Source organism: Sphingomonas sp. DC5200-1 (assembly GCF_049897245.1).
Lineage (GTDB): Bacteria > Pseudomonadota > Alphaproteobacteria > Sphingomonadales > Sphingomonadaceae > Sphingomonas > Sphingomonas aquatilis.
Window position 1 is genome coordinate 274,385 of record NZ_JAFCVW010000002.1, and the last position, 57,671, is coordinate 332,055.

General features: G+C 68.0%; 49 protein-coding genes and 1 tRNA gene (1 of these 50 cut by a window edge). 27 read left to right on the plus strand and 23 right to left on the minus strand.

The annotated features are described in order from the left end of the window. Positions 1–63: 63 nt before the first annotated feature. From ACP7A3_RS04610 to treY, 7 genes are all read left to right on the plus strand, one after another. Complete coding sequence (locus ACP7A3_RS04610) at positions 64–315, plus strand: glutathione S-transferase N-terminal domain-containing protein (protein WP_426255179.1); 252 nt, start codon at positions 64–66, stop codon at positions 313–315. A 16-nt stretch (positions 316–331) separates the two neighbouring features. After that, the gene (locus ACP7A3_RS04615; RefSeq protein ID WP_426255178.1) at positions 332–889 is read left to right on the plus strand and encodes a DNA-3-methyladenine glycosylase; all 558 of its coding nucleotides are present in this window, start codon (positions 332–334) and stop codon (positions 887–889) included. A gap of 235 nt (positions 890–1,124) precedes the next feature. Next, positions 1,125–1,367, plus strand: a complete 243-nt coding sequence (locus ACP7A3_RS04620) for a hypothetical protein (RefSeq protein WP_017979728.1) — start codon at positions 1,125–1,127, stop codon at positions 1,365–1,367. A 106-nt stretch (positions 1,368–1,473) separates the two neighbouring features. Beyond that, positions 1,474–3,597: a glycogen debranching protein GlgX gene (gene glgX, locus ACP7A3_RS04625; protein WP_426255177.1), complete on the plus strand. Its 2,124-nt coding sequence runs from the start codon at positions 1,474–1,476 to the stop codon at positions 3,595–3,597. Next, a complete protein-coding gene (gene treZ, locus ACP7A3_RS04630; protein ID WP_426255176.1) occupies positions 3,594–5,288 on the plus strand; it encodes a malto-oligosyltrehalose trehalohydrolase in 1,695 nt (564 codons plus the stop codon). Before glgX ends, treZ begins: the two co-directional genes overlap by 4 nt. After that, positions 5,285–7,180 (plus strand): 4-alpha-glucanotransferase, encoded by a 1,896-nt coding sequence (gene malQ, locus ACP7A3_RS04635; protein ID WP_426255175.1) that lies wholly within the window; start codon positions 5,285–5,287, stop codon positions 7,178–7,180. Before treZ ends, malQ begins: the two co-directional genes overlap by 4 nt. Next, positions 7,177–9,471: a malto-oligosyltrehalose synthase gene (treY, locus tag ACP7A3_RS04640; RefSeq protein WP_426255174.1), complete on the plus strand. Its 2,295-nt coding sequence runs from the start codon at positions 7,177–7,179 to the stop codon at positions 9,469–9,471. Before malQ ends, treY begins: the two co-directional genes overlap by 4 nt. Here the strand turns inward: treY and nhaA are convergent. Then, the gene (nhaA, locus tag ACP7A3_RS04645; protein ID WP_426255173.1) at positions 9,445–10,842 is read right to left on the minus strand and encodes a Na+/H+ antiporter NhaA; all 1,398 of its coding nucleotides are present in this window, start codon (positions 10,840–10,842) and stop codon (positions 9,445–9,447) included. The genes treY and nhaA overlap by 27 nt on opposite strands. Before the next feature lie 115 nt (positions 10,843–10,957). Here nhaA and ACP7A3_RS04650 point away from each other — a divergent pair, with 115 nt between their 5' ends. Further along, complete coding sequence (locus tag ACP7A3_RS04650; RefSeq protein ID WP_426255172.1) at positions 10,958–12,223, plus strand: hypothetical protein; 1,266 nt, start codon at positions 10,958–10,960, stop codon at positions 12,221–12,223. A 19-nt stretch (positions 12,224–12,242) separates the two neighbouring features. Here the strand turns inward: ACP7A3_RS04650 and ACP7A3_RS04655 are convergent, their stop codons facing one another. Together ACP7A3_RS04655 and ACP7A3_RS04660 are read right to left on the minus strand one after the other, a co-directional pair. Next, a complete protein-coding gene (locus ACP7A3_RS04655) occupies positions 12,243–13,688 on the minus strand; it encodes a sugar porter family MFS transporter (RefSeq protein ID WP_426255171.1) in 1,446 nt (481 codons plus the stop codon). Positions 13,689–13,814: 126 nt separating this feature from the next. Then, positions 13,815–14,843: a LacI family DNA-binding transcriptional regulator gene (locus tag ACP7A3_RS04660; protein ID WP_147037040.1), complete on the minus strand. Its 1,029-nt coding sequence runs from the start codon at positions 14,841–14,843 to the stop codon at positions 13,815–13,817. A gap of 451 nt (positions 14,844–15,294) precedes the next feature. On the opposite strand from ACP7A3_RS04660, the gene ACP7A3_RS04665 reads away from it, so the two are divergent. From ACP7A3_RS04665 to xylA, 3 genes are read left to right on the plus strand one after another with little or no spacing between them, the layout of a single operon-like run. Next, complete coding sequence (locus ACP7A3_RS04665) at positions 15,295–16,371, plus strand: glycoside hydrolase family 43 protein (RefSeq protein ID WP_426255170.1); 1,077 nt, start codon at positions 15,295–15,297, stop codon at positions 16,369–16,371. Positions 16,372–16,375: 4 nt separating this feature from the next. Then, entirely contained in the window at positions 16,376–17,818 is a 1,443-nt protein-coding gene (gene xylB, locus ACP7A3_RS04670) for a xylulokinase (protein ID WP_426255169.1), read from the plus strand. Between the two features lies 1 nt (position 17,819). Then, positions 17,820–19,127: a xylose isomerase gene (gene xylA, locus ACP7A3_RS04675; protein ID WP_426255168.1), complete on the plus strand. Its 1,308-nt coding sequence runs from the start codon at positions 17,820–17,822 to the stop codon at positions 19,125–19,127. Between the two features lie 119 nt (positions 19,128–19,246). On the opposite strand, the gene ACP7A3_RS04680 is transcribed toward xylA, so the two are convergent. Beyond that, a complete protein-coding gene (locus ACP7A3_RS04680) occupies positions 19,247–20,752 on the minus strand; it encodes a glycerol-3-phosphate dehydrogenase (protein WP_426255167.1) in 1,506 nt (501 codons plus the stop codon). A gap of 121 nt (positions 20,753–20,873) precedes the next feature. Here ACP7A3_RS04680 and glpK point away from each other — a divergent pair, with 121 nt between their 5' ends. Beyond that, positions 20,874–22,364 (plus strand): glycerol kinase GlpK, encoded by a 1,491-nt coding sequence (glpK, locus tag ACP7A3_RS04685; RefSeq protein ID WP_426255166.1) that lies wholly within the window; start codon positions 20,874–20,876, stop codon positions 22,362–22,364. A 90-nt stretch (positions 22,365–22,454) separates the two neighbouring features. On the opposite strand, the gene ACP7A3_RS04690 is transcribed toward glpK, so the two are convergent. Both ACP7A3_RS04690 and cpdR read right to left on the minus strand, forming a co-directional pair. Next, positions 22,455–22,529: transfer RNA gene (locus ACP7A3_RS04690), tRNA-Val, on the minus strand. A gap of 61 nt (positions 22,530–22,590) precedes the next feature. Continuing rightward, positions 22,591–22,968, minus strand: a complete 378-nt coding sequence (gene cpdR / locus ACP7A3_RS04695; protein WP_017979742.1) for a cell cycle two-component system response regulator CpdR — start codon at positions 22,966–22,968, stop codon at positions 22,591–22,593. 102 nt (positions 22,969–23,070) lie between these two features. Here cpdR and ACP7A3_RS04700 point away from each other — a divergent pair, with 102 nt between their 5' ends. Then, a complete protein-coding gene (locus ACP7A3_RS04700; protein WP_426255165.1) occupies positions 23,071–23,988 on the plus strand; it encodes an N-formylglutamate amidohydrolase in 918 nt (305 codons plus the stop codon). A 209-nt stretch (positions 23,989–24,197) separates the two neighbouring features. Here the strand turns inward: ACP7A3_RS04700 and ACP7A3_RS04705 are convergent, their stop codons facing one another. The 3 genes from ACP7A3_RS04705 to ACP7A3_RS04715 form a co-directional block, all read right to left on the minus strand. Continuing rightward, a complete protein-coding gene (locus ACP7A3_RS04705; RefSeq protein ID WP_426255164.1) occupies positions 24,198–24,752 on the minus strand; it encodes a cytochrome b in 555 nt (184 codons plus the stop codon). A 151-nt stretch (positions 24,753–24,903) separates the two neighbouring features. Then, entirely contained in the window at positions 24,904–25,674 is a 771-nt protein-coding gene (locus ACP7A3_RS04710; protein ID WP_017979745.1) for a SapC family protein, read from the minus strand. Between the two features lie 69 nt (positions 25,675–25,743). After that, positions 25,744–27,177: an FAD-binding oxidoreductase gene (locus ACP7A3_RS04715; RefSeq protein ID WP_426255163.1), complete on the minus strand. Its 1,434-nt coding sequence runs from the start codon at positions 27,175–27,177 to the stop codon at positions 25,744–25,746. Between the two features lie 122 nt (positions 27,178–27,299). On the opposite strand from ACP7A3_RS04715, the gene ACP7A3_RS04720 reads away from it, so the two are divergent. The 6 genes from ACP7A3_RS04720 (at position 27,300) to ACP7A3_RS04745 (ending at position 33,195) form a co-directional block, all read left to right on the plus strand. Beyond that, complete coding sequence (locus ACP7A3_RS04720) at positions 27,300–27,788, plus strand: hypothetical protein (RefSeq protein WP_043059165.1); 489 nt, start codon at positions 27,300–27,302, stop codon at positions 27,786–27,788. A 357-nt stretch (positions 27,789–28,145) separates the two neighbouring features. Further along, positions 28,146–28,475 (plus strand): hypothetical protein, encoded by a 330-nt coding sequence (locus ACP7A3_RS04725; RefSeq protein WP_426255162.1) that lies wholly within the window; start codon positions 28,146–28,148, stop codon positions 28,473–28,475. Between the two features lie 109 nt (positions 28,476–28,584). Beyond that, complete coding sequence (locus tag ACP7A3_RS04730; protein WP_426255161.1) at positions 28,585–30,006, plus strand: DEAD/DEAH box helicase; 1,422 nt, start codon at positions 28,585–28,587, stop codon at positions 30,004–30,006. A 21-nt stretch (positions 30,007–30,027) separates the two neighbouring features. Then, positions 30,028–30,210 (plus strand): DUF1289 domain-containing protein, encoded by a 183-nt coding sequence (locus ACP7A3_RS04735; protein WP_426255160.1) that lies wholly within the window; start codon positions 30,028–30,030, stop codon positions 30,208–30,210. Positions 30,211–30,247: 37 nt separating this feature from the next. Further along, a complete protein-coding gene (locus tag ACP7A3_RS04740; RefSeq protein ID WP_426255159.1) occupies positions 30,248–32,035 on the plus strand; it encodes a copper resistance system multicopper oxidase in 1,788 nt (595 codons plus the stop codon). After that, the gene (locus tag ACP7A3_RS04745) at positions 32,032–33,195 is read left to right on the plus strand and encodes a copper resistance protein B (protein WP_426255158.1); all 1,164 of its coding nucleotides are present in this window, start codon (positions 32,032–32,034) and stop codon (positions 33,193–33,195) included. Before ACP7A3_RS04740 ends, ACP7A3_RS04745 begins: the two co-directional genes overlap by 4 nt. Here ACP7A3_RS04745 and ACP7A3_RS04750 read toward each other — a convergent pair. Beyond that, positions 33,163–33,624, minus strand: a complete 462-nt coding sequence (locus ACP7A3_RS04750) for a MarR family winged helix-turn-helix transcriptional regulator (protein WP_426255340.1) — start codon at positions 33,622–33,624, stop codon at positions 33,163–33,165. The genes ACP7A3_RS04745 and ACP7A3_RS04750 overlap by 33 nt on opposite strands. A 109-nt stretch (positions 33,625–33,733) precedes the next feature. Between ACP7A3_RS04750 and ACP7A3_RS04755 the strand changes: the two genes are divergently transcribed. The 7 genes from ACP7A3_RS04755 to ACP7A3_RS04785 all read left to right on the plus strand — a co-directional run bounded on the left by ACP7A3_RS04755 (position 33,734) and on the right by ACP7A3_RS04785 (position 41,906). Continuing rightward, on the plus strand, positions 33,734–34,159 hold the full coding sequence (locus ACP7A3_RS04755) for an organic hydroperoxide resistance protein (protein WP_017979755.1): 426 nt from the start codon (positions 33,734–33,736) through the stop codon (positions 34,157–34,159). A gap of 163 nt (positions 34,160–34,322) precedes the next feature. Next, on the plus strand, positions 34,323–34,892 hold the full coding sequence (locus ACP7A3_RS04760; RefSeq protein ID WP_147036850.1) for a type 1 glutamine amidotransferase domain-containing protein: 570 nt from the start codon (positions 34,323–34,325) through the stop codon (positions 34,890–34,892). After that, positions 34,889–35,656, plus strand: coding sequence for an SDR family NAD(P)-dependent oxidoreductase (locus ACP7A3_RS04765; RefSeq protein WP_426255157.1), 768 nt, complete (start codon positions 34,889–34,891; stop codon positions 35,654–35,656). Before ACP7A3_RS04760 ends, ACP7A3_RS04765 begins: the two co-directional genes overlap by 4 nt. A 10-nt stretch (positions 35,657–35,666) precedes the next feature. Beyond that, on the plus strand, positions 35,667–36,116 hold the full coding sequence (gene msrB, locus ACP7A3_RS04770) for a peptide-methionine (R)-S-oxide reductase MsrB (RefSeq protein ID WP_017979758.1): 450 nt from the start codon (positions 35,667–35,669) through the stop codon (positions 36,114–36,116). A gap of 111 nt (positions 36,117–36,227) precedes the next feature. Continuing rightward, positions 36,228–38,978 carry a TonB-dependent receptor gene (locus tag ACP7A3_RS04775; protein WP_426255156.1) on the plus strand — a complete coding sequence of 917 codons (2,751 nt, stop codon included), beginning with the start codon at positions 36,228–36,230 and terminating at the stop codon, positions 38,976–38,978. Positions 38,979–39,012: 34 nt separating this feature from the next. Continuing rightward, on the plus strand, positions 39,013–40,815 hold the full coding sequence (locus tag ACP7A3_RS04780) for a methyl-accepting chemotaxis protein (protein ID WP_426255155.1): 1,803 nt from the start codon (positions 39,013–39,015) through the stop codon (positions 40,813–40,815). 26 nt (positions 40,816–40,841) lie between these two features. Beyond that, complete coding sequence (locus ACP7A3_RS04785; protein WP_426255154.1) at positions 40,842–41,906, plus strand: DUF2332 domain-containing protein; 1,065 nt, start codon at positions 40,842–40,844, stop codon at positions 41,904–41,906. Positions 41,907–41,978: 72 nt separating this feature from the next. On the opposite strand, the gene ACP7A3_RS04790 is transcribed toward ACP7A3_RS04785, so the two are convergent. The 13 genes from ACP7A3_RS04790 to ACP7A3_RS04850 form a co-directional block, all read right to left on the minus strand. Further along, positions 41,979–43,682 carry a hypothetical protein gene (locus ACP7A3_RS04790; RefSeq protein WP_426255153.1) on the minus strand — a complete coding sequence of 568 codons (1,704 nt, stop codon included), beginning with the start codon at positions 43,680–43,682 and terminating at the stop codon, positions 41,979–41,981. Between the two features lie 44 nt (positions 43,683–43,726). Beyond that, positions 43,727–44,800, minus strand: coding sequence for a protein-glutamate methylesterase/protein-glutamine glutaminase (locus tag ACP7A3_RS04795; RefSeq protein ID WP_147036844.1), 1,074 nt, complete (start codon positions 44,798–44,800; stop codon positions 43,727–43,729). A gap of 1 nt (position 44,801) precedes the next feature. Continuing rightward, positions 44,802–45,656: a CheR family methyltransferase gene (locus tag ACP7A3_RS04800; RefSeq protein WP_063686089.1), complete on the minus strand. Its 855-nt coding sequence runs from the start codon at positions 45,654–45,656 to the stop codon at positions 44,802–44,804. Between the two features lie 104 nt (positions 45,657–45,760). After that, on the minus strand, positions 45,761–46,240 hold the full coding sequence (locus tag ACP7A3_RS04805; protein WP_426255152.1) for a chemotaxis protein CheW: 480 nt from the start codon (positions 46,238–46,240) through the stop codon (positions 45,761–45,763). Continuing rightward, positions 46,237–48,033, minus strand: a complete 1,797-nt coding sequence (locus ACP7A3_RS04810) for a methyl-accepting chemotaxis protein (protein ID WP_426255339.1) — start codon at positions 48,031–48,033, stop codon at positions 46,237–46,239. Before ACP7A3_RS04810 ends, ACP7A3_RS04805 begins: the two co-directional genes overlap by 4 nt. Positions 48,034–48,074: 41 nt before the next feature. Further along, entirely contained in the window at positions 48,075–48,596 is a 522-nt protein-coding gene (locus ACP7A3_RS04815) for a chemotaxis protein CheW (protein WP_426255151.1), read from the minus strand. Further along, a complete protein-coding gene (locus ACP7A3_RS04820; RefSeq protein WP_426255150.1) occupies positions 48,583–50,598 on the minus strand; it encodes a chemotaxis protein CheA in 2,016 nt (671 codons plus the stop codon). Before ACP7A3_RS04820 ends, ACP7A3_RS04815 begins: the two co-directional genes overlap by 14 nt. Next, a complete protein-coding gene (locus tag ACP7A3_RS04825) occupies positions 50,595–50,963 on the minus strand; it encodes a response regulator (protein ID WP_017979769.1) in 369 nt (122 codons plus the stop codon). Before ACP7A3_RS04825 ends, ACP7A3_RS04820 begins: the two co-directional genes overlap by 4 nt. After that, positions 50,960–51,274, minus strand: a complete 315-nt coding sequence (locus ACP7A3_RS04830; protein ID WP_426255149.1) for an STAS domain-containing protein — start codon at positions 51,272–51,274, stop codon at positions 50,960–50,962. The genes ACP7A3_RS04825 and ACP7A3_RS04830 overlap by 4 nt, the downstream gene beginning before the upstream one ends. A gap of 240 nt (positions 51,275–51,514) precedes the next feature. Further along, positions 51,515–54,004: a PepSY domain-containing protein gene (locus ACP7A3_RS04835; protein WP_426255148.1), complete on the minus strand. Its 2,490-nt coding sequence runs from the start codon at positions 54,002–54,004 to the stop codon at positions 51,515–51,517. Positions 54,005–54,068: 64 nt separating this feature from the next. Then, positions 54,069–54,254 (minus strand): hypothetical protein, encoded by a 186-nt coding sequence (locus tag ACP7A3_RS04840; protein ID WP_426255147.1) that lies wholly within the window; start codon positions 54,252–54,254, stop codon positions 54,069–54,071. 58 nt (positions 54,255–54,312) lie between these two features. After that, positions 54,313–54,567: a hypothetical protein gene (locus ACP7A3_RS04845; RefSeq protein ID WP_017979773.1), complete on the minus strand. Its 255-nt coding sequence runs from the start codon at positions 54,565–54,567 to the stop codon at positions 54,313–54,315. A gap of 10 nt (positions 54,568–54,577) precedes the next feature. Then, complete coding sequence (locus ACP7A3_RS04850) at positions 54,578–57,142, minus strand: ATP-binding protein (protein ID WP_426255146.1); 2,565 nt, start codon at positions 57,140–57,142, stop codon at positions 54,578–54,580. A 197-nt stretch (positions 57,143–57,339) separates the two neighbouring features. Between ACP7A3_RS04850 and ACP7A3_RS04855 the strand changes: the two genes are divergently transcribed. Continuing rightward, positions 57,340–57,671, plus strand: the 5' portion of a protein-coding gene (locus ACP7A3_RS04855; protein WP_426255145.1) for a hypothetical protein. The gene runs 79 nt beyond the window's last position; 332 of the gene's 411 nt are visible here — the first part of the coding sequence; its start codon is at positions 57,340–57,342; the stop codon falls past the right edge of the window.

Consider the following 57,671-nt stretch of genomic DNA (forward strand, 5'->3'; position numbering starts at 1 on the left):
GCGGAACGGCGCTGGCCCTCCACCTTTATGTCCCCGAACACCGCAGATTCGTCAGGAGCCGTCATGACCGATACCCGCAAGGCCGTGTTGCACCGGATGGTGCTTGCCGACCATATCTGCCCGTTCGGCGTACGCGCCAAGCGGATCCTGCAATCCGAAGGGTTTGAGGTCGAGGATCATATCCTGCGCACCCGCGAAGAGGTCGACGCGTTCAAGGCGGAGCGCGGCCTCGCGACCACGCCGCTGATCGAGATCGACGGAGAGGTGATCGGCGGCAGTGACGATCTGGAGCGCTGGCTCGCCAAGGTCGACTGAGCGCGACACCCGCGCCATGCCGGCGCCCGCCGCCGCCGCCGTCTTCGATCGTGACGTCGAACAGGTCGCGCGGGCGCTGATCGGCGCGACCCTGCTGGTCGATGGCGTCGGCGGCACGATCGTCGAGACGGAGGCCTATGACGCCGACGATCCCGCCTCGCACAGCGCGCGCGGCCCCTCGCCGCGCAACGCCGCGATGTTCGGGCCGGCGGGACGCGCCTATGTCTACCGCAGCTACGGTATCCACTGGTGCTTCAATATCGTGTGCGCGCCCGGCAGCGCGGTATTGATCCGCGCGCTCGAACCCACGCACGGCCTCGATACGATGATCGCGCGCCGCGGCCTCGCCGATCCGCGCCTGCTCTGCGCCGGCCCGGGGCGACTATGCCAAGCTCTCGGCATAAATGCGCGGCTCGATCACGCCCCGATCGATGCGCCACCCTTCACGCTGATCCCCGCCCCCAGCGCAGCGCCTTTGCACGCCGGCCCGCGCATCGGCATCACCCGCGCGGTGGACACGCCATGGCGCTTCTGCCTCGCCGGTTCGCGCTACCTCAGCCGGCCTGCGCGTTAGAGGGACAACGGTCGATCCGTCATTGCGAGCGCAGCGAAGCAACGATGCAGGGTGGGCGGCTCAAACCGCCCACGCCAAAGCCGCCGACGATCGGCAAGATACACCAGCTTTCGGCGTGTTTCGCACCTCACCAAATGGACAAAACCGCAGATTTTCGCCATTTCAGTGTTTGGCATGCATAATGCACTACCACAGTCGCAGCCGCATCGGGCTGTCGCCTTTGGGAGGAAAGTCCATGTTCGCCACCACGCTCGCCGCCGCCATCCTGTCGATCACCACGCCCGCCGCCGCGCCGGCCCCGGCCCCCGCAGCGCCCGCCGCCGGCCAGAGCGACGCCGCCGCCCAGCCCGCCAAGGGCCGCTACAACCCGCGCGTCTGCATCGTCGATTACCCGACCGGCACGCGCATCCCCACCAAGACCTGCAAGCTGCTCGGCCAATGGCGCACCGACGGTATCGATCCGCTGCCCGGCAAGTGATCCTCCGGAATGCCGACCGCACGCCCGCCTCATGGCGGGATGTGCGGCCGGGCTGCGATCGACGGGGACCTTCCATGCTGCGCCTGCGTTCTCGCACGCACACATCATGGGGGTCCTCATCTTGCACAGCCTGCCCGACCGGCTCGACGCCGGCTCGCCCTATCCGCTCGGCGCGACGTTCGACGGCCTCGGTGTCAATTTCGCGGTCTATTCCGCCAATGCCGATGCGATCGAGCTGTGCCTGTTCGACGCCACCGGCAAGCGCGAGCTGAAGCGCATCGCCTTGCCCGAATGCACCGACGAGGTGTGGCACGGCTATCTGCCCGACGCCGGCCCGGGCCTGCTTTACGGCTATCGCGCGCATGGCCGCTACGAGCCCGAGAACGGCCACCGCTTCAATCCCAACAAGCTGCTGCTCGATCCCTATGCCCGCAAGCTGCACGGCCAGATCAAATGGACCGACGCGCTGCACGGCTACAAGGTCGGCCATCCGAAGGAGGACCTGTCCTTCGACAAGCGCGACAGCGCGCCCGCCATGCCGAAGGCGGTCGTCGTCGACGATCATTGGGACTGGTCGCGCGATACCAAGCCCAACACCCCCTGGTCCGACACCGTCATCTACGAAGCGCATGTGAAGGGTCTGACCAAGCTGATGGAGCTGGTTCCGCCGAACGAGCGCGGCACCTATGCCGGCCTCGGCCACCCCGCGGTCATCGCGCACCTCAAGCGCATCGGCGTCACCGCGCTCGAACTGCTGCCAATCCACAGCTTCACGCAGGACCGCTTCCTCCAGGAGAAGGGCCTGAAGAACTATTGGGGCTATAACACGCTCGGCTTCTTCGCCCCGGAACAGGCGTATATGGCGTCGGACAGCCAGGACGAGCTGCGTCGCGCCGTCCATCGCCTGCACAAGGCAGGGATCGAGGTGATCCTCGACGTCGTCTACAACCACACCTGCGAAGGCAGTGAAAAGGGCCCCACCCTGTCGTGGCGCGGGCTCGACAACGCCAGCTACTACCGCCTGGTCAAGGACCAGCCGCGCTACAGCATCAACGACACCGGCACTGGCAACACGCTGAACCTCAGCAAGGCGCGCGTCATCCAGATGGTGACCGACAGCCTGCGCTACTGGGCGACCAGCTTCGGCATCGACGGCTTCCGCTTCGACCTCGGCCTGACGCTGGGGCGTGAAGAGCATGGCTTCGATCCCGGTGCCGCCTTCTTCGACGTCGTCCGGCAGGACCCGGTACTCGGCCGCCTGAAGCTGATGGCGGAACCGTGGGACGTCGGCCCCGGCGGCTATCAGCTCGGCAATTTCCCGCCCGGCTTCGCGGAGTGGAACGACAAATATCGCGACACCGTTCGCCAGTTCTGGCGCGGTGACGCCGGCCAGCGCGCCGATCTCGCCGCGCGCCTGTCGGGATCGGGCGACCTGTTCGACCGGCGCTCGCGCCGTCCCTGGGCGAGCATCAACCTGCTGTCCGCGCACGACGGCTTCACCCTCGCCGACACGGTGATGTACGAAGAGCGCCACAACGAAGCGAACGGCGAGGACAATCGCGACGGCCACGACAACAACCATTCGCGCAACTGGGGCCACGAAGGGCCGACCGACGATCCCGCGATCAACGACGCGCGTGGACGCGTGCAGCGGTCGATGCTGACGACGCTGCTCGCCTCGCTCGGCACGCCGATGCTGGTCGCGGGCGATGAGTTCGGTCGCACGCAACAGGGCAACAACAACGCCTATTGCCAGGATAATGCGATCAGCTGGCTCGATTGGGACGCCGCGGCGACGCCCGAAGGCCAGACGCAGATCGATTTCGTCGCGCGCCTGACCGACCTGCGCCGCCGCTATGCCGTGCTGCGCGCGCCGACCTTCCTCTACGGGCAGGATACGCCCGGACAGGGCGTCAACGACATCGAATGGTGGGACGAGCGCGGGCAGCAGCTCAGCGCGGACGACTGGCAGAACCCCGAGGGCCGCGCGCTGATGATGCGCCGGGCCAGCCGCAATGCGGCCGGCGAGCTGGACGTCGTATCGCTCTTGCTCAACGGTTCGCCCGATCCCGTCACCTTCCACCTTCCCCCGCCGCACGCGACGCGCATCGTCCTGATCGATAGCGCCAAGCCCGATCAGGGCGAGGTGGAGATCGAGGACGCCTATGAGGTTTCGCCGCAAGGCGCGGTCCTCCTCACCTGGACTGGCGCGTTCGAGGACCAGGCATGACCACCCGCTGGGGCGCGACGCCGCTCGACGACGGGCGCACCCGCTTCGCGCTCTGGGCGCCGGACGTTGCTGGCGTCGAGCTGGAGATCGACGGCGCCCCGCCGGTCGATATGGAGGCGGGCGACGACGGCTGGTTCGTCGCCACGACGCAGGCCCCTGCCGGCACGCGCTATCGCTTCCGTATCGGCGACACGGTCGTCCCCGACCCTGCGTCCCGCGCGCAATCTGGTGGCGTTCATGGCTGGAGCCTCGTCATCGACCCGGCCTATCCCTGGACCGTCGCCGACTGGCGCGGGCGGCCGTGGGAAGAAATGGTGCACGTCGAGCTGCACCCCGGCCTGCTCGGCGGCTTTCGCGGCGTCATCGATCAGCTCCCCGCCATCGCCGCGACCGGCATCACCGCCATCGAACTCATGCCCGTGGGCGCTTTCGGCGGCACGCGCGGCTGGGGCTACGACGGCGTACTGCCCTATGCGCCGCACGAAAGCTACGGCGCCCCCGCCGATCTGCAGGCGCTGGTCGACGCCGCGCACGGCTTCGGCCTCTCCGTCTTCCTCGACGTCGTTTACAATCACTTCGGTCCCGACGGGAATTACATCGGCCAATATGCCGCGGGCTTCTTCGATGCCGAGGTCCACACGCCCTGGGGCGGCGCGGTCGCGATGCACGAGGCGGCGGTGCATCGCTTCTTCGTCGACAATGCGCTGATGTGGCTGCGCGACTATCGCATCGACGGCCTGCGCTTCGACGCGGTCCACGCCATCGCCGACGACGCCTTCCTCGACGCCATGGCCACGGAGATCCGTGAGGCGCTGCCCGATCGCCACATCCACCTCGTCCTCGAAAACGAACGCAACGATGCCGCACGGCTGCGCGATGGTGGATATGACGCGCAGTGGAACGACGATTTCCACAATGTCCTGCACGTCCTGCTGACCGGCGAAACCAGCGCCTATTACACCGACTTCGCCGATCGCCCGGCCGAACGCCTCGCCCGCTGCCTGGCGGACGGCTTCATCTATCAGGGCGAAGGATCGGCGAACCACGACGGCACGCCGCGCGGCACGCCCAGCGCGCACCTGTCGCCGACCCGCTTCGTGTCGTTCCTCCAGAACCACGACCAGATCGGCAATCGCGCGCTCGGCGAGCGTCTGACCGTGCTGACCGATCCCGCCAAGCTGCGGGCCGCGACCGCCTTGCTGCTGCTCGCCCCGCAAATCCCGTTGCTGTTCATGGGCGACGCCGACGGCAGCCAGACGCCCTTCCTGTTCTTCACCGACTTCCACGACGAGCTCGCCGATGCGGTGCGTGAGGGGCGGCGCAAGGAATTCGCCAAGTTCGACGCTTTCGTCGATCCGCAGGCGCGCGAACGCATTCCCGATCCCAACGCCCGCAGCACCTTCGACGCATCGCGGCCCGAGCGCGGCCCCGACGCCGCCACATGGTGTGCGCTGTATCGCGACCTGATCGCGCTGCGCATGAGCCACATCGTCCCCCACCTTGCCGGCGCGATGGCGATCGGTGCGGAGGCGACCGGCGACGCCGCGGTCACCGCCCGCTGGCGTCTGGCTGACGGCAGCACGCTCACCATCGCGCTCGACCTCGCCGACACGCCCGCGCCGCTTGCCGGGGACAACGGCGACCTGCTGCACGCCGAGGGCGACCGCTTCGCCGCCTGGATCGCGCGATGAGCGATCTTGCCGCACGCGCCAAGGCTGCCGGCATCGCGGTACACTGGGAGGATGCGACCGGCCGCCAGCGCACCGTCGCCGACGATACGCTCCGCGCCATTCTTGACCGGCTCGACCGCTCGACCGACGGCGAGGCGACCTTCGTCACCGCCGATGTCGGCATGCCCATCGTCACCACCGCCGCACCCGGCGCCGCGACGCTGGCGCTGGAACATGGCCCCCAGCGCATCGTGCAGGTCGCGTCCGACGGCACCATCCCGCCGATCGGCGAACCCGGCTATCACCGGCTCGACACCGCGCGCGGCGCCGTCACCCTCGCCGTTGCACCGCGTCGCTGCATTCCCGCGCCGCCCGGCCATAGCTGGGGTCCAGCCGTTCAGATCCCGGCGCTGCGCGGATCGCGCACCGCCCCATATGGCGACTTCGCCAGTCTTGCCGAGGCCGCCCGTGCCTTTGCCGGTGCCGGAGCCGACGCGCTGGCGATCAGCCCGACGCATGCGCTCTTCCCCGCCGACCCGTCGCGCTTCAGCCCCTATGCCCCGTCGAGCCGGCTGGTCCACCACGCCTTGCTCGCCAGCGTCGCCGACGATGACGCGGACTCCGGCGCACTGATCGACTGGCAGTCCGCCCTCCCCCGCCGCCTCGCCGCGCTGCGCCACGCCTTCGAGCGCGCAACCCCAGACGAGATCGCCCGCTTCGACGCCGCCGCCGCCCGCCGCCCCGACTGGCAGCAGCACGCCCTTTACGACGCGCTGCACGCCCATTTCTTCGCAGAGAATGGCGCGCATGGCTGGCAGGACTGGCCCACCGCCTATGACGATCCCACCGCCCCGGCTGTCGGATCCTTCGCGCGGGAGCATGCCGACGCCGTTCGTTTCTTTTCTTTCCTGCAATGGCGCGCCGACACCGGCCTTGCCGACGCGCAGGCCGCCGCGCGCGACGCCGGGATGCGGATCGGCCTGATCGCCGACCTCGCCGTCGGCATGGACGCGGGCGGCAGCCATGCGTGGAGCCGCCGCAGCGACCTGCTGACCGGCCTGTCGATCGGCGCGCCGCCCGATCCGTTAGGCCCGCAGGGGCAGAATTGGGGCATCACCGCGCTCTGCCCGTTCGCGCTGCGCCGCACCGGCTTCGACGCCTTCATCCGCACCGTCCGCGCAGGCCTGGCGCACGCGGGCGGCATCCGGATCGACCACGCCCTCGGCCTGTGCCGCCTGTGGGTCATTCCAGAGGGCGGCAAGCCCGGCGACGGCGCCTATCTCGCCATGCCCTTCACCGATCTGCTCCGCATCCTCGCCATCGAATCGCATCGGGCGAACGCGATCGTCATCGGCGAGGACCTCGGCACCGTGCCGCCCGGCTTCCGCGACACGCTGACCGCGCGTGGTATCTACGGGATGCGCGTCCTGCCCTTCGAACGCGACGCGAAGAGTTTTACCCCCGCCAAGGCATGGGACGCGTGCGCCGTGGCGATGACCGGCACGCACGACACCGCGACGCTCGCCGGCTGGTGGACCGGGCGCGACATCACCTGGGCGCACAAGCTGAAGCGCAGCGACAGCGACGAACCCAGCGATCGCCTCCGCCGCATCGGCGAAAGGAAGGCGCTATGGACTGCCGCCACGCAGGCCGGCGTCGCCAGCGGCCCCGTGCCGCACGATGCCGCGCCCGCGATCGACGCCGCGCTCGCCTTCACCGCACAGGCACCCTGCCCGCTCACCATCGTCCCGCTCGAGGATCTGGTCGGGATCGAGGAACAGCCCAATCTGCCCGGCACGACCGACGAACATCCCAATTGGCGCCGCCGCATGCCCGACACGACCGAGGCGCTGCTCGCCCGGCCCGAGGTCGCCCGCCGCACCGCCATCCTCTCGCACAAGAGCCCCGCATGAGCCCCCGCGCCACCTATCGCCTGCAATTCCATAAGGGCTTCACCTTCGCCGACGCCGAGGCGCTGGTGCCGTATCTCGACCGACTCGGCATCAGCCACATCTACGCCTCGCCGATCACCACCGCGGCAGCCGGCTCGATGCACGGCTACGACGTCATCGACCCCACGAGGATCAATCCGGAACTCGGCGGCGAGGACACTTTCCGCAGCCTCGTCGCCGCGCTCAAGGCGCGCGACATGGGGCTGATCATCGATATCGTCCCCAACCATATGGGCGTCGCCGGGGGCGGCAACGCTTGGTGGAACGACGTCCTCGCCCGCGGACAGGCGAGCGAACACGCCCGCGTCTTCGACATCGACTGGACCCGCCCGATCCTGCTCCCCGTCCTCGGCGATACGCTCGACACGGCGCTCGCCAACGGCGACATCGCGGTCGAGGGCGATCATATCGTCGCCTATGGCGAACATCGTTTTCCGATCCGCCCCGAAGACCGGGGCAACACCGCCGACCTCTCCGCGCTACTCGACCGCCAGCATTACCGCCTCGCCAGCTGGCGCACCGCCAACGACCTGCTCAACTGGCGCCGCTTCTTCACTGTCAACGACCTCGCCGGCGTCCGCATCGAAGACCCCGCCGTGTTCGAGGCGACGCACGCGCTCTATGTCCGCCTGTACGACGAAGGGCTGATCGACGGCGTCCGCATCGATCACGTCGACGGCCTTACCGACCCGATCGGCTATTGCCGCACGCTGCGCGACCGCCTCGGCCCCGATGCCTGGATCGTGATCGAGAAGATCCTCGGCGCCGGTGAAGGCCAGCCCGTGGGCTGGGGCGTCGACGGCACCAGCGGCTACGACTTCATGGAACAGGTCGCGACGCTGATTCACGAACCGCTTGGCGCGCTGCCGCTCGAGGAAGTGTGGCAGGACATGAGCCACCGCTACCTCGATTTCGAAAGCGAGGAATTCGCCGCACGGCAGGACCTGCTCGCCTGGCAATTTGCGGGGCAGCTCGACGCCTGCGTCGCCGCCTTCGTGGCACTCAACACCGATGCCGCCGTCACGCCCGCGATGCTGCGCCGCGCGATCGAGCGATTGTTGTGGGTCTTCCCCGTCTATCGCACCTACGGCACCGGCGATGCCGCCCCCGCCAGCGACGCCGCGATCCGCGGCGCGGTGCGCGAACGCGTCGCCGACCTCATCCCGCCGGGCGAGGCGCATGTCGTCGATGCGATCCTCGCGTGGCTCGCCGGTGAAGGGCCAGGCGACGCGGCCGACGCGGTCCGTCGCTTCCAGCAGCTTTCCGCGCCGATCGCCGCCAAATCGGTCGAGGACACCGCCTTCTACCGTTCCGGCCGCCTGCTCTCGCGCAACGACGTCGGCTTCGATGCGACGATCCTCGGCGTCGGCGTCGACGCCTTCCACGCGCTGATGACCGCGCGCGCGCGCGACGTGCCGCATGCGATGCTCACCACCGCGACGCACGACCACAAGCGCGGCGAGGACGTCCGCGCCCGCCTCGCCGCGCTCAGCGTCATGCCCGACGCTTGGCGCACCCGCGTCGAGGCATGGGACCAGCTCTCCTGGGCCTGGGATCACGACGTCTCGGGCGCCGACCGCTACATGCTGCTCCAGACCATCGTCGGCGCCTGGCCGGACGAGGGCGCGACGCCCGATTTCGCCGACCGCATCAAGGCCTGGCAGCAAAAGGCCCTGCGCGAAGCACGCCTGCGCTCGTCATGGGAAGCCCCGGATGAGGCCTATGAAGCCGCCGCCGCCGCGCTGACCGATGCCTTCCTCTCCGACCCGCGATTCGTCGCGGAGGTTACCGCCTTCGTCGCCGACCTTGCGCCGATTGCAGACGCCAACACGCTGATCCAGACGCTGCTCCGCTACACCGTACCCGGCGTGCCCGACCTGTATCAGGGCACCGAGCTTGCCGACCTCAGCTTGGTCGATCCCGACAACCGCCGCCCCGTCGATTATGCGCAGCGACAGGCGCTGCTCGACACCCCCGACGCACCGGCCAAGTTCCGCCTGATCGCCGACCTGCTCGCCCGGCGCCGTGCCGCGCCCGCGCTGTTCGCCGACGGCGACTATCGTCCGGCACAGGTGGAGGGCAGCGACCGCATCCTCGCCTTCAGCCGCCACCATGCCGGCGCCACGCTGCGCGTCGCCGCGCTGATCCGCGGCACCGAGGTTCCGGACGCGACGATCCGCTTCGCCGACGGCACCACCTGCGCCGCCACCGACCTCTTCACCGCCTCACCGGTCTGGTACGCGCTCGGCTGAGCGCGTCGCCAGCCAGAAGATGGCATAGCCGAACAGGCCGGACACCAGCGAGGCGCACAGGATCGCCAGCGACGCCATCTCGGTCTGCGCCACGTCGGTGAAGGCGAGTTCGGTGATGAACAGCGACAGCGTGAAGCCAATCCCGGCGACGCCACCGATCCCCAGCACCATCCGCCACGTCACCCCATCGGGCAGGCGCGCGCCCAGGACGCGTGTCGCGATCCATGTCGACCCTATGAAGCCCAGCGGCTTGCCGATCGCCAGGCCGGCGATGATGCCCAGGCTCAGCGGTGCGTGCAGCGCCTCGGCAATCGCGTCGGGCGACAAATGGATGCGCACGTTGGACAGCGCGAACAGCGGCAGCACGACATAGGACACCCACGGCGTCAGGATACGCACCAGCCGATCCGCCGCCTCGTCGGTCGCCGCGACCATTTCGTGGATGTACCCCAGCTTCGCCTCGACCGCTTCCTCCTTTTCCTCCGCCTCCGCGGCGTCACCCGCACGCGCCTGTTCGGATTGCGCCGCGCGCAACTCGTCCAAGGGCCGCTCGACGCGCTCGGCGAAGTCGCCATGGCTGAGCCGCGACCGCGTCGGCAGCAACAGACCGACCGCCACACCCGCGATCGTCGGATGCACGCCCGACCCGAAGATACCGATCCACACCACGGCGCCGAGCAGCACATAGGGGATCGACGCCACCCAGCGCAGCCGCAGCAGTCCGATGATGCCCAGATAGGCCGCGGCCGCCACCCCCAGGAACACCGGCTGCACCGACGCGGTATAGGCGAAGGCGATCACTAGCAGCCCGAACACATCGTCGATCGCCGCGAACGCCAGCAGCACCGCACGCACGGCCGGTGGCAATCGCGTCGTGAACATCGCGACGACCGCCAGGCTGAACGCGGTATCCATCGCCGCCACCACGCCCCAGCCGTGCGCGGTCGGCGTGCCCCAGTTGAACGCCAGATAGATCGCCACCGGCACCACCAGCCCGCCGATCGCGCCCGCCACCGGAAACAGCGCGGTCTTGCGCGACGCGAGCGATCCCTTGACGAACTCGCGCTTCACCTCCGTCCCGATGATCAGGAAGAACAGCGGCATCAGCAGGTCGTTGACCCATTCCGCCGCCGGCCGCGCGAACGCCCAAGCGCCATAGCTCAGCCGGATCGGCCGATCCCACAGCCGGACATAATCCGCACCCCAGGGCGAATTGACGACGATCAGCGCGATGAGCGACGCGATCAGCAACGGCCCGCCGGACACTTCGCCGATCGCGAAGAAGGGCCCGATCCGCTCCAGGATACGCGCGGCGGGGGAATGATGCGCCCGGGCTTCCACCCGCCCGGACAGGCGCGGAGCAAGGCCCATGCGATCTCCTGATGGCGTAAGTGCCACCCCCCATACGGCTCAGCCGCGCGTGCGTTCCGTAGCCGAAGCGCAACGTCATCAGCCTGTTAACCATTCCGCGCTTAATAGGTCGACAATGGACAGCGCATTCCTGCGCGACACCGATGCCGTACGGACCCGATCGATGCGCCTCACCGCCCCGCTTCTCGCCCTTGCCACCGTCCTTCCCGCGCTGCCTGCCGCGGCGCAGACGGTGACGCCGCTTGCCGAGGCGCGGCTGCGGTACGAACATGTCGAACAGGATGGCCTGCCGCAGGATAGCGGCGCGGTGACCGTGCGGCTGCGCACCGGCGTGCAGGCTGCGATCGGCCGCCTCTCCGGCCTCGTCCAGGCGCAGGGCAACCTCGCGATCCTGCCCGACTATTTCGACGGCCTGCACGGCCCCGCCACGCTGCGCCCGCTGATCGCCGATCCCGACAGCGTCGCCATCTATCGCGCGCAGGTGCGCTATGCTGCGCCGGGCGTCGCGATCACCGCGGGGCGACAGGTGATCCAGCTCGACGACGAACGCTTCGTCGGCGCCGCCGCGTTCCGCAACAACGGCCAGACCTTCGACGCCGTGCGGACCGAGGTCACCGCCGTGCAGGGCCTGAAGGCCGACATCAGCTATGTCTGGTCGGTCCGCACGGTGAACGGCATCGAAGGGCGCGGCGCGCGGCCGACCGCGATCGGCGGCAACACCGTCCTCGCCAACCTCGGCTGGGAATCGCCGATCGGCAAGGTCACGGGCTTTGCCTATCTGATCGATGAGGACGAAGCGGCGGTGCAGGGCTATCGCCTGTCCAGCCAGACCTATGGCGGCCGCCTGGCCGGCGCGCAGCCGCTCGGCACCGCCAAGCTCGCCTATCAGCTCAGCTATGCGCGCCAGTCCGACTATCACCGCAACCCCAATATGTACGCCGCGGATTACTGGCTCGCCGACCTGTCGGTCGACCTGAACGGCCCGAAGATCGGCGGGGGCTATGAAGTGCTCGGCGCGGGCCGTGGCGCCAGCGCGGGCGCCGCATACGCCAGCTTCCAGACACCCTTCTCGGCGATCTTCAAGTTCCAGGGCTGGGCCGACAAGCTCACCACCACCCCTGCCGACGGCATTCGCGACGCCTATGCGAGCGCCGGCTGGGGGTGGAAGCAGATCGGCACGCTGAAGGCGGTGTCGCTGACCGCCGTCTACCATCGGTTCGACAGCGACCGCCTGTCGCGCCGCTATGGCGATGAACTCAACCTGCTCGCGAGCGCCAAGCTCGGCAAGACGACCGCCAGCCTGCGCTATGCCGATTATCGCGCCGACCGGCTGTTCACCGACACGCAAAAGCTGTGGATGCAGCTCGACTGGGCGCTGTAACGCCAGCGCCCGGTCGCGCTTATCCCTGCATGTCCTCGAGTTCGCGCCCGCGCGTTTCGTGGACCAGCTTCTGCACGAACACGAACGAGATCGCCGCGAACAGCGCATAGCCGGTGTAGGTGACCGCCAGCCCCGGCGACACGGCGAGCGCCGGGAAGCTGACCGAGATCGCCGCATTGGCGATCCACTGCGCAAAGCCCGACACGGCAAGACCCGACCCGCGGATCTGGTTGGGGAACATCTCGCCCAGCATCACCCACATCACCGGTCCCCACGACGCGTTGAAGAAGATGACGTACAGATTGGCCGCGACCAGCGCGATCAGGCCGTTATGTCCGGGTAGGCTGACCGCGCCCGCCGCATCGGTGACCGCGGTGGAGAACGCCCAGGCCACCGTCGCCAGCGTCACCGCCATGCCCGCCGATCCCACCAGCAGCAGCGGCTTGCGTCCGATCCGGTCGACGGTCGCGATCGTGAACAGGCAGGCCGCGATCGACAGCACGCCGGACAGGATGTTGATCTGCAGCGCATTGTCCTCGGTGAAGCCCACCGCCTCCCACAGCACGGCGCCGTAATAGAAGACGACGTTGATGCCGACGAACTGCTGGAACACGGCAAGGCCGATGCCCGCCCACAGGATCGGGCGGATCTTGCCCGTCGTCTTGTCGATCAGGTCGGACAGTTTCGGCTTGTGGTGATCGGCGGCGAGCGAATTGCGGATCTCGACGACCTTGCGCTCCGCCTCGCCCGCGCCGAACAGACGGGTCAGCACCGCCTTCGCCTCGCCCTCGCGGCCCTTGGCGACCAGGAAGCGCGGGCTTTCCGGAATGACGGTCAGCGCCGCCAGATAGATCGCCGCCGGGATCGCCTGCAGCCAGAACATCCAGCGCCACGCCGGAAAGTCGAGCCAGAACGGCGCGGTCGAACCGCCGGCATAGCGGGCCAGAACGAAATTCGCGACGAACGCGCCGGTCAGGCCGGTGATGATCATCACCTGCTGCACGCTCGACAGCCGCCCGCGGATCGCGGCGGGCGTCACTTCGGAAATATAGACGGGCGAGATCACGCTCGCCGCCCCGACACCCAGGCCGCCGATGATCCGCGCCAAGATGAACACGATCGAGCCGCCCGCGGCACCGGCGAGCAGCGCGCTCACCAGAAACAGCAGTGCGGCCAGCATCATCACCCGTCGCCGCCCGATCGCGTCGGCCAGCCGCCCCGCGCCGAACGCACCGATCGCCGACCCCACCAGGATCGCGCCGACGTTGACGCCGATTCCTAGGTGGCCGAGCGAAAACGCCGCCTCCAGCCCCTTTTGCGTCCCGTTGATGACGCCCGAATCATAGCCGAACATGAAGCCGCCGATCGTCGCGACCGCGACGATGCCGGCGATGAAGCCGTGATTGACGCCCTGCCCGGCATCCAGATACCCCGGGGCATGCCCCGCCCCCCGCCTGTCCGTCACATCGCTCTCCTCATGCCGATCGTCCGCCGGCCGTGCGCAATGTGATATCGCTATCACGCCATTCTGGGCGGTCAAGTCGTTTGGAGCGCGTGCCGTGGCCGTCCCGCGCGGGGTGCCGCGGCAGACCTATCCCTCGATCACCCGCGGGCGGCGCCGCGGCGGCGCGTCGGACTGGCGGCGGATCAACGTATAGTCGAGCAGCCGTGTCGGCTCTTCGGGCGCGGCATCATCGCCCCCGCGCTGGCGACGCAGCAACGCGACCAGCCCCTCGATTGCCCCCCGCGCCATATCGGCGATCGGCTGGCGGATCGTCGTCAGCTCGGGCCAGATCGCGGTCGACAGCACCGTATCGTCGAAGCCACAGACGGTCAGGTCGCCCGGCACGTCCAACCCGCGGCGGTGCGCCACCGCCACCGTCGCCGCCGCCATGTCGTCGTTCGACGAGAAGATCGCCGTCGGCGGTTCGGCGCGGTCGAGCAGCTGCTCCGCCGCATCCAGCCCAGACCGATAGGTGTACAGGCCATCAACGACCAGTCCGTCCTCGATCCCGATCCCCGCCCCTTCCAGCGCAGCCCGATAGCCCGCCAGCCGCGCGCCGCTCGCCGACAGATTGGGGTCGCCGCCGATGAAGCCGATCCGCCGATGGCCCAGGTCCATCAGGTGCCGCGTCATCGTCACCGCCGCGGCACGATCGTCGATCCCGATCGCCAGACCGCCCTCGCCTGCGCGCCCGGTCGCCAGCCCGACCATCGGCACGCCCGCCTGGGCCAGCAGGTCGAGCAGCGCCGGCGATTCGCACAGGGGCGGCGGCAGCACGATGCCGTCGATGCCGCCCTTGATCATATGCCGTGCGACCGCCAGCTCGTGATCGTCGCCGATCTCGCATTTCTCGATCACGATCTGCACGTCGTTGCGGCTCGCCTGATCCAGGCTGCCGAGCAGCATTTCGGACAGAAAGCCGCCCGACGGATTGTTGTACAGCAGCCCGACCCGCAACTGCCCCGCCCCCGCCAGGCTGCGCGCGGCGCGATTGGGCGCATAGTTCAGCGTCTGGATCGCCACGTTCACCGCATCGCGCGTCGCGGGCCGCACGTTGGTTTCGGCGTTGATGACGCGGCTGACGGTCATCGGCGACACGCCGGCGAGCTTCGCCACATCGCTGATCGTCGGTGCCGAACCCGATCGGCGGGAGGGTCGCGAGGGAGGGGGTGAGGAAGCCATGCGGGCGGATCGGGTCCCAGGAGAAACAGCCCGACCGACATGAACGCAAAAGCGCGTCCACGGCAAGCGCCACGTTGCGACCGTTACCGTACCGCTGTCCCCAATTGGTCTCCTGCCGCCCCGCCGGTTGACCCGGGCCGACACTGGCAGCTCCACGTCGGCGTCATCATCGGCACGCCCTGTCCGACGCCAAACACCTGCGAGATCACCCACATCGGGCCGCGCATCGCGCCACGCACGATCAGCACGCCGCGGCCTCCCCCCGCGCCCGATCGTCGAAATCACCTCCAACGGCCCTTGCCGACGGATGACGATCACCATATGGTAGCGCTATCCAGACGTTTCAGGCCTCGCCAGAAGGCCGATCTTAGGAAGGACGATATCGATGCCCGCCCGCAGCACCCGCCTGCTCGCGCTCGCTGCTCTGTTGTCGAGCGGCCTCGCCCTCGCGCAAAGCGCCGAACCGCGCAGCCCCGACGGCAAGCGCTACCTCGCACAGCCCTTGGTGAAGGACCTCTATTTCGCCGATCCATCCGCGCACGTCTTCAACGGCAGGCTCTACGTCTATCCCAGCCACGACGTCGACGCCGGCATCGCCGACGACGATCTCGGCAACCAGTATGCGATGCACGATTATCGGGTGCTCAGCATGGACCGGATCGGTGGCCCGGTCACCGTCCACCCCGTCGCGCTCGACGTGACGCAGATCCCCTGGGCGTCGAAACAGACCTGGGCACCCGACGCCGCCTATAAGAACGGCACCTATTACCTCTACTTCCCCGCGCGCGACAAAGCCGGCGTCTTCCGCATCGGCGTCGCCACGTCGAAATCGCCGACCGGCCCGTTCAAGGCCGATCCCCAGCCGATCCGCGGCAGCTTCTCGATCGACCCAGCCGTCTTCACCGATAGCGACGGCGCCAGCTATATGTATTTCGGCGGCATCTGGGGTGGCCAGCTCCAGCGCTGGCAGGGCAATCGCTACGACGCCAAGGCCGGCGACACCGACCTGCACCGCGACGACCAGCCCGCGATCGCCCCGCGCGTCGCCAGGATGCGCGCAGACATGAAGCAATTCGCGGAAAGCCCGCGCCCAGTCGTCCTCCTCGACGAACAAGGCAAGCCCGTCCTCGGCGGCGATCACGAGCACCGCTTCTTCGAGGCCGCCTGGATGTTCAAGCGGGGCGGCACCTATTATTTCACCTATTCGACCGGCGACACACACTATCTGAACTACGCCACCGGCACCTCGCCCTACGGCCCGTTCCGCTACGCGGGGCATATCCTGAAGCCCGTACAGGGTTGGACCACGCACCATTCGATCGTGGAATTTCAGGGCAAGTGGTGGCTGTTCTACCACGACACGCAAGCGTCGGGGAAAAACCACCTGCGCTCCGCCAAGGTGACGCAGCTGCACTTCACCCCGGACGGCAGCATCCAGACCATCGATCCGTTCAAGGACTGAGGGCATGTTCCTCGGCATCGATATCGGCACGTCGGGCGTCAAGGCGGTCGTCGTGGACGCGTCGGGCACGCTCGTCGCGCAAGGCACCGCCCCGCTCACCGTCCAGCGCCCACAGCCCCTATGGTCACAACAGGACCCCGTCGCCTGGTGGCAGGCGACCTGTGCCGCGGTCCTCGCCATCGACCCCGCGGTGCGGCGATCGGTTCGCGGCATCGGCCTGGCCGGCCAGATGCACGGTGCGACTCTGCTCGGCGCCGACGACCGGCCGCTGCGCCCCGCCATCCTGTGGAACGACGGCCGCTCCTTCGCCGAATGCGCCGGCCTCGACGCCGCGACGCCCGCCTTCCGCGAGCGCGGTGGCAATCTCGTCATGCCCGGCTTCACCGCGCCCAAGCTGGCCTGGGTCCGCCGCCACGAACCCGAGACGTTCGCAGCGATCAACACCGTGCTGCTCCCCAAGGACTATGTCCGCCTGCTGATGACCGGCGAGAAAGCCTCGGACATGTCCGACGCCGCCGGCACGCTGTGGCTCGACGTCGCCGCCCGGAGCTGGAGCGAGACGTTGCTCGCCGCCACCGGCCTGACGACCGACCAGATGCCGCGCCTCGTCGAGGGCAGCGACACCGCCGGCACGCTGCTTCCCGCGGTCGCCGAGCCATGGGGCATGGCGCCGGTCCCGGTCGCGGGCGGCGGCGGCGACAATGCCGCGGGCGCCGCCGGCGTCGGTGCGGTGCGCGACGGCGACGCCTTGCTCTCGCTCGGCACGTCGGGCGTCATCTTCGTCGCGACGCAGGACTTCCGCCCCAATGTCGCCGGCGCGGTCCACGCCTTCTGCCATTGCGTGCCCGCCATGTGGCATCAGATGGCGGTCCACCTTTCCGCCGCCGCCTGCATCGACTGGGTGGCGCGGCTCACCGGGGTGCGCGGCGCCGCCGATCTGTTCGCCCGCGCCGAACAGGCCGGCCCGGCCAGCGGCCCCGAACTGTTCCTCCCCTACCTCTCCGGCGAGCGTACGCCGCACAACGATCCGCAGGTCCGCGGCGCCTTCCTGCGCCTCGACCATGACACCGGCCCCGAACGCCTGGCGCAAGCCGTGCTCGAAGGCGTCGCCTTCGCGCTGGCGGATGGCGTGCGCGTGCTGCGCGAGGCGGGCACGACGATCGAGCAGCTCTCCGTCATCGGTGGCGGCGCCCGCTCGCTATACTGGGGCGAAACGCTCGCCGCCGCGCTCGACGCGCGCCTCGTCTATCTCGACGGGGGCGAGGTCGGCCCCGCGCTCGGCGCCGCCCGCCTCGCGCAGCTTGCGGTCGACGGCGGCACGCCCGCCGACGTCTGCGTCGCGCCGCGCACCGCGCACGTCATCGAACCCGACGCCGCCCTGCGCGACCGTCTCGCCCCCAAATACGCCGCCTTCCGCGACGCTTATTCCCGCATCAGGAGCCTCTAAAATGGCCGATTACTTCGCCGACATTCCGACCATCCGCTACGAAGGGCCGGACAGCGATACCGAGCTCGCCTATCGCTATTACGACAAGACCCGCGTCGTCCTCGGCAAGACGATGGAAGAGCACCTCCGCTTCGCCGCCTGCTTCTGGCACACCTTCTGCTGGCCGGGCAGTGATGTCTTCGGCGGCGGCACCTTCGATCGCCCCTGGCACCGCGGCGCCAACGATGCCGCCGCGGCGGCTGAAAAACGCCGCACCGCGTTCGACTTCTTCACGCGTCTCGATGTGCCCTATTATTGCTTCCACGACGTCGACGTGATGGCCGATGCCACGACGGTATCCGAACACCGTGCACATTTCGCGGACGCCGTCGATCACCTCGAACAGCTCCAGGCCGCCTCCGGCCGCAAGCTCCTGTGGGGCACCGCCAATCTGTTCAGCCACCCGCGCTATGCCGCTGGCGGCGCCACCAACCCGGATCCGGAGGTGTTCGCCTGGGGCGCGATGCAGGTGCGCGACGCCCTCGAAGCGACGCACCGCCTCGGCGGCGCCAACTACGTGCTGTGGGGCGGTCGCGAGGGCTATGAGACGCTCCACAACACCGACATGAAGCGCGAACTCGACAATCTCGGCCGCTTCCTCAGCCTCGTCGTCGATCACAAGCATAAGATCGGCTTCACCGGCACGATCCTGATCGAACCCAAGCCGCACGAACCGACCAAGCACCAATACGACTTCGACACCGCAACGGTGTACGGCTTCCTCAAGCGCTACGGCTTGGAAAACGAGGTCCGTGTCAATATCGAGGCGAACCACGCGACCCTCTCGGGCCACACGTTCGAGCACGAGATCGCGACGGCGGGCGCGCTCGGTATCTTCGGTTCGATCGACGCCAATCGCGGCGATCCGCAGAACGGCTGGGATACCGATCAATTCCCGAACTCTGTCGAGGAGATGACGCTCGCGATGCTCGAAATCCTGCGCGCGGGCGGCTTTACGACGGGCGGCTTCAACTTCGATGCCAAGGTCCGCCGCCAGTCGATCGACGCCGCCGACCTGTTCCATGGTCACGTCGGCGGGATCGACGTCGTGGCGAAGGGGCTGCTCAACGCCGCCGCACTGATCGAGGACGGCCGCCTCGATGCGATCAAGGCCGAGCGGTACTCGGGCTGGGCCGGCGCCCTGGGCCAGCAGATCGCCGGCGGCGACCTTGCCGCCATCGCCGACCTCGCCGTCAGCCAGAACCTCAATCCCCGCCCCCGCTCGGGCCAGCAGGAGCGGATCGAGAATATCATCACCCGCGTGCGGTAAAGGGTAAGCCCACCCTCATCACCGTTCGCCCTGAGCCCGTCGAAGGGCGGGTCGCCACACGCGACGCCGTCCCCATGGAAACCCGTGCTTCGACGGGCTCAGCACGAACGGAAGAACACTCAAAGCGTCCGGTTGACCCGCGCCGCCAGATACGCCGCCACCCGCGCCGCCGTATCGTTTGGCACATGCAGCCCCAGCTTGCTGCGCCGGAACAGCACGTCCTCCGCCGTCCGCGCCCATTCCTGCACGACCAGATAGTTTACCTCGCGCGCGGTCAGCCCGCCGCCGAAATCCTCGCCCAGATCGCGCATCGCCTGCGCATCGCCCAGCACCGCCGCCACCCTGGTGCCATAGGCGCGCGCCAGCCGCCGCAGCAGCGTCGCCGGCAGCCCTTGCCGCGCCCGCACCAGCGCCGCCACGAACGCCTCGAAATCCCCGCCGGGCAAGTCGCCACCCGGCAGCACCGCCCCCGCCGTCCACGCCCCCGCCATATCCGGCAGCACCGCGCCCAGCTCCGCCAGCGCATGTTCGGCGAGCTTGCGATAGGTCGTGATCTTGCCGCCGAAGATGCTCAACATCGGCGCCCGCCCCGGCCCCGCGTCGAGGTCGAGCACATAATCGCGCGTCACCGCAGAGGCATTGCCGGCATGGTCGTCGTGCAGCGGCCGGATCCCGGCATAGCTCCACACGATATCGCTCTCGCGCAATCCGCGCGCGAAATAGCGGTTGGCGGTGTCGAGCAGATAGGCGGTCTCGCCCGCATCGATGTGGGCTTTCGCAGGCGCCCCCTCCCAGGGCTGGTCGGTCGTCCCGATCAGCGTGAAGTCGCCTTCATAGGGAATGGCGAAGACGATCCGCCGGTCCGGGTTCTGCAGCATGAAGGCATGGTCGCCGGCATACAGGCGCGGCACGACGATATGGCTGCCCTTCACCAGCCGCACGGCGTTCTTGGCATGTCCGCCCGCAACGCGGGCCAGCACATCGTCCACCCACGGCCCCGCCGCGTTGACCAGAACCCGCGCCGACACCATGCGCTCGCCTGCGGCATCGGCGATCGTCGCGACCCAGCGCTCGCCCTCGCGCCGTGCCTGCACCAGCCGCGTCCGCGTCGCGATCGTTGCCCCGCGATCCGCCGCATCGCGCGCGTTCAGCACGACCAGCCGGCTGTCCTCGACCCAGCAGTCCGAATAGACGAACGCCTTGCCCGCCGTATCGCGCAGCCCCGCGCCATAGGGCGTCGTCGCCAGCCCCACCGTCTCGGTCGCCGGCAGCCGTTTGCGCCCGCCCAGATGGTCGTAGAGGAACAGCCCCAGCCGCACCATCCACGCCGCCCGCGGCGAATGCGTCTGCGGCAGGACGAAACGCAGCGGCCAGATGATGTGCGGCGCCATGCCCCACAGTCGCTCGCGCTCGATCAGCGCCTCGCGCACCAGTCGGAACTCACCATATTCCAGATAGCGCAGGCCGCCGTGGATCAGCTTGGTCGATGCCGACGACGTGTGCCCGGCCAGATCGTCCGCCTCGACCAGCAGGACGGTCAGCCCCCGCCCCGCCGCATCGCGCGCGATCCCGGCGCCGTTGATGCCGCCGCCGACGATCAGCAGGTCGTAATCCGTCTCCGCCACGCACGCCCTCCGTCCGGCGATCCTAACGCCGAACCGCCGCAGTGCGATCCGAAAATCGGCCCACGCCATTGACGCCGCCCGCCGGCCCGCGACACTGAGGGTCGGACGGGAGAGGACCCTCATGGCCAAGCACATTCTCGCGATCGATCAGGGCACAACCTCGACGCGCGCGATCCTGTTCGACGCGCAGGCGCGCCGCGTCGCGGTCGCCCAGACTGAATTCGCGCAGCATTACCCCCAGCCCGGCTGGGTCGAGCATGACCCCGAGGATATCTGGCGCGACGTCCTGTCCACCGCGCGCGAGGCGATCGACGCCAGCGGCGTGGGCGCGCACGACATCGCCGGCATCGGCATCACCAATCAGCGCGAAACCGTCGTCGTCTGGGACCGCGCCACTGGCCAGCCGATCCACCGCGCCATCGTCTGGCAGGACCGCCGCACCGCCGACGTCTGCACCGCGCTCCGCCGCGACGGCGTCGAGGATAAGGTGCGCGAGGCGACCGGCCTGTTGCTCGATCCCTATTTCTCCGCGACCAAGATCGCCTGGATCCTCGATACCGTCCCCGGCGCGCGCGCCCGCGCCGACCGCGGCGACCTCGCCTTCGGCACGATCGACAGTTTCCTGCTCTGGCGCCTCACCGGCGGCACGACGCACGCAACCGACGTCACCAACGCCGCCCGCACATTGCTCTGGAACATCCGCACCGGCGACTGGGACGCGGAGCTGTGCCGCCTGCTCCGCGTGCCGATGGCGATCCTGCCGCAGGTCCACGACAATGCGCACATCTTCGGCACCACCGCGCCCGACCTGTTCGGTGTGCCCATCCCGATCGCGGGGATCGCGGGCGACCAGCAGGCCGCGCTGTTCGGCCAGGCCTGCTTCACCCGCGGCATGACGAAATCCACTTACGGCACCGGCTGCTTCATGCTGCTCAATACGGGAACGGAGGCGATCCGCTCGCAACAGCGCCTGCTCACCACCCCCGCCTACCGGCTGGACGGGCAGACCACCTTCGCGCTCGAAGGCTCGATCTTCGTCGCGGGCGCGGCGATCAAATGGCTGCGCGACGGCATCGGCGTCATCACCCACGCCCGCGATACCGACGACATGGCGACGCAGGTGCCCGACAACCACGGCGTCTACATGGTCCCCGCCTTCGTCGGCCTCGGCGCGCCGCATTGGGATGCGGAGGCGCGCGCCGCGATCTTCGGGCTGACGCTGGGGGCGACGCAGGCGCATCTCGCCCGCGCGGCGCTGGAGGCGGTCGGCTATCAGACGCTCGATCTCGTCCAGGCGATGATCGCCGACGGCGGCGGTCATCCTGCCAGCGTTCGCGTCGACGGCGGCATGGCCGCAAACGACTGGCTGTGCCGCTTCCTCGCCGATCTGCTCGACGTGCCGATCGAGCGCCCCGCCGACCTCGAAACCACCGCGCGCGGCGCCGCCTTCCACGCCGGCCTCGCCACCGGCATCTGGTCCGGCCTGCCCGAACTCGAACGCCTCTGGGCCCGGGACGCCTGCTTCGAACCCGCCATGCCCGCCGATCGCCGCGCCACGCTCGTCGCCGGCTGGCACGACGCCCTGCGCCGCACGCTGCGCCACGCCGAGTGATCGATAGAGGATGGCGACGGTCGCCAAATCAGGCGCAAGGGCCTGAAAACCAAAAGCCCCGCTAAGCCGTTGGCCTAGCGGGGTTTTCGATGGTGGGCGTGGCAAGGATTGAACTTGCGACCCCTGCGATGTCAACACAGTGCTCTACCACTGAGCTACACGCCCGCCGGAGGTGGGCCAATTAGCAGGTTGCTTCGGGCTGGCAAGCCCTGATTTCACGCCGCGCTCAATTTAATCCACTGGCGCTGCCCATTTCGAACACGCGGTCCACCTCGGCGACCAAATCGCGCAGGTGGAACGGCTTGGACAGGACGCGTGCGTTGGGCATCTCGCGACCCGCCTTCAGCGTCACCGCGGCAAAGCCGGTGATGAACATCACGCGCAGGCCCGGCACCATTTCGGCGGCGCGGCGGGCGAGTTCGATGCCGTCCATCTCGGGCATCACGATATCGGTCAGCAGCAGGTCGAACGGCTCGGTTTCGAGCAGCGGGATCGCCGCCGTGCCGCGGTCGACCGCGGCGACGGCATAGCCCGCGCGTTCCAGCGCCCGCGTCAGATATTCGCGCATGACCTGGTCGTCTTCGGCCAGCAGGATACGGATCATCGCCTTTTCGGGTCCTTAGCGTTGCGGTCGATCCTGTATGGACCGGCAGATATGAAGATTTCCAGAGCGCCGAACGCGCGGATGGGCTAAGGCGTGCCACAGATGGACGCTTCGTTCGACCGGATCGACGGCGCACAGGCGCACAATGTGTCCCACGGCACACGCTTCGCCTCGCCGCAAAGCCCCTCCGGCCTCGACACTCCGCCCGCGCCGGCCAGTCCCGTCGTCCTCTCGGTGCCGCACGCGGGCCGCGACTATCCCCCCGCACTGCGCGCCGCGTTGCGCCTGCCCGAATCCGCGCTGGTGGTGCTGGAGGATCGCCACGTCGATGCCGTCGCCCGCGCCGCGCAGACGAACGAGACGATGCTGGTGCAGCGCCGCGCCCGCGCCTGGATCGATCTCAACCGCAGCGAATATGAGCGCGACCCGCGCGTCGACGACGGCGTCCGCCCGCAGGCGCAGTCCGGCCAGTCGATGAAGATCCGCAGCGGCCTGGGCCTAGTGCCGCGTCGTGCGGGCGGTGCGGGCGATTTGTGGCGCGGGCGATTCACCGGCGCCGACGTTGCGCGCCGCATTGCGGAGGATCATCGCCCCTATCATGCGACGCTCGCCGCCACGCTGGCCGCGGCGCGCGCCCGCTTCGGTGTCGCAATATTGGTCGACATCCATTCGATGCCGACGGTCGGCCCGCACGCGCGCCTCGTCCTCGGCGATCGCTTCGGCGCGACCAGCGATGCGCGCTTCCTTGCGCGGATCGAGGGCGCGGCGGCGCAGATGGGCATCGCGACGCAGCGCAACACGCCCTATGCCGGCGCGCATATCCTGCAGACCCACGCCGCGCCCGCCCGCGGCATCCATGCCGTGCAGGTCGAGATCGACCGCGCGCTGTACCTCGACTCCCGGCTCGACGGCCTCGGCCCCGGCTTCGATCGCACCGTCGCGCTGCTGCGCAGCCTGCTCGCCGCCGTCGCGGACGAAGCGATGGCGGGCACGCCCCCCTTCGCCCTCGCCGCCGAGTAAGACGCGGGCACATAAAAAAACCACCCCGTGCTGAAAGCACGGAGTGGCCAAGGTTCAGGGAGGAGACACACCCGAAGGTGTGCCATACGGTCTCGCGAAAGGGGGGACACGAGCGCCGTACAAGTCACAAAATAGGCGAGGCGCGATTTGGTTCAACCCCCGCAACACTTCGTGACGTTTTTTTCACCGCACCATCATGAACGTTCGTCTCAACGGCGCTGCATCGGCACCATCCGCGCCAGTACAGTATCCCGCAGGATCAAATGATGGCGCAGCGCCCCGGCGACGTGCAGCACGACCAGCGCCACCATCACCCAGCCGAGCAGCTCGTGCGCTTCATGCCCGAAGCCTGCCGCCCCCGCGCTGGCCGGCAGGCGCGGAATGTCGAACAGACCGAACCACGTCAGCGGCCGCGCCGGCCCGTCGGTCGGCGGCGCGCTCACCATCAGCCAGCCCGTCAGCGGCAGCGCCAGCATCAGCAGGTAGAGCGACCAGTGCGTCGCATGCGCCAGCCCCTTTTCCCAGCCGGGCATGTGCGCGGGCAGCGGCGGCGGCCGATGCGCGATCCGCCAGGCGACGCGCGCCAGCGTCAGGGCCAGCACGGTGATGCCGATCGCCTTATGCGCGCCCATCAGCGGCCGCAGCGCGGGGATACCGTCATGCCCGATGCCGATGATCAGATTGGCGATGATCAGCACTGCGATCGTCCAGTGAAACGCGATCGCCACGGTCGAATAGCGTGCGTCGCGAGCCCAGCCTGTCATCCGTCATGTCCTTTCGAGGTCGGAACGACAGTCCGCCGGATCGGCGACCGGGTCAAGCGGGCTGCCCAAATGCAAACGGGCGGGCGTCGCGCAATGCGACACCCGCCCGTCTAAGTATCGGCGGTTCCGGCTGGCGGAACGGCCCCGGTCGTTAGCCGACCGGCGCGAACTGCGGCTGCGGCATCTTGCCCTGCTGCGCCTGGCGGCCGAAGATCTCGCGCATCAGCGACAGCGAGAACAGGTGCGCGTACAGCAGCGGCAGCATGCCCGACTGGCTCATCTTGCGCAGCTGGTCACCGCGCAGCGCGGCCAGCTTTTCCTCGTTCACCATCTGGAAGCCGCGATAGACGAACGGCGGCTGCTCCTGCTCCGGCTGGATCGTAACCTCGCCTTCCATCAGCAGGTCGAGCTCGCGCAGCTCGTTCATGAACGCCTGCGTGCGCGCGCCGGCCTGTTCGAACTGTTCGGAGAAATCAAGGATCGACTTCGTCACCTGGCTCGGCTGGCCGTTTTCGAACAGCGCATCGCCCTCGTCGAACGCGCCGATCGCTTCCGACGTCGGGTCGAAGCACAGCGACAGCTCTTCGCTGTCCGGGCGCAGGCGTGCCAGCATGTACGGATAGCGGCGGACATAGGCGGGGACGTACAGGTTGTTTTCGGTCAGCTTGCCGTCGTCGCCGACGAAGACATTGACGCCTTCGTTCAGGCCCATCAGCGCCAGCGGGATGGCATCGTCACCGATCGAGAAGACGATCGGCATGAAACGCTGCACCAGCGGGAATTCGTCGGTGGTGATCGGAATGGCGTGCTGGCCGACCAGGAAGGGGGCGGCATCCAGCTGGCGGACGCGCCAGGTGGCGTGCGTCTCGCTCGAGAGCGGCTCCAGGCCGTTGTAGAACAGGGGAAGCGGCGCGCTGGCCATGGGAACTCTCTCCGTCGTGGATAGTTTGCGGACCCGCAATGTCTGCGGGCCGCACGCTGGCGCGTTGCTCTATTGATCCGGCTGCCCCGGCGCAAGCGTCACAAGCTTGCCGGGGTTCAGGATTCCGAGCGGGTCCAGCCCCGCCTTCACCCCGCGCAGTGCCGCAAGGCGTGCGGGCGACGACAGCCGCTCCAGCTCGTGTAGCTTCATCTGGCCGATGCCATGTTCGGCCGCGATCGATCCCCCCGCGGCGATCACCAGATCGTCGACGAAGCGCGTCACCACCGGCACATCCTCGGCATACCAGCGCGCCGGGTCCGTGCCGGGCGCCGCACGCACGTGGAAGTGGATGTTGCCGTCGCCTAGATGGCCGAAGCCGCTGGCATGCGTCCCGGGAAAGCGCGCCTCGCACGCCGCCGCCGCCCCGATCATGAAGCGCGGCATGCCCTCGACCGGAACCGAAATGTCATGCTGCGACGCCGGCCCCAACGCGCGCTCCGAATCGGAGATCGATTCGCGGATGCGCCAGAAATCCCCCGCCTGGGCCTCGCTCGCCGCGATCGTCGCGTCCTGGATCAGCCCGTCCGCCAGCGCGTCGGCCAGCACCGCCTCGGTCAGCGCCGCACCGCGCGGGTCGGTCTGCTCGATCAGCAGGTGCCAGCGATGCGGCCCCGCCACCGGCGCCCGCGCACCCGGCACATGCGCCAGCACCGCCGCGAGCGATTCGGCGGGCAGGATCTCGAAACTCTCCAGCGCCTCGGTCGCCGCCTGGAACCGGCGCAGCAGCGCCAGCGCCGCCTGCGGATCGCCCGTCGCCGCCCAGGCGGTCGTACGTGTGGCGGGCAGCGGCACCAGCCGCAGCGTCGCCGCCGTGACGATCCCCAGCGTCCCTTCCGCGCCGACCAGCAATTGCGTCAGGTCGTAACCGCGATTGTCCTTCTTCAGTGCGGCAAGCCCGTCATGCACGCTGCCGTCCGCCAGCACCGCCTCGACACCCGCGACCAGCCCGCGCATCGACCCGAAGCGCAGCACCTGCGTGCCGCCCGCATTGGTCGAGACGAGGCCACCGACGGTCGCATTGCCCTTCGCCCCCAGCGTCAGCGGAAAGCGCCGCCCCTGCCCAAGCGCCGCATCGTGCAGGTCGGACAGGATCACCCCCGCCTCGGCGACGGCGAGCCCCGCCGCCGCATCGACGCTCCGCATCCGGTTCATCCGGCGCAGCGACAGGATCAGCGCCGATCCGTCGGCGGGCGGCGTCGCCCCGCCGACCATCGAACTGTTGCCCCCCTGCGGCACCAGCGCCACCCGATGCCGCGCCGCCGCGGCGACCACCGCCGCAACCTCGGCGGTCGAGGCCGGTGCGAGCAGCGCCGGCGCGGTGCCGCGAAACCGCTGCCGCCAGTCGATCGTCCACGGCGCGATATCGGCGGGATCGGTCACGATACCCTTCGGCCCCAGCGTTGGGGCGAGATCGGCAAGCAGTGCGGATTGGGCGGGAGTCATGCGCGTCCGCTACCCCCGGACGCTGCGTCGCTCAACCATGTGCGGCCCCTGCCCGCCGTCGCCGCCGATGACTCGAAATTCATCCTCCGTTCAACGATCGCCGCTAGGAGCCGACACCGAACATGCCGACCCCTGCGTTTTCCGCCGCGCTGATCGCACCCATGCTCCTGGCCGGCACCGCGCCCGTGCTGGTCTCCGCCAGCGAGTCGCCCGATCGGCTGAGCGGCGTGCAGTTCGCGCAGATGACCGTCCGCGAACGCATTATCATCCGCGTGCCGCGCATGGGCCCCGCGCGCGGCCCCGCCGCCGCGCCGCGGCTGTCGGTGCCGCAGCCGATGCAGTGGAAGGAAAAGAAGGGGCCCAAATGCATCGCCGTCGCCGACATCGGCGGCGCGCTCGTCTCCGCCCCCGACGCGGTCGACCTGGTGATGGCCGGCGGCAAGCGCCTGCGCGCGCACCTCGACGACGATTGCGGGCCCATGGATTTCTACAACGGCTTCTATCTGCGCCCCAAGGCCGACGGAAAGGTCTGCGCCGACCGCGACGTCCTGCGCATGCGCTCCGGCGCCAGCTGCGGCATCGCCCGCTTCAAGACGCTGGTCGCCCGCTGAGGGGGCGGCGCGCCGTCCGGAAGCCGAGGGCGCCCATCCCAAACCTTCCCCGTCACCCCGGCCGAAGAGCCGGGGTCCCGCTTCTTCTACCGGCGCTAGAAGCGGGATGCCGGATCAAGTCCGGCATGACGAAGTTGGGCGCACGGTCGGCCCCACCATTTCCCCCTGTCCTACACGCCCCGGTTATGCCTATCGTCGTGCCCGCTCTTTGACACGGCGAACCCCACCCGAACCGCGTCATCGGGGAGGAAGGCGTTCCAGACATAACGTATCGTCCACTTCCACGCCGTTTTCTACCGCGGCGCCCCCCGAATCGCCCCACTTGTCACCCCGCAAACGCCGCCGCATGATGACGCCATGCTCTTCAGCCCCTCCCCCCTGATCGCAACGCTGAGCTGGATCGTCGCTATCACCTTGGGCGCGAAGCTGGTGGCAACGATCATCATGCTGAGCGTCGGCAAAGGCATGCGCGATCGGCCCGGCTGGGGCGCGATGCTGTGGTGGCTGACGAAGATCACGCCGGTGATCGCTGTCCCCTGCGCCATCCTAATCGCCTGGCTGCAAGGGTTGACCGGTCCGCTCTGGCTTTTCGTAGCCCTGATGCTGTTCGTCCTCGTCGCCGTCCCCCTCAAGATACGGGGACGCCGGACCCGCATCGCCAGGCAGGCCAGACACGCGCCGTCATAGCGCCTCACCCACGCTTTCCTTGACTTTCGCGCCCAGATCGGCAAGCGCGACGCTCGGCGTGCCGCACCCGTGTGCGTCTATTTCCGGACCCTTGCATGAGCCTTTTGGCATGAGCTTCGCCGATCTCGGCCTCTCCCCCGAACTCCTGACCGCGGTCACCGACGCGGGCTACAGCGAACCCACGCCGATCCAGGCGCAGGCGATCCCCAGCGTCCTCATGATGCGCGACCTGATCGGCATCGCGCAGACCGGCACCGGCAAGACCGCCGCCTTCGTGCTGCCGATGATCGACATCCTGGCGCACGGCCGCAGCCGCGCGCGCATGCCGCGCAGCCTCATCCTCGAACCGACGCGCGAACTCGCCGCGCAGGTCGCCGAGAATTTTGAGAAATACGGCGCCGGCCACAAGCTTTCGATGGCCCTGCTGATCGGCGGCGTGTCGATGGGCGACCAGATCAAGGCGCTGGAAAAGGGCGTCGACGTGCTGATCGCGACGCCGGGCCGCCTGATGGACCTGTTCGGCCGCGGCAATATCCTGCTCACCGGCTGCTCGATGCTCGTCATCGACGAGGCGGACCGCATGCTCGACATGGGGTTCATCCCGGACATCGAAGAAATCTGCACCAAGCTGCCCAAGCAGCGTCAGACCTTGCTGTTCTCGGCGACGATGCCGCCGCCGATCAAGAAACTCGCGGACAAATTCCTCGACAATCCCAAGACGATCGAGGTGTCGCGCCCGGCGTCGACCAACCTCAACATCAAACAGTATCTGGTCCCGACGGCGACCAACGCGTTCAAGAAGCGCGAGGCGCTGCGCCGCCTGCTGCGTCAGGACGAGGTGCGCACTGCGATCATCTTCGCCAACCGCAAGACGACGGTGCGCGAACTCAACAAGAGCCTGAAAAAGCACGGCTTCCAGTCGGGTGAAATCCATGGCGACATGGAACAGCCCCAACGCCTTGCCGAACTCGACCTGTTCAAGTCGGGCAAGATCAACATCCTGGTCGCCTCCGACGTCGCGGCGCGCGGCCTCGACATCAAGGGCGTCAGCCACGTCTTCAACTTCGACGCGCCCTGGCACCCCGACGATTACGTCCACCGCATCGGCCGCACCGGCCGCGGCGGCGCGACCGGCGTCGCCTATACGCTGATCACCAGCGAGGATGCCGAGAACATCCAGAATATCGAAAAGCTGACCGGCCAAACGATCGAACGCCTCGATCTCGGCGACGCGCCCGAGGCGGACGCGCCGGCGGCCGAGGAACCTCGCCGTCCGCGCCGCGGTCGCAAGGCGAACGACAGCGCCCCCGTCGAGCAGGCACCCGCACCGGCCCCCGCCCGCCCGGCCCGCGACGATCGCCGTCCCGCTGCCGCCCCAGCCGCCACCGCACCGCAGCCACGCAACGACGACCGCCGCCGTCCCCGCCGCGACGATCGCTACGCCGATCGTGACCCCAACCGTGACGACGGCCCGGACGAAGGCTGGAACGGCCCGATCCCGGACTTCCTCCACGCCACGATCGCGCCCTGAGCGCATCCGGGGGCGGCCCTCATGGTGATCGAGCGGACGTCCCCGGTTGCGATCGACACGCCGTGCATCGGCGTCTGCGTGATGGAGCCGGACGGCCTGTGCCGCGGCTGCGCCCGTACGATCGATGAGATCGTCGGCTGGGGCCAGATGACGCCCGACCGGCGCCGCGCGATCATGGCCACCCTGTCGAACCGGCGGCCCTGACCCTATATCGGCGACCGTTCCGCCAAAGGATGCCCGCTTGCCCCTGACGCGCCGCCATCTCTTGCAGGCCGCCCCGCTCGCCGCCGCCGTGCCGTGGCTCCCCGCCTGGGCGCAGCCTGTGTCCGCCGGCATCGCCGCCCCGCTGCCGACGCTCACCGGCCCAGACGTCACGCTCCACGTCGCCCATCAGATGATGACGATCGACGGCAAGCCGCAACATGCTATCGGCATCAACGGCTCGGTGCCGGCACCGTTGCTGCGCTTCCGCGAGGGGCAGGACGCGACGCTCACCGTCGTCAACGATCTGGACGAAGAGACCTCGATCCATTGGCACGGCCTGCTGCTGCCGTTCCAGATGGATGGCGTGCCCGGCATCAGCTTCCCCGGCATTCCGGCGCGCAGCCGCTTCACCTACCGCTTCCCGATCCGCCAGGCGGGCACTTACTGGTATCACAGCCATTCGGGCCTGCAGGAGCAGATGGGGCATTACGGCCCGATCGTCATCGATCCCGCCGGCCCTGACCCGATCGCGAGCGACCGCGAACATGTGATCGTCCTGTCCGATCACAGCCCGCTCCACCCGCATGCCATCTTCCGCCGCCTGAAGCTGCAGGGCGGATATTTCAATTACCAGAAGCAGACGCTCGCCGGCCTGCTGTCGGGCAAGGACCAGCCGCTCAAGGACCGCCTCGCCTGGGGCGCGATGCGGATGGACCCGACCGACGTGTCCGATGTGACGGGCAGCACCTACACCTATCTGATCAACGGCCATGGCCCCGCCGACAATTGGACTGCGCTGTTCGCCGCTGGCGAGCGGGTGCGGCTGCGCATCGTCAACGCCTCGGCGATGACGAACTTCAACCTGCGCATCCCCGGCCTGACGCTGACGATCGTCCAGGCCGATGGACTCAACGTCCGGCCGGTGACGGTCGATGAATTCCAGATCGCCGTCGCCGAAACCTATGACGTGATCGTGGAGCCGGAGGCGCGGGCTTATACGCTCGCCGCCGAAGCCTGGGACCGGTCCGGCATGGCGCGTGCCACGCTCGCCCCGCAGGTCGGCATGGTCGCACCGGTGCCGGCTCTCCGTCCGCGCCCGCTCGCCACCATGGCCGACATGGGTATGGGCGACATGGGCATGGGCGACATACGCCACATGGACGGCATGGCCGGTATGAGCGGCATGGACCACGCCGCCGCGCCCGCCGCCTGCCCGCCCGAACACGCCGCCATGGGCCATTGCAAACCCGCGGCCGCCGCGGAACCGATGCACCACAGCATGCGCGACTTCGCGAACGCGCCCGGCCTGCCCAAGACCCCTGCCGTGCAGACGGTCGCCCCTATGCCGATGGACCGCACCGGCGAACCACCACAGGGCCTCGCCGACGTTGGCCACCGGGTGCTCGTCTACCGCGATCTCGTTGCATTGGATCGCAACCCGGACGTCCGCGCGCCGTCGCGTCAGCTCACCATCCACCTCACCGGCAACATGGAACGCTATATGTGGGCGTTCGACGGGGTGAAGCTGAACGCCGTCACCGCGCCGATCCCGTTCCGCGCCGGCGAGCGGGTGCGCGTTCGCCTCGTCAACGACACGATGATGGCGCATCCGATCCATCTGCACGGCCATTTCTTCGAGCTGGTCATGGGTCACGGCGACCACGCGCCGCGCAAGCACACCGTCAACGTCGCCCCCGGCGGCATCGTCACCTTCGATCTGACCGCGGACGCGATCGGCGATTGGGCGTTCCACTGCCACCTGCTCTACCACATGCACGCCGGCATGATGCAGGTCGTGACGGTGCGCGCGGAGGATGCCGCATGAGGGCGGCGCTGGCGATCCTTGCCCTGCTCCCCGCGCCAGCGCTGGCGCAGATGCACCATATGGACGGCATGAGCATGCCCGGCATGACGATGCCCGCCGCGCCGAAGCCCGCCGCCAAGACCAAGCCGAAGCCCAAGACGAAGCCCAAGCCCCCAACCCGCTCGGCGGCACGGCCGCAAAGCCACGCTCACCCCGGCCCGGATCACGTGATGGCCATGCCAGCGACGCCCGTTGCAACCGATCCGAACTGTCCGCCCGACCATGCGGCGATGGGCCATTGCACGCCTGCGGCATCCGCTGCTCCCAAGGCTGCGATGCCGGCCATGTCGCACGACATGCCCCAAGACATGCGAATGCATGCGATGCCGGGCATGCACGCCATGCCAGCGGCAGCGGCCATCAAAAACGGCACCGACCTGCCCGCCGGTAACGCCCCGCCGCCCCCGCCCCCAACCACCCGCGCCGCCGATCGGTTCTACGACCCCACCGCCATGGCCGCTGCCGATCGAACGATGCGCGCCGAGCATGGCGGCATGCGCTTCTCGCAAATCCTGTTCAACCTCGCCGAGGTGCAGGTCCGCCGTGGCAGCGACGGCTATCGCTGGGACGGCGAAGGCTGGTTCGGCGGCGATATCGACCGCGTCGTGGTGAAGAGCGAAGGCGAAGGTACGTTCGGCCGATCGATCGACCAGGCGGAGGTGCAGGCGCTCTACGCCCATGCCATCGGCCCGTACTTCAACCTGTTGGCCGGCGCCCGGCAGGATCTCGGCCCGAACGGCGGCCGAACGCATGCTGCGATCGGCGTAGAGGGCCTCGCGCCCTATTGGTTCGACGTCGAGGCGACGCTGTTCGCCTCCGACAAGGGCGTTCGCGCCCGCGGTTCGGCATGGTATGACCAGCGCCTGACCCAGCGCGCGATCCTGCAACCCCGCGTGGAGGTGAACCTTGCCGCCCAGGACGAACCCGACGCCCGCATCGGTGCCGGCCTGTCCAGCGTCGAGGCGGGCTTGCGCCTCCGCTACGAAATCGCCCGCGAATTCGCGCCCTATGTCGGGATCAACTGGGAACGCCGCTACGGCGACACCGCACGCTACGCCCGCGCGGATGGCGAGGGCAGTGGTGGCGTGTCACTCGCGCTCGGCATCCGCGGCTGGTTCTGACGCCAGCGCGCGCTGCAACCGCCGGACATTCTGCGTCAGCGTCCGCAATTCGTCGATGCTGAGCCCGGTCTTCGCGAACACCGCCTGCGCCAGGCATGTCGCCTCGCTGCGCAGCCCCTGCCCCGCCTCGGTCAGCACCACCCGCACCTGCCGCTCGTCCCTCGTATCCCGCGCCCGCCGCACCAGCCCGCCCGCCTCCAGCCGCTTCACCAGCGGCGTGATCGTACTCGATTCCAGCGACAGACGTTCGGCGATCGCCCCGATCGTCCGCCCGTCCTCTTCCCACAAGGCGTGCAGCACCAGATACTGCGGATAGGTGATGCCGATCCGGTCGAGCATCGGCTTGTACACGCGCGTCATCGCGATCGACGCGCTGTACAGCGAGAAGCAGAGTTGCTCGTCCAGGGACAGCGGGTGGGACGGCGGCATGGTCATCGACAGGTCGTACACGCTTTTCCTCCACGCTGAAACGCCACTGGACAAATCAGTATCGCGATATATATTGTTGCAATAACAATTTTAGCAAGGAGCATTCATCATGTCCGTCGACGTCAAATACGCCACCCGCGCCACCGCCACCGGCGGCCGTGAAGGAAATGCCCGCAGCGAGGACGGCCGCTTCGAAGCCAAATTGTCGACGCCGAAGGAACTGGGCGGCGCGGGTGGCGACGGCACCAACCCCGAACAATTGTTCGCCGCGGGTTATTCGGCCTGCTTCATCGGCGCGCTCAAGGCCGCCGGTCAGCAGTTGAAGGTGAAGGTGCCCGACGCCACCACCGTGACCGCGACCGTGGGGATCGGCCCGCGGGATGCCGGCGGGTTCGGCATCACCGCCGATCTGCTCGTCGACCTGCCTGGCCTGGAGCGCGATCAGGCGCAGCAGCTGGTCGATGCCGCGCATCAGATCTGCCCCTATTCGAACGCGACCCGCGGCAACGTCGACGTCGGCCTGACGCTCGCCTGATCCGCAATAGGCTTAGAACAGCGGGGCGTTGCCGATCGCGGCAGCGCCCCGCCGTCGTTTCGGGGGCGTCCGAGTTTATCCCGCCCCCCACGCAACCGCTGCCAAAATCGATCGTTCGAGGGAGCCCCTTTCCAAAGACTTCCCTGACCTTCGGAGACATTCCATGACCCTCGACGGCAAGACGATCGCCATTCTCATCGCCCCCCGCGGCACCGAGGAACCCGAATTCGCGCAGCCCAAGGATGCCGTCGAACAGGCCGGTGGCAAGGTCGTCGTCATCAGCCTGGAAACGGGTGAGGCGCAGACGGTGAACAACGACCTCGACCCCGGCAAGACCTTCACGGTCGACAAGGCGATCGGCGACGTGTCCGCGGATCAGTTCGACGGCCTCGTCATCCCCGGCGGCAGCGTCGGCGCCGACAAGCTGCGCGCCTCGAAGGAGGTCGTCGCCTTCGTCCACGCCTTCTTCGAAGCCGGCAAGCCCGTCGCCGCCATCTGCCATGCGCCCTGGACCCTGGTCGAGGCGGATGTGGTGAAGGGCCGCACGCTCACGTCCTTCCCCAGCCTGCAGACGGACATCCGCAACGCGGGCGGCAATTGGGTCGATCAGGAGGTCGTCGTCGACAAGGGCCTCGTCACCAGCCGCAACCCCGACGACCTTCCCGCTTTCTGCGCAAAGCTGATCGAGGAAGTTGCCGAAGGTCGCCACGCCGAGCAGGCCGCGAGCGCGTGAACAGCAATCGGTTCGCCGGCAAGGTCGTCGTCATCACCGGTGCCGCCTCCGGCATCGGTGAGGGCGCGGCGCGGCGCTTTGCTGCGGAGGGCGCGCACCTCGTGCTCGGCGACAAGGACGCGGCGGGGCTCAAGCGCCTCGCCGTGGAGCTGGGTGATACGGTCGAGACGTTGGAGGTGGACGTCAGCCGCATGGCCGATTGCGAGGCGCTGGTCGACCTTGCCTTCAGCCGCTTCGACGGCATCGACGTGCTGGTCAACGACGCCGGTATCGACCATCTTGGCAAGCTCGACGAAGGCGATTTCAGCGCCTTTTCCAAGGTGATCGAAACCGATTTGTACGGCGTCGTCCAGATGAGCCGGGCGGCGATCACGCATCTGCGCGCGGCCAAGGGCTGCATCGTCAACATCTCTTCGGTGTCAGGCCTTGGCGGCGACTGGAACCACAGCTTCTATTGCGCGGCCAAGGGTGCGGTTACCAACTTCACCCGTGCATTGGCGATGGACGAGGCGAAGGCCGGTGTGCGCGTGAATGCGGTCAACCCGTCGCTCACCTATACCGCGCTGACCGCGGGCATGAAGGAACAGCCCGACCTCATCGCCAAGTTCGAAGAACGCATCCCGATCGGCCGCGGCGCGGACCCTGCCGACATCGCCGGGGCCATCGCCTTTTTGGCGAGCGAGGACGCGCACTATATTACCGGCGTGAACCTGCCCGTCGACGGCGGCCTCTCGGCCTCCAACGGACAACCGCCGCTTAGCTGAGGAGCCGACCATGGCCGATTACCGCAAGACCGACGAAGCGATCGCGAAGCTGACGCCCGAACAATATTATGTGACGCAGGAAAGCGGCACAGAACGCCCCGGTACGGGCGAATATCTCGGCAACAAGGCCGCGGGCATTTACGTCGATATCGTCTCGGGCGAACCGCTGTTCGCCTCGACCGACAAATATGAATCGCATTGCGGCTGGCCGAGCTTCACCAAGCCGATCGAGCCCGCCAACGTCGAGGAACTGCACGATCGCAGCCACGGCATGGTGCGCACCGAAGTGCGTTCGAAGCATGGCGACAGCCACCTGGGCCATGTCTTCCCCGATGGTCCGCGCGATCGCGGCGGGCTGCGCTATTGCATCAACTCCGCTTCGCTGCGCTTCGTGCCCCGCGATGCGATGGAAGCGGAAGGCTACGGCGCCTATCTGGATCAGGTCGAAGACGTCGGCTGATCCGACGCATGTTATGAAGATCACGCGGTAAATTCCGCACGGTTAACGCCTCTTTATCCCCTTTCCGGCCAAGGCTTGGCCAAGGGAATGGATCAAAGAGGGGCATAATCGATGCGGAAGTGGGTATATCTGGCAGCGGCGGCGTCGTGCGTAGGCGCCGTCGCGCCAGCTGGCGCGCAGGGCCTGCGCGGCGTTGTACCGTCGGGGAAGCAGGCCGAAGCGGAAAAGGCCCGTGCCGAAGCCGAATCGAAGAATACTGCCGATATCGTTGTGACCGCCACGCGCCGCTCGCAGCGCCTGTCGAACGTGCCGATCGCCGTCAGTGCCTACAGCACCGTAGCGCTCCAGAATTCAGGCGCGACCGATATCCGCCAGATGGCGCAGCTGGCGCCGTCTCTGATCGTCTCGTCCACCGGATCGGAAGCCAATGCGACCGCGCGCCTGCGCGGCATCGGCACCGTCGGCGATAACCCCGGTCTCGAAAGCTCGGTCGCCGTGTTCATCGACGGCGTCTATCGCAGCCGCACCGGCTCGGGCCTCAACGACCTGGGCGAAGTCGAGCGCATCGAGGTGCTGCGCGGGCCGCAGGGCACGCTGTCGGGCCGCAACTCGTCGGCCGGTGCGATCAGCATCTACACGAAGTATCCCGAATTCAAGTTCGGCGGCTATGGCGAAGCGAGCTACGGCAATTACGACGCCGTCCGCTTGGCCGGCGCTTTGACCGGCCCGATCATCGCCGACACGCTCGCCTTCCGCATCGACGGCGTCTACGGCAAGCGCGACGGCTTCCTGCACGACGTCGTCAACAACACCGACTTCAACAACCGCAACCGCTATTTCGTCCGCGGCCAGCTGTTCTGGAAGCCGTCGTCCGACTTTTCGGTCCGCCTGATCGGCGATTACACGCATCGCGACGAAAAGTGCTGCGGCGCCGTCTACATCGACACGCGCGAAAAGTTCGATCCGACGCCGGGCGTGCCGGGCGACTTCTCGATCGCGTCGCAGAACCGCATCGTCTCGATCCTGCAGAGCCTCGGCGGCGTGCTGCCCAGCATGGGCAATCCCTACAATCGCCAGATCGCCCAGACCAAGGGCCAGGCCTATTCGAACGTCACCACTGACGGCGGCGTGTCGGCGCGTATCGGCTGGACGCTGGGCAACGTGCAGCTCATCTCGATCAGCGCCTATCGCGAATATAAGGCCGGCGGCGCGGGCGACATGGATTACGGCAACGTCGACATCGTCTACCGTCCCAACGACGGCAACGCCTATCGCCAGTTCAAGACCTTCACGCAGGAAACCCGCCTCAGCGGCGGCCTGTTCAACAACCGGCTCGACTGGCTGGTCGGTGGCTATTACGCGCACGAGGACCTCGACGTCGTCGACAATCTGCGCTTCGGCTCGCAATATGGCGCCTTCGCCGCATGCCGCGCCGTCGCGACGGTGAACCCGGCCGCCGCTTTGCGCGATCCGACCGCGAGCGGCTGCCTAAGCGCCGCCGGCCGCGCCGTGCTGACCCCTGCGGTCGGCCAGGCGGTGATCAGCGGCATCGATCGCCTCAGCACCGTCAACAACGTCGGCAGCGTCCGCGACCTCTATCACCAGACGAGCAGCAACTACGCCTTCTTCACGCACAACATCTTCAAGATCACCGACACGCTCAGCATCACCGGCGGCCTGCGCTACACCAACGAGCACAAGCGCCTGGACGCGAGCTTCAACAACAACAACACCGTCTGCCCGGCGCAGCAGGCCGCGCTCAGCCCGCTGCTGGCCAGTGCGGCGGTGCCCGCGGCGCTCAAGCCACTGATCGGCGGCATCATCACGCTCACCTGCACCGGCAATTCCACGTCGGCGCTGACCGGCGTGCCGATCAAGGACAAGATCGCCGAGGGCCAGTTCACCGGCACCGGCGTCGTGTCGTGGAAGCCCGCGCCCAGCACCTTGCTGTACGCGTCCTACGCCCGCGGCTACAAGGCGGGCGGCTTCAACCTCGACAAGTCGGACCTGTCGGCCACCGTCTTCGCCACGCCGACCGCGGCGGCCGCATCGAACCTGCGCTTCGATCCCGAGACGGTGCAGGCGTTCGAAATCGGCATCAAATATGCGACGCCGAAGTTCACCGCGAACCTCGCGGGCTTCCGTTCGGCGTTCAAGAACTTCCAGCTGAACACGTTCAACGGCACCAACTATATCGTCCAGAATATCGGGTCGTGCAGCACCGGCCTGAACGGTGCCGATCGTGACAATTCCTCGACCACCGGCGCCTGCACGGGCAAGGTGCGCTCGGGCGTCATCACGCAGGGCTTCGAACTGGAGGCAGGCGCCTATCCGACCGAGGATCTGACTTTTAACCTCGGCTACACCTATGCGCAAACGCAATATCGCAACAATCTGGTCGGCAGCGATGCGGGCGAGGCGCTGAACGCCGCGCTGTTCCTGCTGCCGGGGGCGCAGATGTCGAACGCGCCGCGCCACACCGTCACCAGCTCGGCGTCGTGGACGCCGCCGATCGGCGACAATGGCATGCACGCGCTGTTCTACGTCGATAGCCGCCTGACCAGCGACTATAATACCGGGTCCGACCTGTTCCTGGAAAAGCGGCAGGACGGCTTCTTCCTGGTCAACGCGCGCATCGGCATCCGCGGCCGCGACCAGCGCTGGGCGTTGGAATTCTGGGGACAGAACGTCCTCAACACCAATTATCAGCAGGTCGCCTTCGCCGCCCCCTTCCAGGGTGCGGGCAGCGCGTCGCAGGTCGCCGCCTTCGGTTCGCCGGACTTTGCGACGGGCAATGCGATCTTCTCGTCGTACCTGGCCGAACCGCGTACCTATGGCGTGACGCTGCGCTCGCGCTTCTGAACGCCCTTCCACTGATCCGGGACCCGTGGACATTATGAAGATACCGCGCAAGCTGGGCCTGTCGTTCCTCACCATCATCGCGACCGCAGCGGTCGTGATGATGGTGCTCTTCGGCACGATCATGCTGATCAGGCAGTCGACGGATCGGAACAACTTCGCCCAGACGATCTATGCCAAGGCCTTGACGCTGGAGACGGCAATCCTGCGCCAGAACAGCCAGTTCCGCGGCTTTCTGGTGACGGGCGACGTCACCTACCTCAAATCGTACGAGGAAGCGCGCAAGGAGTTCGACGGGACCGCCGCCGAACTGGACACGCTGCTGACCGATCCGGTCAAGCTACGCCAACTCGACACGGCCCGTCGCGAAACGCTGAAATGGCGCCGCAATTGGGGCGACCGGCTGATCGACTGGGTGAAGGCCGGGCACCGCGACGAAGCGCAGCAGGCGGTGCGGGACGCGGGCCCTGCGGTGCTGGTCAGCAAGATCGCCCTCCCGCTGCGCGATCTGCGCGCCGCGGAAACGCAGGACATCGAGTCTGCCGCGGCCAGCCAGGAAAAGGCGATCCTGACCGCATTGATCGCGCTGGCCATCGGCGGCATCGCGCTGATCGGTGTGGCGATCACCCTATCCGTCCTGCTCAGCCGCCAGATCGCGCGGCCGATCACGCTGCTGACCGATGCGATGGCGCAACTGGCCAGCGGACGGCATGATATCGTGGTCGAGGCGGACCGCACCGACGAACTGGGCGACATGGCGCGCGCGGTCGCCGTGTTCCGCGACACCGCCGCGGCCAAGGTGGCCGACGATGCCGACCGCGAGGCGGCGATGACCGCGATCGGCGGCGGCTTGCATCGCCTGTCGGACGCGGACCTCACCGTGCGCATCGCCGACGTGCCGCAGGCATTCCGCCTGCTGTCGGACGATTTCAACACCGCCACCGCCAGCCTGTCGCGCGTGCTGGGCGAGGTGCGCGGCAGCGTGCAGTCGATCAAGCACAATTCGGGCGAGATCAACCAGGCCGCGCTCGATCTGGCGCAGCGAACCGAACAGGAAGCCGCCGCCTTGCAGGAATCGGCGGCGGCCCTCGACGAGGTGACGAAGTCGATCCGCGAGGGCGCGGGCGCCGCGATCGGTGCCAGCTCCGCCATGGCGCAGGCCCGCACGGAGGCCGAACGCGGTGGCACGATCGTGCGGCAGGCGATCGACGCGATGCAGGGCATCGAACAGGCCAGCAACGAAATCGCGGCCATCATCAGCCTGATCGACGGCATCGCCTTCCAGACCAATCTGCTCGCGCTCAATGCCGGTGTCGAGGCGGCGCGCGCGGGTGAAGCCGGCAAGGGCTTCGCGGTCGTCGCGTCCGAAGTCCGTGCGCTCGCCCAGCGCTCGGCGGATGCCGCGACCGAGGTGAAGACGAAGGTGACGTCCGCTTCCACCCATATCCGCGCCGGTGTCGACCTGGTCGATCAGACCGGACAGGCATTGTCGCGAATCATCGACAGCGTCGGTGCGGTCAGCGGTTCGATCGACTCGATCGCGCAATCGTCCGATCATCAGGCCAAGAGCCTGGGCCAGATCAACGTCGCGATCGGCGAGATGGATCAGATGACGCAGGAGAATGCCGCGATGGTCGAACAGACCTCCGCCGCGGCGCGCCAGCTGGTGGCGGAAGCGCAGCAGCTCGCCGCATCGGTCGCGACCTTCGAGATCGACGGTCAGGCCCCTGCCCCTACCGATTACCGGTCGGCACGATCCCGCGCCGCGGCCGCGGCTACGCGGCCGACCGCCATTCCCGCGCCGCGCCGCGTCGCGAATGGCGACTGGGACGCGTTTTGATCGCAATGGCCGTGCGCCCGGGGCCCATGCACGGGGCGCCCCTGCCCGACACGAACGGTGACATCGATCCGGGGCCGCTCGCCCGGCAGGCGACGGCCGTCCGCGAGATGGGATCGCCGTTCGTCGCGGCAGTGCTCGCAGCGGGAGAGCGTCAGCTGTACCGCGCGCCACGCACCGCGGCCTTGATCGCCGACTGGCCGCGCGATGTCGCCGCCGATGCGCTGGCGATGCGGTTCAACGCCGCGCTGCATGCGCTGGCGCGGGCCGGCCACGACACCGCCCTTAGTGACCTGTACCGGCGGCTGGACGGCGATTTCGATTCCGTGATCGGCGCGACGATGCACGCTGCCGATGCGCATATCGCCGAATGGATGCGCACGCCGCCGCAGACCAACGAAGTCGGGCGCACCGCCGCGATCATGGCGGCGCTGATGACGCTGCGCAGCCGGTTCGACATGCCGTGCGAATTGCGCGAACTCGGCGCCAGCGCCGGGCTGAACCTCAATCTCGATCGCTATGCCTATGATCTGGGCGGCCATGTCGCCGGCGATCCGGCGTCGTCCGTCCGCGTCGCACCTGCATGGCACGGCGCCGCGCCTCTCATCCGCCCCATCGCCGTGGCGTCCGCACGCGGCGTCGATCTCAGCCCCCTCGACGTGACCGACGCCGCCGCCTGCGAACGGCTGATGGCCTTCATCTGGGCGGACGAGGCCGACCGCGCCGAACGCCTGGCGCAGGCGCTGCGCATCGCGCGCGCACACCCGCCCGTCGTGGATACGGGCGACATTACCCGGTGGCTGCCGACGATGCTCGCCGCACCGCAGGCCGCCGGTGTATGCCGCACGATCGTCCATTCGATGGCGCTGCAATATCTCGACGCCAGCGGCCATGCCGCCGTGGAGCGGGCCTTTGCCGAGGCGGGCGCGCGGGCCAATGCCGATCGCCCGCTGGCCCGCATCGGCTTCGAATGGACCGCGGCGCGCGACGCAGTCCATCTGTGCCTGACGATCTGGCCCGACGGGGTGACCCGTCATCTTGCCACCTGCCACGCTTATGGGGCGTGGATCGACTGGCACGATACAGGGGCCTAACGGCCCCTTTCGCGTATCCAGACCCTGTAACGGACGCCCCGTTCCGCCATCGCGGACACGGGGCTTTCTTCGTCAGAACAATCCGTCGTCGTCGTCATCCTCCACGACGGCCGCCACGGCCGGCGCAGGCGCGAGGTGCGCGGGCAGATAGGCGGCGTGGACTTCGCGCTCCTGCGCCATCGTGTACAGTGCAGCGATGCGTGGCAGCACGTCGGCGAGGATCGCCGTCGCCGCCTCCGACGGGTCGCTCATCGCGGGCATCACGCCGAGCACGAGCGCCGCGTCGCGCATCTTGCCCCCCAGCGCCATTTCCGCGCCGATCTCATCGCCGACGGAGGCCAGCATCTCGATGATCTGCCGCGCATCGTCGCCGCCGACGCGCACCGCGCCCTCGGTCCGCTGACACCCCTCGCGGATCACCGCGAGCGCATCGGACAGCTTGCTGCCCAGATCGCGATCGTCCGCCGCCGCGCGCTTTTCGACCAGCGTCGCGTTCACCGCGGCCAGCTCGTCGAGCGGCTGGCGGATTCCACCCATCGCCTTGCCCAGCGACTGGGCGTGGACGTCCACCTCGCCCGCAACGACCGATACCGCCTTGCCGAGGTCGCCGTGCCGGCGGCACAGCAGCCGCGTATTGGTGGCGATGTCCTGCACGTCGAACTGCACGCGCTGCAACAGCGCCAGCCGCCCGGTCAATTCGGACACCGTCTCGCCGATCATGCCCAGCATCGCGGTCGAGCGCCGGTCGGCATCCTGCAATTGCGCGGTGATCGATGCGACCTCGCCCACCGCCTTGTCGATCTCGGCGAGGAAGGGGCGGCCGTTGCTGCCCGCGTCGTTATCGATCAGGCCCAGCAGCGCGGTCGTGTCGGGGCTCAGCGCCCGCAGCGCATCGACCAGCAGGCGCGTGTCGCGGTCGAAATCGACCGCGCTCGCCTCCAACTGCGCCGCGAGCATCGGATGGATGACCGCGCAGACCTCCATGCGCACCATGGGATTGATGGATGGGCCTACGACCTCCAGCATCTGCAACGCGGACACGACATGCTCCAGGCGCTGGCGCGTGCTGTCGCCGACCTGCAACGCGCCCAGCATCGTCGCGACGCGCCCCTGCACCGTGCGGGCGATCGATGCCACCTGCTGCGCCATCGTGGCGGTCGTGCCCAGATGCGCGTGCAACGCGGTGGCGTGACGCACCAGATTCTCCGGCACCGCGGGGACGACGTGCCGCGCTTCCTTGGTGACAAGGCGCCCGGCCTGCTGCACCGCGCCGACGCTGTCCTTCAGGTCCTTCAGCTTGGCGAGGAAGCCTTCCAGATGCTCCTCACCCGCCGCCAGCCGATGCCCCATGCTGTCGACGAAGCCGACGAAGGCGGGCTCGCCCGACGCCGCGATCTTGATATTCAGCCCGTAGATATGGAGCACGCGCAGCGCCTGTCGCATCTCCATGATGTGATCGCGCAGCATCCGCGCCGCGCCGCTCACCCGCACCATGTCGGTGTCGCGCTCCTGCTGCACCACGGGCAGATTGGCGAGATCGGCCGCGACCTCTTTCAGGTTGGTCACCGCGATCCCCGCGACGCTTTCGTCGAGCGCCCCCGTGACGCCGTCGATCGCGGAGATGATCCGATCGATCGTTTCTATGGCGCCTGCGAGCGTGGTCCCAGCGCGTACGAAATGCGCATCCATACCCGCCGCCATCAGCGCCAGCGTCCGTTGCAGATCGCCGACGCTCTGGTCCAAGGCGTGATCGGCCGTGATGGAGGTGTGCAGCATGGCCTATCCTTTGCGGGCGAGAAGAAAATGCGGAACAGGCGCGCTCATCGCGCCGTCGCCTGGAGCAGTTCGCGGGCGATATTGCCCAATGGTATGACCTTGTCGGCGGCGTTGCGGGCGATGGCTTCCTTGGGCATGCCAAACACGACGGAGGTAGCTTCGTCCTGCGCGAAAGTTCGCGCTCCCGCCTGCTTCATTTCCAGCAAACCGCGCGCGCCGTCGTCGCCCATGCCGGTCATGATGATGCCGACCGCATTGGACCCCGCATTGCGCGCGGCCGATCGGAACAGCACGTCGACCGACGGGCGGTGGCGCGAGACCAAGGGCCCTTCCTTGACCGAGACGACATAGCGCGCGCCCTGCCGTTCGAGCAGCGTATGGCGCAGCCCGCCCGGCGCGATCAGCACGTGGCCGCGCATCACCGTGTCGCCATCCTCCGCCTCCTTCACGTCGACCTGGCACAGGCCGTTGAGCCGCTTGGCGAAGGCGCGGGTGAAGCTTTCGGGCATGTGCTGGACGATGACGATGCCGGGCGAATTGGCCGGCAACGCCTCCAGCACCTCGCGCAGCGCCTCGGTGCCCCCCGTGGACGCGCCGATGCACACGACCATCTCCGTCGTCCGGCTCATCGCGCGACCGGTGGGAGGCGGCAGTACCGCATCGGCGGTCAGCTTCTGCGCCGGCGACGCTGCCCGCACCTGGCGCCGCGCGCCGAGCCGCGCCTTGGCCGCGCCCTTCACCGTCTCGCGGATCATCAGCTTGGCTTCGTTGAGATGCTCGGCGACGCCCATGCGCGGCTTGAGGATGACGTCGACCGCCCCGGCTTCCAAAGCCTGCAGCAGCGTTTCCGACCCCTCCTCGACGAGCGAGGAGCACATGACGACCGGGATCGGGCGCTGGCTCATCAGCTTGCGCAGGAAGGTGACGCCATCCATCCGCGGCATTTCGACATCCAGCGTGATGACGTCGGGCACCTCTTCCTGGATGTAGCGGGCGGCGGCGAAGGGATCGGCGGCGGCGGCGATCACCTGGATGTCGGGATCCTCGCCGAGGATCGCGGTCATGGCCTGGCGGACGCTGGCGCTGTCGTCGATGATGAGGACGCGGACGGGTTTCATATCAGCAGCGCTCGAATACGGTGTAGGACACGGTCTTCACGGGCAGATCCATGCCCGCGATCGATTCCGAATGGCCCAGGAACAGATAGCCGCCCGGGCGCAGGCAGTCGCACAATCGTCGGACCACCGCCTCCTGCGTCGGCTTGTCGAAGTAGATGAGCACGTTGCGACAGAAGATGATGTCCATCGGCTCGCCGACGGGATAATGCGTGTCCATCAGATTCAGCCGCGCAAAGCCGATCGCGGACCGCAGTTCGGGCGCGATCCGCACCTTGGCCGCCCGCCGGTCGGTCGAGGCGGCGACGTAGCGCTGACGCATCACCGACGGCACCGGATCGACCTGCTCGGCGGGATAGATGCCGCGCCGCGCGGTCTCCAGCACCTCGGTATCGATATCGGTGGCGAGGATGCCATATTCCATGCGGTTCGCTTCGGCGAAGCGATCCAGCACCATCGCCATCGTATAGGGCTCCGCCCCGGTCGAACAGGCCGCGCTCCACGTGCGGATCCGGCGGCGCCCCTGCGCGAGCATGGTCGGCAGCACCGTGCCTGCCAGAAAGTCGAAATGACCGGGTTCGCGGAAGAAGTCGGTCTTGTTGGTCGTCACCGCGTTGATCAGATGATCGATCTCGCCATTGGCGGTCGGATCGGCGAGCAGCAGGTCGCAATAGGCGTTGAGCGTCGCCGTCCCCGTGTCGCGGACGCGGCGCCGCAGCCGCCCCTCCAGCATGGTCGCTTTGGTCCGGGGCATTTTGATGCCCGTTTCGTCGTAGATCAGCGCGGCGAGACGGTTGAACCGGTCGGCGCTGAGGTGATCGAGATCGGACGGGGCAAGCGCTTTGGCGACAGCAGCCATGATGGTCGTTCCATCGACGGGAACCGGGGGTCCGGGCCGTCGTCAGTGAGGGAAAGGGAGGAGCCGCAGCGACCGCGGCTCCTCTTAGAAAGACCGACGCCGGGTCAGGCCGCGGCGGCGAGCGCGGTGGCGTCGATGTCGTCGCGGGAGAAGATCTCGGCGACGTTGATGACGACGACGAAGCCCTCGGGTTCGCGCACGACGCCCTCGATATAGTCCGAGCGCCAGCGCATGCCGATGTCGGGCGCCGATTCCAGCCGCTCTGCGGCGAAGGTGGTGACCGCGAGCACGCGATCGACCACCAGACCCAGCGACACGGTGCGGTCGGCGAGCGGCACGTCGACGATCAGCACCCGCGTCGATAGCGTCGGCTCCGCAGGCGTGAGGCCCAGGCGCACGCGCAGATCGATCGTCGGCACCCCCTGCCCGCGCACGTCGGTCAGCCCGAGCAGCCAGCCGGGTCCGTTGGGGACCCGAAAGGCGGGGGCATAATCGAGGATTTCACGGACCAGCGTCACCGATACCGCGAACACCTCATCTCCCAGGCCGAAAGTAACGGCCTGCATCACAGTCGTGTCGCTCATGCTGCCTCTCCAAATTCCATGTCTTCGCTGTCCGGGCCGCCCTGTGTCAGGTCGAGGGCGAAGCCGCGGGCACGAGCCTGCTGATCGGTAATCGAATTGCCCTTGGGGCGCGGGGCCGGCGCAGCCTTCTTGGCGGGCGCGACCTTGCGGGCCGGGGCGGCCTTGCGCTGCGCGGTGGCGGCGCGGGCGACCGGCGAGGCGCGATCTTCGACCCGGAAGAAGGCGATGCTCTGCTGCAGTTCCTCGGCCTGGGCCGCCAGCTCTTCCGAGGTGGACGAGATCTGCTCGGATGCGCCGGCATTCTGCTGCGTCACCTGGTCGAGCTGCTGGATCGCCTGGTTGATCTGGCTGGCGCCGATATCCTGCTCACGGCACGCCGCGCTGATTTCGGACACCAGCTCGGCGGTGCGGCGGATATCCGGGACCAGCTTGCCCAGCATCTCGCCTGCATCGGCCGCGGCCTTCACCGTCTCGGTCGAGACCGAGCTGATTTCGGCCGCCGCGGTCTGGCTGCGCTCGGCGAGCTTGCGCACTTCCGATGCGACCACCGCAAAGCCCTTGCCATGTTCGCCGGCCCGGGCCGCCTCGACCGCCGCGTTCAGCGCGAGCAGGTCGGTCTGGCGGGCGATTTCCTGGACGATGCCGATCTTGTCGGCGATCGTGCGCATCGCGCCCACCGCACGGTCGACCGCCACGCCGCTCGCTTCGGCGTCCTTCGACGACTGGCGCGCGATCTTTTCGGTCTGCGCCGCATTGTCGGCGTTCTGCTTGATGTTGGCCGCCATCTGCTCCATCGACGCCGAGGCTTCCTCGGCCGCCGCGGCCTGTTCGGTCGCGCCCTGCGAGACCTGTTCCGACGACGCCGACAGCTGCTGGCTGCCCGCCGCGACGTTATCCGCCGCCGCCGAGGCATCGCCCACGACGTTGCGCAGACGTTCGATCATCGACACCAGCGCCAGACCCAGGCCGTCCTTGTCCGACAGCGGCTGGTGGTTGACGGTGAGGTTGCCGCCGGCGATCTCGGTCGCCAGCGTCGCGCTCTTGCGCAGGTTGGCGGTCATGCCGTTGACGGTGTTGACCAGATCCTTGATCTCGTCGTTGCTGTTGACCGTGACCTCCTGGTCGAGGTCGCCGATCGCCACCGCGTCCAGCGCAACGCGGACACGCTTCAGACCGTTCGACACGAGCAACGAGATCCAGATGGCACCTGCCACAGCGATGAGCGTGGCGATCGCAGCAACGATGATCAGCATCGTCCGCGATTCCGTGTAGAGCGCGTTGGTGTCTTTATCCGCCTGCTGCATCTGATCCTGCTGGATCGACACGAGTTGGTCGATCGTCGCGGTGAGATCGCCCGCCACCTTGCGCGATTGCGTGATCGACAGATTGGCGGCTTCGACGTTCTTGTTGGCCAAGCCCAGTGCGCGCACGCGATCATTGACCGGCTTGAACGCTTCCCACTGGCTCTGGACCTTGAGCCACGACGGCTTACCCTGTTCGCTGGCCGTCGAGACACCTTCGACCACGAGACCGTCGATCTTCTTGCGATGTTCGGTGATCTGGTTGTCGAACGTCCGCATCAGCGCTTCGTCGTTGGTCAGCGCGAGGTTCTTTTCGTAACGCAGCACGAAATTGACTTCGGTCGCGATCTGCTGGGCGACGCTCAAACGATGGGCCGGGCCGGAAATGACCTCGGAGATACCCTCATTGAGGCTGGCCATCCGCGTGACGCCAACGGTCACGACGGCGATCAGGGCCAAGATCAGGACTCCGAATGTCGCCCCCAGTTTCATTTTAATCGTAGCACGCATGTGTTGGGTCCCCCCCGTTGAAATCAGTGGATGGCGCGCGCCGCGGCGTCGCCGTGCGCGAGGTTCAGGAAAATCGCTTCGAGATCGGGCAGCACGACGATGTCGTCGCCCTCGTGCCGGATCAGTGCGCGCACCAGATCCCGGCGCCAGCGCAGCCCCACGACGGGTGCATCCTCGCTGGTGTTCGCGTGGAACGTCGCGACCTCGTGCACCTTGTCGGTACGCAGGCCGATCAACGTCGCCTCCCCGTCGAGATCGAGTTCGATCACGACGATGCGGCTGTCGAGCGTCGCGCCGGTGACGGGCATGCCGAAGGCGAGACGCAGGTCGGCGAGCGGAATGATCCGCCCACGGAAGTTGAGGACATGCGCGACCAGCGGTGGCGCCCCCGGCACCGTGGTTTCGGGCATCATGTCCAGGATCTCGCGGACCAGCACCGCCTCGATCGCGAAGCTCTGGCCGCCGAGATCGAACACCAGCACTTCGAGCTGGCCGTCATCGGTCCAGGGTATGGCCGTGGATCGGCGCGATTCATCCGGCTGCACGCAGGCTCTCCTCTTGGGGTTGGCCCGCGGCGACGAGCTGGGCGATGTCGAGGATCAGTGCGACCTCGCCATCTCCGAGGATCGTCGCGCCGGCGAAGGTGGATACGCCGCGATGCAGCGGCGACATGGGCTTGATGACGGTCTGGTGGTTGCCGATGATCTGGTCGACGACCAGCCCGACGCGGCCCTGCCCCGTCGCGACCACGACGATCTTCTGATAGGGATCGGGCTTCGTGCCGCTGGCGAACAGTTCGCGCAGGCGCAGGAACGGCACCAGCTTTTCGCGCAGCGTGATGAGGCTGCGGCCGCGATGGCGCATATCGTCTTCGAGGCTCAGCTCCAGGCATTCCTCGACCGCGGTCAGCGGAATGACGTAGCGGCTGGCGCCGACGCGGACGAGCAGGCCGTCGATGATGGCGAGCGTCAGCGGAATGCGTAGGGAGATCGTCGATCCCTGCCCGTCGACGGACTGGATGTCGATCGTGCCGCGCAGCCCCTCGATCGTGCGCTTCACCACATCCATGCCGACGCCGCGGCCCGACAGGTTGGTGATCTGCGCCGCGGTCGAGAAGCCGGGCGCGAAGATCAGTTGCAGCAGCTCCTGGTCGGACATCACCTGATCGGGCTGGATCAGGCCATTCGCCTCCGCCTTGGCGCGGACGCGGGCGCGATCGATGCCGCGGCCGTCGTCGCGGATGGTGATCACCACCTCGCCGCCGCTCTGATGCGCGCCGAGGCGGACGGTGCCCGCCTCCGGCTTGCCTGCGGCAACGCGCTGCTCGGCGTTTTCCAGGCCATGGTCGCAGCTGTTGCGGACCAGGTGGACCATCGGATCGAACAGGCGCTCGATGACGGTCTTGTCGACCTCGGTCGCCTCGCCTTCGGTGACCAAAACGATGTTCTTGCCCGTGTCGCGCGCCAGATCGTGGATCAGGCGGCGGAAGCGGCCGAACAGGCTGGCGACCGGCACCATGCGCAGCACCATCATCGTGTCGCGGAGTTCGCCGGCCAGCCGCTCGATCTCTTCGGAGACGGAGCGGAGCACGAGGTCATGGCCATGATGCGCAAGCTGCGACAGGCGGCTTTGCGCGATGACCAGCTCGCCGACGCGATCCATCAGCGAATCCAGCCGTGCGGCGGGAACGCGGACGCTTTCATCGGCCTTCACCGGCGTGCGCGCGGCGGCGGCATCGTTGGCGGCGGCGGGCGGCGCAGCGGACGGCGCCACTGCCGCCTCCACGACCGCTGCCGGGGCAGCCTCTTCCACCGCAGCCGGCTCGGCCGCATCGGCGATCGGCGTGACCGTCAGCTCCATGTCGTCCATCACGAAGATGAAGACATCGTCGATCGCATCGCGGCTGACGTCGCCCATCAGCGTGACGTCCCAGCCGATGTGGCAGTGCGTCGGATTGAGGTCGGGCAGCGGCGGCACCTGATCGGTCAGCGCGACGACGGTACAACTGCCCAGCTCGCGCAATTCGTCGAGCAGCATCAGCGGATTGGTGCCATTCGCCATCGAATCGGGCGGCAGGCGGAAGCGGATGTTCCAGCCGGCGGCCTGTGCGACGGCGGTGGTTGCCGAAGCAGGCGCCGCCGGGGCGGCATCCTTTGCGGGGGCCGCGGCACCGCCGGAGGCGGCGTCCACCGCCTGTTGCAGCGCCGCCAGGATCGCGGCGCCTTCGCTTTCGGAGGCATTGCCCTCCACCAGCCCGCGCATATGGTCCTGTGCCGACAGGATCACGCCGACCAGCGCGGGCGTCGCAGGCACCTGGCCCTTACGGACGCGGTCGAAGGCGGTTTCGCAATGGTGGGTGAAGCCGGCGAGCGCGTCGAAGCCGAACATCGCGCCCGAACCCTTCAGCGTGTGCAGGCCGCGGAACACCGCATTGACGAGGTCCATGTCGCCGAGCCGGTGGGTGAGATCGAGCAGCCCCTGTTCGACCTGGTCGAGCAGCTCGCCCGCCTCCACGCGGAAGGCGGCGATCGGATCGTCGGCGCTCACTGCCCCAGCACCTTGCGGGCGACCTTCACCAGCTGGTCGGGCACGAACGGCTTGACCAGCCATCCGGTGGCGCCGGCCGCCTTGGCCTGGTTCTTCATTTCGGGATCGGATTCGGTGGTCAGGAAGATGATCGGCACACCCGCCTGCGATGGGTTCTTGCGGATTTCCTTGATCATCGTCAGCCCATCCATGTTGGGCATGTTGAGATCGGTGACGATCATGTCGAAGCGGGTCGCATTGGCCTTCGTCAGGCCATCGACCCCATCGGACGCTTCGGTGACGGTATAACCCGCGCCGGTCAGTGCGATGCGGATCGCCATGCGCAGGCTGGCGGAATCATCGACGGCAAGAATGGAAGCGCTCATTGTGGCAGGTCTCCGTGGAACCAGAAATCGAGGTCGTCGGGCGTCATCGCGTCGGTGAAGCCGGCGCGGCCCAGCAAGGCCGCAAGCGGACCGGCAGCCGGCGCCGACAGGCGGACGCTGCCGCCACCGACGCGCGCCTGCGCACGGGCGCTTTCGACGAGCTGCAAAAGGCTGAGATCGGGTGCTGCGACCTGCGTCAGGTCGAGCGTCAGCGGGCCTTCCCCTCCCTGCTGGCACTGCCCGATCGTCAGGGCGAAGTCGTGTATCGACGCCATCGTCAGCGACGATGGCGCAGTTGGGATGCTAGTCATGTCGGTGCCCCCTTGGCTGATTAGGCCAATTAGGACTTAACGGTTAATGTCCATTTAAGACTGAGTGGCAGGCGGCAATTCGACGAAGTAAAAAAATCGTCGCGCAAAGGCTTTTCTACTCAAAATGGCGTTTTAAGGTAATGCTCGCTGTCATACCTCAGTAAATATAGCGCCAGATGAGGTTTATAACCCGTAGATTGGGCTGGATTTTATTTAGTCAGTATAACGGGTTGATACGGATCAATAGATGTCCCGCCGATATCGGCCTGTTTCGAGCATCATCTCCAGGCACGTTTCGCCCAGTATCGACGCCAACGCGCTATGGACGTCGGCCGCCATGCCCTGAAGGCTGCCGCAGACGTAGATCGCCGCGCCGTCCGCCACCGCCTGCGCGATGATCCCGGCCTGTGCCGTCAGCGCATTCTGAACGTAGCGGGGGCCGCTGCCCAGGCGGGACCATGCGACATGCTCCGCCGTCAGCGTATTGCTGTCGCGCAGTGCAGCACGCTCCGCGGCATGATAATCGTCCTGCGCCGGGTGGCGCTCGCCCCAAAACAGCCACACCGGACCGCCGCCGGTCACATGCCGGTGGCGTGCGTGCGCGAGCAATCCGGCAAGGCCCGTGCCGTTCCCGATCAGGATCAGCGGCGTCGCATCCGCCTGCGGCGCATGAAACGCCGGGTTGCTGCGGACGCGCGCGCGTACGACGCCCCCGATCGGCGAGCCCTGCGTCAGCCAGCCCGATCCCAGCCCCGGCAGTCCGTCTGCGGCAAGACAGTGCCGCACGATCAGCTCGACGCGGCCCGACGGCGCGATCGAGGCGATCGAATAGTCGCGATGCGCCAGCGGCGGCAGCGATTCGGGATCGAGGACGCCTGCATCGACATCCGGCAGGATCCGGGTCGCGAGCCATGCGCGCAGCTCGGGCGTATCGTTCCAGCCCACGCGCTGCAGAACGGCCGCGACCCGCCGCGGGTCGTGCTGCGGCAGGATTTCGACGATATCGCCCGCCGCCCAGTCGGCCGGCGCGTCGATCGGTTCGAGGGCGACATGCCACGTCGCACCGCCGCTGCTGCCCGGATTGAGCAGGCGCCGCTCGATCAGCCGCCAGCCGCCCATCGGCGCCGGTGCCCAGTCGGGCTGATCGGTGCGTGCGCCGAGCGCGCCCAGCTGCTGCTGCCATTGGCGTTGCGCGTCGGCCGCCTCACCGTCCATCTCGATACAATCGAACAGCCGCGTCGCACCGCCCGCGTGCAGCCAGCGATCGATCCGATGACCGAAGGCGCAGAAATCGGGATATTCGCGATCGCCGAGCGCCAGCACCGCATAATTGAGGTGCGACAAGTCGCCGGACGCTTGCGTGAGGCGCCGGGCAAAGGCGCGCGCCGTGTCGGGGGGCTCGCCCTCGCCATAGGTGCTGGCAACCACGAACAGGCGCGAGGCGCGGGCCAGCGCCGCCTCGTCCAGCGCCGACAGCGGCATGGCAACCGCATCGGGCAAGGCCTGCGCGGTCAGGCGCGCGATCCGTTCGGCCGTGCCGGTCTGCGACGCATACGCGACCAACGTCCGGGCATCGTCCGGCACGATCGTGGGCGGATCGTCCGCCATCACCTCGGCGAGCGCGGCCTTGCGACGGCGCCGGGCCAGATAGAGCAGGAAGCCGGTGATCGTGAACAGCGGCATCGTCAGACTGGCGAGCGTCATCGCCAACCGGCCCGCCAGACCGAAATACGCGCCGCGATGGATTTCGTAGATGCCGAAGACGATGTCCTGCCCCCAGCTCCGCTGCGCATAGGGGGTGTAGCTAGTCACCCTGTTCGTGCGGGCGTCGATCGTCACCTCATCCGACACGCGATCGTGCCGCGCATCGGGCAGCTTCGCGCGGAATTCGATCTTGCCCTCGCGCGCGGTCGCCGTCACGGCCGCATAGGATCGGCCCGCCGTGGCGCGGTCGAACGCCGTCCAGGCGGCGCGCCAGTCGACGGGCGCATCGGCCTTGCCCTTACCCTTTCGCTCTGCCGCGGCGCCCGCTTTGCCGCCGGGCTGTTCGGCGACAAGCAGATGCCGCACACCGGTGCGATACCAGTCGTACGACCACCACAAGCCCGTGCTGGCGCTGATCAGGTAGAACAGCACCACCCATCCCCCGACCACGGCATGCAGCGCACGGTACAGGTTGCGCCCGGTGCGCCGCAGGTCGAGCACGAACCAGTTGCGCCAGTCGAGCGGGCGGCGCGGCCAGCGCAGATACAGGCCGGATAGCGCGAAGAAGATCAGCGCCAGCGCCGAAAAGCCCGTGATCTGCCGCCCGATCCCCTTGCCGCCGCCGGGCAGTGCGAGCCAGCGGTGCAGATTCTCGACCGTGTCCAGGACGGCTTCGCCGCGCGGCGTGCCCAGCACCCGACCCGTCACGGGATCGAGGTAGGTGACGTGACGTGTCTTCGACGGTCCCGTCGTATAGCTCGCCATCGCCGCGCGGGAGGGATCGCGCTCGACCGCCAGCCGGCCGATCCGGGCATCGGGCCGTTGCGCCTGGAACCGGGCGACAAGATCGGGCCCGGACAGATGCGGTCCGGGCTGCGGCGTGACGGTGACGATGCCGGGATTGATCGCCGCGATGATCTCCGGCGAGAAGCTGATCATCGCGCCGGTCACGCCCATGACCGCCAGCACCAGGCCCGCAGTGATCCCCAGGAACCAGTGGATCTGAAACAGGACCCTGCGCGTCATCCGGCTCTTTCGTTCCGCTGTTGTTATTGCGATTTAGTTGCGTTAGCGGCCCCTGTATTAAGGGTCAATGACGCAGCGGTGTTACGCGACTGTGCCGGTGAGGGCTCAAGCGCAGGCGCTCGAAATGGCCGCGCGGGCGCAGGATATCGAAAGTGTGGGTGAGCATGCCGCCCCTCAGTCGATCGACATCGACGACGACCGCGTGCTCGATTGGCAGATCGCGGTCTTCCGAAGCGATGGCAGTCCCCACGCTCCCTCCGGCGCCGACGCTGACGCTTGGCGGGGGACGCATTCTCGATCCGCGACGCTCAGCTTTCGACGAGTTCGACGACCTCGAAATCGTAGCGGGTCCAGCCGCGCTGTCGGGCGGCGTCGGCGGTGGCGGCGCGCTTGCCGTTTGCCTCGCGCAGCGAATTGCTATGGCCCCAGAACACCTCGGTGCCGCCCGCCTCGGTCACCGCGACGATCCGCCAATAATGGGTGAAGGGCGCGGCGGTCGGCCCGATCGTCTTTACATAGCCATCGGACAGAGTGGCGGTCAGCAGCCGCTTGCGCTTTGCCATGGCGCGTGGCTCAGGCGGCGGTAGCCGGCAGCACGACGGACGCCGGCGCCGACGCCAGGCTGGCGGCAAGCTCGGCATTGCGGAACGGCTTGGTCAGACGCGGGATGTCGGGGTCGATCCCCTCTTCCTCGGCATAGCCCGACACGATCAGCACGGGCAGGCCGGGCCGCAACCGGCGGATTTCGCGCGCGAGCTGGGCGCCGCTCATGCCGGGCATCAGATGGTCCGACACCAGCACCGCCGGCTCCAGCCCGCTATGGATCAGCCGCAGGCCCTCTTCCGCCGACGACGCCTCGACCACGTCGTAGCCGAGATCGGCGAGCATGTCGGCGGTGCTCATCCGCACCAAGTCCTCGTCGTCGATCAGCAGCGCGATACCGAGGCGCTTGACGACGTGCGTCACCTCGATCAGCGGCTCGTCGTCGAGCGCCGCGGTCGCGCTGATCGGCAGCCACAGGCTGATCGTCGTGCCCGCGCCCGGCGCACTCTCGATCGTCAGGCCGCCACCGAGCTGCGCGGCCAGGCCATGCACCATCGACAATCCCAGCCCGGTGCCCTTGCCGACGCCCTTGGTGGAAAAGAACGGCTCGATCGCGCGGCGCAGCGTATCGGCATCCATACCGACGCCGGTATCGCTGACGCTCAGCCGCACATAATGGCCGCGCGGCAGGGCACGATCGTCGAGCGCCGCCACGCTTTCGCGCCGCGCGCTGATCCTGAGTTCGCCGCCGTCGGGCATGGCGTCGCGCGCGTTGACCGCCAGGTTGAGCAGCGCCATTTCCAGCTGGTTGAGATCGGCGCGGGCGGGCGGCAGATCGGACAGGTCGACCCGCACGTCGATCATCGGGCCCAGCGTTGCCGCCATAAGACCCGCCATATTCTCGACCACGCGCTCGACATCGATCGCGGTCACCTGCAACGGCTGGCGCCGCGCGAAAGCGAGCAGGCGCTGCACGAGCGTCTTCGCGCGTTCCGCCGATTGCAGCGCGCCCTCGATCAGCCGTTGTTCGCGTTCGGTGCCGACGCCCTTGCGCACCAGCAGGTCGAGCGAACCGATGATCGGGGTGAGCAGATTGTTGAAATCGTGCGCGACGCCGCCGGTCAGGCTGCCCATCGCCTCCATCTTCTGGCTTTGCCGCAACGCCTCACGCGCGGTTTCCAGATCCGCCTCGCGCGCCTTGGCATCGCTGAGATCACGGCCGATCGCGACGAAATTCACGCCGTCCGCTTCGGGCGAGACGGTCCACTCGATATGCTTCCAACCCCCGTCGCGCGTGGCGATCCGATTTTCGAACCGGGCCGGGCGACGCGTTTGCGCCATGTCGGCGATCGCGGCCGTCGTGTGCGCCACGTCCTCGGGGTTCATGATGCTGATGTAGCTACGGCTGAGCAGCTCCGCTTCGCTCCAGCCCAGCACCTGCGTCCAGGCCGGGCTGACGGCAGACATCATCCCCACATAATCGGCGCGCGCCAGCATATCCTGCGACAGCGTCCACAACCGGTCACGCTCGGCGACGCGCGCGGCGACCTGTTCCTCCAGCGTTTCGTTGAGCTGGCGCAGCCCCTCTTCGGCGCGGGCCCGCTCGATCGCGGTCTTGACGCGTTCGGCGACGTCCTGGACCAGCGCGATCTCCGCCGCCGTCCAGACCCGCGGCGTCGCCGACTGCGCGGCCAGCACACCGACATATTCGGTCTCGTCGAACACCACGACGTCGATGAAGGCGGCGACCCGGCGCTCCGCCAGCCCCGCGCGCGCGTCCACGCTCAGCCGATCGTCGCCGGGAATGTCGCAGGCGACGATCGGCTGTCCTGAGCGATAGGCCTTCAGCAGGTCCGGTCCGAAGGATTCGAGCGAATGCAGGCCGGCGATCGAGGGCACGCCCCGACAATGATCGCGGGGCACCGTCATCCAGCCGCTATCGGCGATTTCGGCGTAGAAGGTACGATCGGCGTCCAGCCATTCGGCCAGCCGTTCGGAGGCGAGCGCATTGATCGCTTCCCGCGTGCTCAGCCCGCGCAGCGCATCGGACAAGGACAGCAGAAAGGCGGTACGCCGCTGGGCCGCGACGCGTTCGGTCGTTTCCGCCAGGACGCAGATGACACCCCCCGGCGTGCCGCTTTCGTCGAGCACCGGCGAATAATCGAGGTCCATCCATACGCGCTCGGGCGAACCGTGACGATAGAGCGTCAGCTTCTGGTCATGATAATGCAGCGTTCCGCCCGACAGACAGACGCGCATCACATTGTCGTTAAAGTCGGCGACCTCCGGCCAGCCCTCGCGCACCTTCGATCCCAGCAGCCGCGGATGCCGGCCGCCGGCAAAGACCGAATAGGCGTCATTGTACAGCATGACGCCGTCTTCGCCCCACAGCATCACGATCGGCACCGGCGAGCGCAGGAGCAATGCCGTCGCCGTGCGCAGGCTTTGCGGCCAGTCGCCAATCGGCCCCAGCGGCGTCGCCGACCAGTCACGCTCTCCAATCAGCGCGCCGCATGCCCCTCCGCCGGTCAGGAAATCCTGTCCGGTCGCGCGGTTAGGGACCTGATCGACGTCCGCCATGGAGTAGTAGCTCATTCTACATCGGGTAACGCACCACCCCGAATGTCGGGTCATTGCGTCGCCACCTTCTTTTTACACTAGACCAATTTCGACCCACTGCAAAGCGGGCGCCCTGTGAACGCTCATAGGCGCCGGACCGCCCATTACCCGATCCCCGCACGACTCGTCGCCGGTCAGGCTCGGTTCAGCCTGTTCGTGATAGGGTTGGAAGCATGAAAAAGCCCCTGCTCCTCGTCGGCGTCGCCCTCGCGCTGACCACCGCCGCGGCCACCGCCGCCAAGCCGCAACCCACGCCGGACCAGCAATTGCAGACCGCGCTTGCCGGACGCGTCGCCGGCAAACCGACGAGCTGCATCAACCTCGCCAGCGTCACCTCGACCCGCATCATCGACGGCAAGGCGATCCTGTACCGGGTTGGTGGACGCCTCTATCTCAACGAACCGCGATCGGGTGCGCCGTCACTGCGCGACGACGACATTCTGGTCACCAACACCATCGGATCGCAATTGTGCAGCATCGACACGGTCCGCCTGGTCGACCGTGC

What these genes read in the sequence shown, in the direction of transcription:
- ACP7A3_RS04610 (WP_426255179.1), top strand. Translation starts at nt 64, where the DNA reads ATGACCGATACCCGCAAGGCCGTGTTGCACCGGATGGTGCTTGCCGAC.
- ACP7A3_RS04615 (WP_426255178.1), top strand. Translation starts at nt 332, where the DNA reads ATGCCGGCGCCCGCCGCCGCCGCCGTCTTCGATCGTGACGTCGAACAG.
- ACP7A3_RS04620 (WP_017979728.1), top strand. Translation starts at nt 1,125, where the DNA reads ATGTTCGCCACCACGCTCGCCGCCGCCATCCTGTCGATCACCACGCCC.
- glgX (WP_426255177.1), top strand. Translation starts at nt 1,474, where the DNA reads ATGGGGGTCCTCATCTTGCACAGCCTGCCCGACCGGCTCGACGCCGGC.
- treZ (WP_426255176.1), top strand. Translation starts at nt 3,594, where the DNA reads ATGACCACCCGCTGGGGCGCGACGCCGCTCGACGACGGGCGCACCCGC.
- malQ (WP_426255175.1), top strand. Translation starts at nt 5,285, where the DNA reads ATGAGCGATCTTGCCGCACGCGCCAAGGCTGCCGGCATCGCGGTACAC.
- treY (WP_426255174.1), top strand. Translation starts at nt 7,177, where the DNA reads ATGAGCCCCCGCGCCACCTATCGCCTGCAATTCCATAAGGGCTTCACC.
- nhaA (WP_426255173.1), bottom strand. Translation starts at nt 10,842, where the DNA reads ATGGGCCTTGCTCCGCGCCTGTCCGGGCGGGTGGAAGCCCGGGCGCAT.
- ACP7A3_RS04650 (WP_426255172.1), top strand. Translation starts at nt 10,958, where the DNA reads ATGGACAGCGCATTCCTGCGCGACACCGATGCCGTACGGACCCGATCG.
- ACP7A3_RS04665 (WP_426255170.1), top strand. Translation starts at nt 15,295, where the DNA reads ATGCCCGCCCGCAGCACCCGCCTGCTCGCGCTCGCTGCTCTGTTGTCG.
- xylB (WP_426255169.1), top strand. Translation starts at nt 16,376, where the DNA reads ATGTTCCTCGGCATCGATATCGGCACGTCGGGCGTCAAGGCGGTCGTC.
- xylA (WP_426255168.1), top strand. Translation starts at nt 17,820, where the DNA reads ATGGCCGATTACTTCGCCGACATTCCGACCATCCGCTACGAAGGGCCG.
- glpK (WP_426255166.1), top strand. Translation starts at nt 20,874, where the DNA reads ATGGCCAAGCACATTCTCGCGATCGATCAGGGCACAACCTCGACGCGC.
- cpdR (WP_017979742.1), bottom strand. Translation starts at nt 22,968, where the DNA reads ATGATCCGTATCCTGCTGGCCGAAGACGACCAGGTCATGCGCGAATAT.
- ACP7A3_RS04700 (WP_426255165.1), top strand. Translation starts at nt 23,071, where the DNA reads ATGGACGCTTCGTTCGACCGGATCGACGGCGCACAGGCGCACAATGTG.
- ACP7A3_RS04705 (WP_426255164.1), bottom strand. Translation starts at nt 24,752, where the DNA reads ATGACAGGCTGGGCTCGCGACGCACGCTATTCGACCGTGGCGATCGCG.
- ACP7A3_RS04710 (WP_017979745.1), bottom strand. Translation starts at nt 25,674, where the DNA reads ATGGCCAGCGCGCCGCTTCCCCTGTTCTACAACGGCCTGGAGCCGCTC.
- ACP7A3_RS04715 (WP_426255163.1), bottom strand. Translation starts at nt 27,177, where the DNA reads ATGACTCCCGCCCAATCCGCACTGCTTGCCGATCTCGCCCCAACGCTG.
- ACP7A3_RS04720 (WP_043059165.1), top strand. Translation starts at nt 27,300, where the DNA reads ATGCCGACCCCTGCGTTTTCCGCCGCGCTGATCGCACCCATGCTCCTG.
- ACP7A3_RS04725 (WP_426255162.1), top strand. Translation starts at nt 28,146, where the DNA reads ATGCTCTTCAGCCCCTCCCCCCTGATCGCAACGCTGAGCTGGATCGTC.
- ACP7A3_RS04730 (WP_426255161.1), top strand. Translation starts at nt 28,585, where the DNA reads ATGAGCTTCGCCGATCTCGGCCTCTCCCCCGAACTCCTGACCGCGGTC.
- ACP7A3_RS04735 (WP_426255160.1), top strand. Translation starts at nt 30,028, where the DNA reads ATGGTGATCGAGCGGACGTCCCCGGTTGCGATCGACACGCCGTGCATC.
- ACP7A3_RS04745 (WP_426255158.1), top strand. Translation starts at nt 32,032, where the DNA reads ATGAGGGCGGCGCTGGCGATCCTTGCCCTGCTCCCCGCGCCAGCGCTG.
- ACP7A3_RS04750 (WP_426255340.1), bottom strand. Translation starts at nt 33,624, where the DNA reads ATGCCGCCGTCCCACCCGCTGTCCCTGGACGAGCAACTCTGCTTCTCG.
- ACP7A3_RS04755 (WP_017979755.1), top strand. Translation starts at nt 33,734, where the DNA reads ATGTCCGTCGACGTCAAATACGCCACCCGCGCCACCGCCACCGGCGGC.
- ACP7A3_RS04760 (WP_147036850.1), top strand. Translation starts at nt 34,323, where the DNA reads ATGACCCTCGACGGCAAGACGATCGCCATTCTCATCGCCCCCCGCGGC.
- msrB (WP_017979758.1), top strand. Translation starts at nt 35,667, where the DNA reads ATGGCCGATTACCGCAAGACCGACGAAGCGATCGCGAAGCTGACGCCC.
- ACP7A3_RS04775 (WP_426255156.1), top strand. Translation starts at nt 36,228, where the DNA reads ATGCGGAAGTGGGTATATCTGGCAGCGGCGGCGTCGTGCGTAGGCGCC.
- ACP7A3_RS04780 (WP_426255155.1), top strand. Translation starts at nt 39,013, where the DNA reads ATGAAGATACCGCGCAAGCTGGGCCTGTCGTTCCTCACCATCATCGCG.
- ACP7A3_RS04785 (WP_426255154.1), top strand. Translation starts at nt 40,842, where the DNA reads ATGCACGGGGCGCCCCTGCCCGACACGAACGGTGACATCGATCCGGGG.
- ACP7A3_RS04790 (WP_426255153.1), bottom strand. Translation starts at nt 43,682, where the DNA reads ATGCTGCACACCTCCATCACGGCCGATCACGCCTTGGACCAGAGCGTC.
- ACP7A3_RS04795 (WP_147036844.1), bottom strand. Translation starts at nt 44,800, where the DNA reads ATGAAACCCGTCCGCGTCCTCATCATCGACGACAGCGCCAGCGTCCGC.
- ACP7A3_RS04800 (WP_063686089.1), bottom strand. Translation starts at nt 45,656, where the DNA reads ATGGCTGCTGTCGCCAAAGCGCTTGCCCCGTCCGATCTCGATCACCTC.
- ACP7A3_RS04805 (WP_426255152.1), bottom strand. Translation starts at nt 46,240, where the DNA reads ATGAGCGACACGACTGTGATGCAGGCCGTTACTTTCGGCCTGGGAGAT.
- ACP7A3_RS04810 (WP_426255339.1), bottom strand. Translation starts at nt 48,033, where the DNA reads ATGAAACTGGGGGCGACATTCGGAGTCCTGATCTTGGCCCTGATCGCC.
- ACP7A3_RS04825 (WP_017979769.1), bottom strand. Translation starts at nt 50,963, where the DNA reads ATGAGCGCTTCCATTCTTGCCGTCGATGATTCCGCCAGCCTGCGCATG.
- ACP7A3_RS04830 (WP_426255149.1), bottom strand. Translation starts at nt 51,274, where the DNA reads ATGACTAGCATCCCAACTGCGCCATCGTCGCTGACGATGGCGTCGATA.
- ACP7A3_RS04835 (WP_426255148.1), bottom strand. Translation starts at nt 54,004, where the DNA reads ATGACGCGCAGGGTCCTGTTTCAGATCCACTGGTTCCTGGGGATCACT.
- ACP7A3_RS04845 (WP_017979773.1), bottom strand. Translation starts at nt 54,567, where the DNA reads ATGGCAAAGCGCAAGCGGCTGCTGACCGCCACTCTGTCCGATGGCTAT.
- ACP7A3_RS04850 (WP_426255146.1), bottom strand. Translation starts at nt 57,142, where the DNA reads ATGAGCTACTACTCCATGGCGGACGTCGATCAGGTCCCTAACCGCGCG.